37 protein-coding genes (2 of these 37 cut by a window edge) are annotated in these 57671 nt (G+C 73.5%); 25 read left to right on the top strand and 12 right to left on the bottom strand.

Annotated elements, in window-relative coordinates:
* The 10 genes from ACWEJ6_RS26545 to ACWEJ6_RS26500 all read left to right on the top strand — a co-directional run.
* Positions 1-1373, top strand: the 3' portion of a protein-coding gene (locus tag ACWEJ6_RS26545) for an amino acid adenylation domain-containing protein (RefSeq protein ID WP_452427010.1). Its footprint begins 10951 nt before the window's first position; the window shows 1373 of its 12324 coding nt (coding positions 10952-12324); its start codon lies off the left edge, out of view; it ends in the stop codon at positions 1371-1373.
* A 4-nt stretch (positions 1374-1377) separates the two neighbouring features.
* A complete protein-coding gene (locus tag ACWEJ6_RS26540) occupies positions 1378-21783 on the top strand; it encodes an SDR family NAD(P)-dependent oxidoreductase (RefSeq protein WP_452427008.1) in 20406 nt (6801 codons plus the stop codon).
* A complete protein-coding gene (locus ACWEJ6_RS26535) occupies positions 21767-22690 on the top strand; it encodes an LnmK family bifunctional acyltransferase/decarboxylase (RefSeq protein ID WP_452427006.1) in 924 nt (307 codons plus the stop codon). Before ACWEJ6_RS26540 ends, ACWEJ6_RS26535 begins: the two co-directional genes overlap by 17 nt.
* Entirely contained in the window at positions 22677-22913 is a 237-nt protein-coding gene (locus tag ACWEJ6_RS26530) for a phosphopantetheine-binding protein (RefSeq protein WP_352327369.1), read from the top strand. The genes ACWEJ6_RS26535 and ACWEJ6_RS26530 overlap by 14 nt, the downstream gene beginning before the upstream one ends.
* The gene (locus ACWEJ6_RS26525) at positions 22910-24127 is read left to right on the top strand and encodes a hydroxymethylglutaryl-CoA synthase family protein (protein WP_387665470.1); all 1218 of its coding nucleotides are present in this window, start codon (positions 22910-22912) and stop codon (positions 24125-24127) included. Before ACWEJ6_RS26530 ends, ACWEJ6_RS26525 begins: the two co-directional genes overlap by 4 nt.
* Positions 24124-24363, top strand: coding sequence for a phosphopantetheine-binding protein (locus ACWEJ6_RS26520; RefSeq protein ID WP_358298245.1), 240 nt, complete (start codon positions 24124-24126; stop codon positions 24361-24363). Before ACWEJ6_RS26525 ends, ACWEJ6_RS26520 begins: the two co-directional genes overlap by 4 nt.
* The gene (locus ACWEJ6_RS26515) at positions 24360-25613 is read left to right on the top strand and encodes a beta-ketoacyl synthase N-terminal-like domain-containing protein (protein WP_387665472.1); all 1254 of its coding nucleotides are present in this window, start codon (positions 24360-24362) and stop codon (positions 25611-25613) included. Before ACWEJ6_RS26520 ends, ACWEJ6_RS26515 begins: the two co-directional genes overlap by 4 nt.
* Before the next feature lie 66 nt (positions 25614-25679).
* Entirely contained in the window at positions 25680-26078 is a 399-nt protein-coding gene (locus ACWEJ6_RS26510; protein ID WP_352327373.1) for a DUF3224 domain-containing protein, read from the top strand.
* Positions 26079-26186: 108 nt separating this feature from the next.
* Complete coding sequence (locus tag ACWEJ6_RS26505) at positions 26187-27248, top strand: flavin-containing monooxygenase (RefSeq protein ID WP_452427003.1); 1062 nt, start codon at positions 26187-26189, stop codon at positions 27246-27248.
* 5 nt (positions 27249-27253) lie between these two features.
* On the top strand, positions 27254-27793 hold the full coding sequence (locus ACWEJ6_RS26500) for a DUF1697 domain-containing protein (RefSeq protein WP_452427001.1): 540 nt from the start codon (positions 27254-27256) through the stop codon (positions 27791-27793).
* Here ACWEJ6_RS26500 and ACWEJ6_RS26495 read toward each other — a convergent pair.
* Positions 27790-29100, bottom strand: coding sequence for a class I adenylate-forming enzyme family protein (locus ACWEJ6_RS26495; protein WP_452426999.1), 1311 nt, complete (start codon positions 29098-29100; stop codon positions 27790-27792). The two genes, ACWEJ6_RS26500 and ACWEJ6_RS26495, sit on opposite strands and share 4 nt — an antisense overlap.
* 137 nt (positions 29101-29237) lie before the next feature.
* Between ACWEJ6_RS26495 and ACWEJ6_RS26490 the strand changes: the two genes are divergently transcribed.
* From ACWEJ6_RS26490 to ACWEJ6_RS26455, 8 genes are all read left to right on the top strand, one after another.
* A complete protein-coding gene (locus tag ACWEJ6_RS26490; protein ID WP_452426997.1) occupies positions 29238-30728 on the top strand; it encodes a DHA2 family efflux MFS transporter permease subunit in 1491 nt (496 codons plus the stop codon).
* A 110-nt stretch (positions 30729-30838) separates the two neighbouring features.
* Positions 30839-32032: a cytochrome P450 gene (locus tag ACWEJ6_RS26485; RefSeq protein WP_452426995.1), complete on the top strand. Its 1194-nt coding sequence runs from the start codon at positions 30839-30841 to the stop codon at positions 32030-32032.
* Positions 32029-33414, top strand: coding sequence for an acyl-CoA carboxylase subunit beta (locus ACWEJ6_RS26480; protein WP_452426993.1), 1386 nt, complete (start codon positions 32029-32031; stop codon positions 33412-33414). The genes ACWEJ6_RS26485 and ACWEJ6_RS26480 overlap by 4 nt, the downstream gene beginning before the upstream one ends.
* 79 nt (positions 33415-33493) lie before the next feature.
* Positions 33494-34393 carry a DUF6039 family protein gene (locus ACWEJ6_RS26475; protein ID WP_452426991.1) on the top strand — a complete coding sequence of 300 codons (900 nt, stop codon included), beginning with the start codon at positions 33494-33496 and terminating at the stop codon, positions 34391-34393.
* Positions 34390-36126 (top strand): amino acid adenylation domain-containing protein, encoded by a 1737-nt coding sequence (locus ACWEJ6_RS26470; RefSeq protein ID WP_452426989.1) that lies wholly within the window; start codon positions 34390-34392, stop codon positions 36124-36126. The genes ACWEJ6_RS26475 and ACWEJ6_RS26470 overlap by 4 nt, the downstream gene beginning before the upstream one ends.
* A gap of 3 nt (positions 36127-36129) precedes the next feature.
* Complete coding sequence (locus ACWEJ6_RS26465) at positions 36130-37074, top strand: chlorinating enzyme (protein WP_452426987.1); 945 nt, start codon at positions 36130-36132, stop codon at positions 37072-37074.
* A gap of 133 nt (positions 37075-37207) precedes the next feature.
* Positions 37208-38335 carry an alpha/beta fold hydrolase gene (locus ACWEJ6_RS26460; RefSeq protein ID WP_452426985.1) on the top strand — a complete coding sequence of 376 codons (1128 nt, stop codon included), beginning with the start codon at positions 37208-37210 and terminating at the stop codon, positions 38333-38335.
* Positions 38336-38459: 124 nt separating this feature from the next.
* Positions 38460-39134, top strand: coding sequence for a Crp/Fnr family transcriptional regulator (locus ACWEJ6_RS26455; RefSeq protein ID WP_452426983.1), 675 nt, complete (start codon positions 38460-38462; stop codon positions 39132-39134).
* Between the two features lie 77 nt (positions 39135-39211).
* On the opposite strand, the gene ACWEJ6_RS26450 is transcribed toward ACWEJ6_RS26455, so the two are convergent.
* Both ACWEJ6_RS26450 and ACWEJ6_RS26445 read right to left on the bottom strand, forming a co-directional pair.
* A complete protein-coding gene (locus ACWEJ6_RS26450) occupies positions 39212-39928 on the bottom strand; it encodes a PIG-L deacetylase family protein (protein ID WP_452426981.1) in 717 nt (238 codons plus the stop codon).
* 29 nt (positions 39929-39957) lie between these two features.
* Positions 39958-40650, bottom strand: coding sequence for a DUF899 domain-containing protein (locus tag ACWEJ6_RS26445; protein ID WP_387665500.1), 693 nt, complete (start codon positions 40648-40650; stop codon positions 39958-39960).
* A gap of 164 nt (positions 40651-40814) precedes the next feature.
* Between ACWEJ6_RS26445 and ACWEJ6_RS26440 the strand changes: the two genes are divergently transcribed.
* From ACWEJ6_RS26440 to ACWEJ6_RS26430, 3 genes are all read left to right on the top strand, one after another.
* Complete coding sequence (locus ACWEJ6_RS26440; protein ID WP_357994884.1) at positions 40815-41171, top strand: BlaI/MecI/CopY family transcriptional regulator; 357 nt, start codon at positions 40815-40817, stop codon at positions 41169-41171.
* A complete protein-coding gene (locus ACWEJ6_RS26435; protein WP_452426979.1) occupies positions 41168-42100 on the top strand; it encodes a M56 family metallopeptidase in 933 nt (310 codons plus the stop codon). The genes ACWEJ6_RS26440 and ACWEJ6_RS26435 overlap by 4 nt, the downstream gene beginning before the upstream one ends.
* A gap of 166 nt (positions 42101-42266) precedes the next feature.
* The gene (locus tag ACWEJ6_RS26430) at positions 42267-42449 is read left to right on the top strand and encodes a hypothetical protein (protein ID WP_387665508.1); all 183 of its coding nucleotides are present in this window, start codon (positions 42267-42269) and stop codon (positions 42447-42449) included.
* A gap of 10 nt (positions 42450-42459) precedes the next feature.
* On the opposite strand, the gene ACWEJ6_RS26425 is transcribed toward ACWEJ6_RS26430, so the two are convergent.
* Genes ACWEJ6_RS26425 through ACWEJ6_RS26410 form a run of 4 tightly spaced genes read right to left on the bottom strand, consistent with a single transcriptional unit; the run spans position 42460 to position 47771 of the window.
* Positions 42460-42747, bottom strand: a complete 288-nt coding sequence (locus ACWEJ6_RS26425) for a hypothetical protein (protein ID WP_452426977.1) — start codon at positions 42745-42747, stop codon at positions 42460-42462.
* Between the two features lie 10 nt (positions 42748-42757).
* Positions 42758-44902, bottom strand: a complete 2145-nt coding sequence (locus ACWEJ6_RS26420) for a hypothetical protein (RefSeq protein WP_452426975.1) — start codon at positions 44900-44902, stop codon at positions 42758-42760.
* Positions 44899-46476 (bottom strand): peroxidase family protein, encoded by a 1578-nt coding sequence (locus ACWEJ6_RS26415; protein ID WP_452426973.1) that lies wholly within the window; start codon positions 46474-46476, stop codon positions 44899-44901. Before ACWEJ6_RS26415 ends, ACWEJ6_RS26420 begins: the two co-directional genes overlap by 4 nt.
* A 2-nt stretch (positions 46477-46478) precedes the next feature.
* Positions 46479-47771 carry a cytochrome P450 gene (locus tag ACWEJ6_RS26410; protein WP_452426971.1) on the bottom strand — a complete coding sequence of 431 codons (1293 nt, stop codon included), beginning with the start codon at positions 47769-47771 and terminating at the stop codon, positions 46479-46481.
* Between the two features lie 217 nt (positions 47772-47988).
* On the opposite strand from ACWEJ6_RS26410, the gene ACWEJ6_RS26405 reads away from it, so the two are divergent.
* From ACWEJ6_RS26405 to ACWEJ6_RS26390, 4 genes are all read left to right on the top strand, one after another.
* Positions 47989-48939, top strand: coding sequence for an acyl-CoA desaturase (locus ACWEJ6_RS26405; protein ID WP_452426969.1), 951 nt, complete (start codon positions 47989-47991; stop codon positions 48937-48939).
* Positions 48940-49045: 106 nt separating this feature from the next.
* A complete protein-coding gene (locus ACWEJ6_RS26400) occupies positions 49046-49579 on the top strand; it encodes a hypothetical protein (protein ID WP_452426967.1) in 534 nt (177 codons plus the stop codon).
* Between the two features lie 26 nt (positions 49580-49605).
* Positions 49606-50625: a hypothetical protein gene (locus ACWEJ6_RS26395; protein WP_452426965.1), complete on the top strand. Its 1020-nt coding sequence runs from the start codon at positions 49606-49608 to the stop codon at positions 50623-50625.
* Positions 50626-50635: 10 nt separating this feature from the next.
* Positions 50636-51970 carry a Dyp-type peroxidase gene (locus tag ACWEJ6_RS26390; protein WP_452426963.1) on the top strand — a complete coding sequence of 445 codons (1335 nt, stop codon included), beginning with the start codon at positions 50636-50638 and terminating at the stop codon, positions 51968-51970.
* Between the two features lie 3 nt (positions 51971-51973).
* Here the strand turns inward: ACWEJ6_RS26390 and ACWEJ6_RS26385 are convergent, their stop codons facing one another.
* The 5 genes in view from ACWEJ6_RS26385 to ACWEJ6_RS26365 are tightly spaced (each overlapping or abutting the next) and all read right to left on the bottom strand, a layout consistent with a single transcriptional unit that may run on beyond the window.
* A complete protein-coding gene (locus tag ACWEJ6_RS26385) occupies positions 51974-54595 on the bottom strand; it encodes a family 78 glycoside hydrolase catalytic domain (protein ID WP_452426961.1) in 2622 nt (873 codons plus the stop codon).
* On the bottom strand, positions 54592-55581 hold the full coding sequence (locus tag ACWEJ6_RS26380) for a serine hydrolase domain-containing protein (RefSeq protein ID WP_452426959.1): 990 nt from the start codon (positions 55579-55581) through the stop codon (positions 54592-54594). The genes ACWEJ6_RS26385 and ACWEJ6_RS26380 overlap by 4 nt, the downstream gene beginning before the upstream one ends.
* A complete protein-coding gene (locus tag ACWEJ6_RS26375) occupies positions 55578-56396 on the bottom strand; it encodes a carbohydrate ABC transporter permease (RefSeq protein WP_352365036.1) in 819 nt (272 codons plus the stop codon). The genes ACWEJ6_RS26380 and ACWEJ6_RS26375 overlap by 4 nt, the downstream gene beginning before the upstream one ends.
* A complete protein-coding gene (locus tag ACWEJ6_RS26370) occupies positions 56393-57247 on the bottom strand; it encodes a carbohydrate ABC transporter permease (RefSeq protein ID WP_397166497.1) in 855 nt (284 codons plus the stop codon). The genes ACWEJ6_RS26375 and ACWEJ6_RS26370 overlap by 4 nt, the downstream gene beginning before the upstream one ends.
* Positions 57241-57671 carry the 3' portion of an ABC transporter substrate-binding protein gene (locus tag ACWEJ6_RS26365; protein WP_452426956.1) on the bottom strand. The gene runs 859 nt beyond the window's last position, so the window shows 431 of its 1290 coding nt (coding positions 860-1290); its start codon lies beyond the right edge, outside the window — the gene reads right to left on this strand; the stop codon is at positions 57241-57243. Before ACWEJ6_RS26365 ends, ACWEJ6_RS26370 begins: the two co-directional genes overlap by 7 nt.

Below are 57671 nucleotides of genomic sequence, written 5' to 3'. Positions count from 1 at the left end.
TGCCCGTCTCCCGCTGGGACCACCGCGAGCTGTACTCGCCCGAACCGGCCCTCGGCCGCAGCATCAGCAAGTGGGGCGGCTTCGTCGACGGCATCGAGGACTTCGACAACGACTACTTCGGCCTGGGCGAGGACGAGGCCCGCGCCCTCGACCCGGCCATCCGCATGTTCCTGGAGTGCTGCGCGGTCTGCCTGGCCGACGCCGGTTACGACCCCGCCGAGCTGCGCGGACGCCGGGCCGGCGTGTTCGCCGGAGCCCGCATGTCCGACTACGGGCGCCGGGTCGGCGTCCGGCCGGGCGGGCTGGCCTCCGACCAGAACTTCATCGCGGCCAGGGTCGCCCACCACTTCGACCTGCGCGGCCCCAACCTCGTCGTGGACAGCGCCTGCTCCTCCTCGCTGGTCGGCGTGCAGCTCGCCGCGCAGAGCCTGCTCGCCGGGGAGGCCGAGGTCGCCCTGGCGGGCGGGGTGGAGGTGCTCCTGGACGAGAACGACTACCTCCAGCTCAGCGCGGCCAAGGCGCTGTCGCCCACCGGACGGTGTCACACGTTCGACGAGCGCGCCGACGGGTTCGTGCCGGGGGAGGGGTGCGGGGTCGTCCTGCTCAAGCCGCTGCGCGCGGCGCTGGCCGACGGCGACCGGGTGCACGCGGTCATCGAGGCGGTGGCGGTGAACAACGACGGACGCACCATGGGCGTCACCACGCCCAACCCCGAGGCCCAGGCCGACGTGGTCCGCCGGGCCCTGGCGGCGGCCGGCCGCACGCCGGGCGAGATCGGCCTGATCGAGGCGCACGGCACCGGCACGCTGATCGGCGACCCCATCGAGCTGCGCGCCCTGACGCGGGTGTTCGCGGAAGGCGGCGGCGACCCGGGAACGTGCGCGATCGGCAGCGTGAAGACCAACATCGGGCACACGCTCAGCGCGGCCGGGATCGCCGGGTTGATCAAGGCGGCGCTGGCCGTCGAGCACGGGCGGATCCCGCCGACGTTGTCCTGCGAGCGGCCCAACCCGCGCTTCGACTTCGCCGCCTCGCCCTTCGAGCCCGCCACCGAGCCGCGGGACTGGCCCTCGCCCAGGGTCGCGGGCGTGAGCTCGTTCGGGCTCGGCGGCACCAACGCGCACCTCGTGCTGAGCGAGCCGGACCCGCGGCCGGGCGTGCGGCCGGAACGCGAGCCCGCCCCCGCGCCGGTCTTCCGGCGCAGGCGCCTGTGGCTGGAACGCGACCCGGCCCCGGCCCGTGACCCGGCCCGCGACCCGGGCCGCGACCCGGTTCCGGCCGGCGCCTCCGGCACCGGTCCCGGTCCCGATCCGAGCCCGCCGGACGACGCCAGCTCGCTGCTCGACCTGAACATCACCACGGGGAGGCGCTGACTCCATGCCCGCGATCGAGTGTCACACCACGCTGAAGCACACCGACTTCATCATGCGGAACCACCGGGTGCACGACGTGTCCGTCATGCCCGGGGTGACGTTCCTCGATCTGGTGTTCCGCACGCTGATGGCGACCGGGCGCGACGCCGGGGAGATCGTCCTGCGCGAGGTGCTGTTCACCGAGGCGATCGTCACCAAGCCGGAGGCCGACCGGGAGATCCGCGTCACCGTCGACGGCGCCGACGTGCGGGCGGAGAGCCGCTGGAGCAGGGACGGGACGCCGCTGTCCGGCTGGCGGCGGAACTTCACCGGCAAGGTGGGCACGCCGAGCGGCCCCGAGCCCGGCCCGATCGACCTGGACGCCCTCCGCCGCGGCGCCCGGCGGCACGGCGACATGGAGGACCTGTACGCCCGCGCCAGGGCCGAGGACATCAGCCACGGCGCCCCGATGAAATGCGCAGGACGGCTGCACCACGGCGACGGCTACCTGCTCGCCGAGCTGCGGCAGGACGCGCCCGCCCCCGGCCACGAGGGCTTCCACCTGCACCCCGCCCGCCTGGACGCGGCCACCCTGGCCGGGCTGGGCCAGACCCAGGCGTCGGGGCGGGAGCCGTTCATCCCGGTCTACATCGCCGAGTTCCGCGCGCCCCGGCGGCTCGGCGCGGCCTTCCACGTGTACGCGCCGCGCCCGGAGAGCATCGCGCCGTCCGGCGACGTGATCACCAACGACTTCGGCCTCTACGACGAGCGGGGGCGCTTCGTCGCCGGGTTCGGCGGGCTGTCGTGCAAGCGCATCAGGTCACCGCGGCTGATCGAGCGGCTGCTCGACGACCCGGCCCGCCCTGAGCAGCCGTCCGCCACCGGTCACAACGGCTCCGGCGACCTGGTCGGCCGCCTGCGCGAGCTCGTCGCCGGGCCGCTCGGCCGTCCGCCCGGCGAGGTGCCCACCGGGACCGGCTTCTACGACCTCGGCCTGGACTCGGTCACGCTCGTGGACATCAGCGAACGGCTGGAGAAGATCGTCGGGCGGCGGCTCTACCCGACCCTGCTGTTCGAGTACGGCGACATCGACAGCCTCGCCGCCCACCTCTCCTCCGCCTACGACCTCACCCCGGGGGAGCCGGAGCCCGAGCCGGGCGAGACGCGCTGCTTCCGCGACGTGTGGGTGCCGCAGCCCGAGGACGGCGACGACCCCGGCGAGTACCGCGAGATCACCCCCGGCGCCCGGTACGACGGTTCCCGGCACGTGGTGATCCGGGCCACGCCGGGTGAGCCCGCCGACCCGTGCCTGGCCGTCTGGGAGACCGCGAAGGCCGTTCTCGCCGCGAAGCCGGAGCGGCCGGTCACCCTCACCTACGCCCACACCGGCGACGACCCCGCCCACGAGGCCGTCGGCGCGCTGGCCAGGACGATCACCGCCGAGACCCCGCTGATCCGCTGCCGCAGCATCCGCCTGGACCCCGCCCCCGCCCCCGCCCCTGCCTCCTCCGACGCCCCTGCCTCCGCCGACGTCTCCGCCTCCGCCTCCGCCGACGTGCTGCGGGACGCCTCCGCCGAGCCCGAGATCCGCTACGAGCGCGGCGAACGCCTGGTGCGCCGCTGGCTCCCGGTCGAGCCGCCCGAGCAGCCCGAGCCCGGCGGGCGCGTCCCGATCAGGAAGGGCGGCGTGTACGTGATCGCCGGCGGGACGGGCGGCATCGGCCGCCTCCTCGCCGAGCACCTGGCACGCCGCCACCAGGCCACGGCCGTGCCGGTCAGCAGGAACGCGGAGATCTCCGCCGACCTGACCGACCCGGACCAGGTCGAGCGCGCCCTCGCCACGGTCCGGGCGCGCCACGGCCGCATCGACGGCGTCGTCCACTGCGCGGGCGTCAACCGCGACGGGCTCTACCCGGGCAAACGGGCCGCCGACATCGAGGCCGTGGTGGCGGCCAAGGCCCTGAGCGTGCGCCACCTGGACGCCGCGACCAAGGACGACGACCTGGACTGCTTCGTGGTGTTCTCGTCGGTGTCGGCGTCGCTGGCCAACCCGGGGCAGGCCGACTACGCCTTCGCGAACGCGTACCTGGAGGAGTTCGCCCGGCGGCGGGCGGCGCGACGGGACCGGCCGGGCCGGACCCTGGCGATCGCGTGGCCGTACTGGGCCGAGGGCGGGATGCGGGTCGGGCCGGAGACGGTCGAGCGCGCCCGCGCGGCCACCGGGATGGTCCCGCTGCCCACCGAGGCCGCCCTCGACGTGTTCGACCGCGCCCTGAGCGGCAGCGAGGACGTCCTGACGGTGCTGCACGGCGACGCGGACCGCGTCCCCGCGCTGCTGCCGCCCGCCCCCCCGCAACCCTCGCCCCGCCCGGCCTCCCGGCCCGCGGCCGCCACGCCCCGCGCGGAGGCGCGGGCGGCGGGCGGCGGCGAGCCCGGCGAGGTGCGCGGCGACGAGCCCATCGCGGTCGTCGGGCTGGCCGGACGGTACCCGCAGGCCCCCGACCTGCGCGCCTTCTGGCGCAACCTGGCCGAGGGACGCGACTGCATCGAGGAGATCCCGGCCGGCCGCTGGAACCACGACGAGATCTACGACCCCGAGAAGGGCGCCCGTGGCAGGACGTACGGCAAGTGGGGCGGCTTCCTCGACGGCGTCGACCGCTTCGACCCCGCCTTCTTCGGCATCTCCCGCCGCGACGCCGAACGCATGGACCCGCAGGAACGGCTGTTCCTCCAGACCTGCTGGCACGCGCTGGAGGACGCCGGCCACCCGCCGGAGTCGCTGTCGGCGCAGAACGTCGGCGTGTTCGCGGGCGTGATGTGGAACCACTACCAGCTCGTCGAGGGCGGGGAGGGCGGCGTCGCCCCCACGGCCATGCATGCCTCCATCGCCAACCGCGTCTCCTACACCCTCGACCTGCACGGCCCCAGCATCGCGCTGGACACCGCCTGCTCCTCCTCACTGACCGCCGTGCACCTGGCCGTCGAGAGCCTGCGGCGCGGCGAGTGCGACCTCGCCCTGGCCGGCGGCGTGAACGCGACCGTCCACCCGCAGAAGTACCTGCAACTCGCCCAGGGACACTGGCTGTCGGAGGACGGCCGGTGCCGCGCCTTCGGCGCCGGCGGCAGCGGGTACGTGCCCGGCGAGGGCGTCGGGGCCGTCCTGCTGAGGCCGCTCTCGCGGGCCCTGGCGGACGGCGACCACGTCTACGGCGTCATCGCCGCCACCGCCGTCAACCACACCGGCCGGACCAGCGGCGCCACGGTCCCGAGCCCGCGCTCGCAGGCCCAGCTCATCGGCACGGCGATCCGCAGGTCCGGCTGGGACCCGGCGAGCATCGGCTACATCGAGGCGCACGGCACCGGCACCTCGCTCGGCGACCCGATCGAGGTCGAGGGCATGCGCCAGGCCCTGCCGGAGGGCGCGGACTGCGCGATCGGCTCGGTCAAGTCCAACATCGGCCACCTGGAGGGCGCGGCCGGGATCGCCGGGCTGACCAAGGTGCTGCTCCAGCTCCAGCACGGGCAGCTGGTGCCGTCCCTGCACGCCGACGAGCTCAACCCGAAGATCGACTTCGCCGCCACGCCCTTCCACGTGCAGCGCGCGCTCGAACCCTGGCCCCGCGCGGACGGCGCACCCCGGCGGGCCGGGGTCAGCGCGTTCGGCGCGGGCGGCACGAACGCGCACGTCCTGGTCGAGGAGGCGCCGGAGCCCGCTCCCGGGCCGGGCGCGGACGGGCCCTGCCTGGTCGTGCTCTCCGCCCGCACGCCCGAGGCGCTGCGCGACTACGCCCGCGCCTGGACCCGCTTCCTGGCGGAGACCGCCACGGCGGACGGCTCCCTCTCAAGCTCCCGGGGCGCCGTCGAACGGGTGGCCGCGCTGCTCGGCATCCCCGCCGACCAGCTCGACCCGGCCGACTCGCTGGGCGACCTCGGCCTCGACCCGGCCGCGCTGATCCAGCTCGGACAGGGCCTCTCGCTGGACGACACCGTCGCCGACCTGGCCGGGCCCGGCACGGCTCTGGCCGACCTCGCCTACACCTCGCAGGTCGGACGGACCGGCATGGCGGAGCGGCTGGCGCTCGTCGTGAGCGACGTGGCCGAGCTGCGGGACGGGCTGGAGGCGTACACGGCGGGCGCGAACCCCGGCCCCGGCGTCTTCACCGGCTCCGGCGGCGAGGACGGGACGCCGTCGGCGGCGGACTGCGTCCGGCTGTTCCGGGCCGGACGGCTGGAAGAGGTGGCGGCCGCCTGGGCCGGAGGAGCCGAGGTGCCGTGGCGCGAGTGCCACGACGGCGGACGGTTGGTGTCGCTGCCGGTCTACCCGTTCCAGGAGGAGAGCTGCTGGCTCGGCCGCTGGCAGCGCGCCACCGCGACCTCCGAGCAGCCTGCCGAGCCGTTGTTCGAGTCACCCACCGGGCCGCCCGCAGTGGAGACGCCGGAGGAGCAGGCCGTGGAGACGCCGGAGGAGCAGGCCGTGGAGCTCGTGCCGGACGGGGAAGGGCTGCGGTTCGAGGTGCTGCCCGACGGGGTGGCGCTGGTGGTGATGGGGTCCGGCGCGTCCATGTTCACCAGGGAGCTGATCGACGACCTGCAGGCCGCGTTCGCCGAGATCGCCGGGCGCGAGGACGTCAAGGCGGTCGTGCTCACCGGCAGCGGCAACGTCTTCAGCATGGGCGCCACCCCGGAGGCCCTGCGCACCCTCGCGGGCGGCGAAGGACGCTTCACGGACGTGCCCTTCCTGTACGAAGGGCTGCTGCGGTGCGACCGGCCGGTCGTCGCCGCCGTCCAGGGGCACGCGTCGGGCGGCGGGCTGGCCTTCGGGCTGTTCGCCGACCTCGTCATCATGGCGGCCGAGGGGGTCTACAGCGCCAACTTCATGAAGTTCGGCTTCACGCCCGGGATGGGCGCGACGTACATCCTGGAGGAGCGGCTCGGCAGGTCGGCGGCGCACGAGATGCTCTACACCGGCCGGTCCGTGACGGGTGAGGAGCTGGCCCGGCGGGGGGCCGGGGTGACCGTCCTGCCGCAGGGCGCCGTGCTGAAGGCGGCGCTCAGGCACGCCCGCTCGATCGCCGCGCTGCCGCTGCCCGCCCTGCGGGCGCTCAAGTCCGAGCTGGCCGGACGGGTGCTCGACCGGCTGACCGGCGTCATCGCGGGGGAGTCGGGGATGCACGAGCGCGTGCTGGGGGAGGAGTCGCTGGCCCGCGTCGACGACTACTTCGCCAAGGTGGACACCTTCAGAGGCGACGCCCCGAAGGCGGACACGGGCAGAAGCGCGTCACCGAAGGCCCGTCCCGTGAAGGGGGGTCCTGCGGGGGGCGGGCCTGAGCCGGGGGAGGTGCGGCGGGTCATCGAGGGCACGCTCATGAGCCACCTCTACCTCCAGGCCGACGAGGTGGACGACTCGCTGAGCTTCAGCGAGATGGGTCTGGACTCGATCGGGGCCGTGGAGATCGTCCGGGACCTGAACCGGAGCTTCGGGCTCGACCTGGACTCCGTCGCCGTCTACGACCACCCGACCGTCCCCGCTCTGGTGGAGGCCGTACGGGAGGCCGTGGCCGCCGACGGGCTGACCGTGCCCCCGCCGCGTCCCGCCCCCGAGCAGCCGGCCCCGGAGGAGCGGCCTTCCGTACCGAGGCAACCCACGCCCGCCGAGCGGGACGAGACGCCCGGACCGGGCGATCCGGAGGAGCGGGCGGGCCGGGTCCGGCTACCCTCGCTCGACGGCGACCGCGCCGAGCCGGACCCCACGACCGCCGAGCCTCCCGCGAACACCGGCACGGTCACCCTGGAGGCGGTGAGGCCCACCGAAGAGCCCCCCGCCCGTGAGGAGCCCACCCCCGCACGAGAGAAGGCGCCTGTCCGGGAGGGGGACATCGCCGTCATCGGCATGGCCGGGCGGTTCCCGGACGCGCCCGACCTGCGGACGTTCTGGCGGAACCTGGCGGACGGCCGGTGCAGCATCCGCGAGGTGCCCCCCGAGCGGTTCGACGTCTCGCGGGTGTACGACGCCGACCGCATGGCGCCGGGCCGGACGTACAGCAAGTGGGCCGCCATGCTCACCGATGTCGACGCCTTCGACGCGGCCTTCTTCAACATCTCGCCTCTGGAGGCCGAGACGATGGACCCGCAGCAGCGGCTGTTCCTCCAGGAGGCGTGGCACGCCCTGGAGGACGCCGGCTACGCCGCCAGGTCCGGCCGCCGGCCGTGGGGGTGCTTCGTCGGCTGCGGCGCGGGCGACTACGCCGGCCTGCTGGCGGCGGCCGGACGCGACGACACCGGGCACGCCTTCCTCGGCAACGCCTCCTCGGTGCTGCCCGCGCGGATCGCGTACCTGCTGGACTTCGGCGGGCCGACCATGGCCGTGGACACCGCGTGCTCGTCCTCGCTGGTGGCCGTGCACCTGGCCTGCGAGAGCATCCGGCGCGGCGAGTGCGAGGCGGCGGTCGCGGGTGGGGTGGCGGTGATGAACACCCCGAGGATGCACATCTGGTGCAGCAAAGCCGGGATGCTCTCGCCCACCGGGACCTGCGCGCCCTTCGACGAGTCGGCCGACGGCATCGTGCTGGGCGAGGGCGTCGGCGTGGTCGTGCTGAAGCGGCTGGACCGGGCGCTGGCGGACGGCGACCACGTCCACGGCGTGATCCGGGCCAGCGGCGTCAACGGCGACGGCGCGAGCAACGGCATCACCGCGCCCAGCGCCTCCTCCCAGGCGGAACTGCTGACCGAGGTGCACCGGCGGGCCGGGATCCGTCCCGGCGCGGTGGACTACGTCGAGACGCACGGCACCGGGACCGAGCTGGGCGACCCGATCGAGGTCAAGGCGCTGGCGAAGGTGTTCGGCGCGGACCGCGAGCGCCCGTGCCGCATCGGCTCGCTCAAGGCGAACGTCGGCCACACCACCATGGCGGCGGGGATCGGCGGGCTGCTCAAGACCCTGCTGGCGTTGCGGCATCGGCAGTTGCCGCCGTCGCCGGGGTTCGTCCGGGCCAACCCGAAGATCGACTTCGCGGACGGCGCGCTCGAAGTGGTCACGGAGCTGTCGCCCTGGACGCCCGGCCGCTCCGGCGAGCGGGTCGCGGCGGTGAGCAGCTTCGGCTTCAGCGGGACGAACTGCCATGTCGTGGTCGCCGAGCCGCCCTCCCGCGAACCGCGGGCCGGCGGCCGCGAGGACGTCGTCGTCCCCCTGTCGGCCTCGGACGAGCAGGCCCTGGCCCGGCTGCGCACCGGCCTGGCCGGCCACCTCGACGCCCACCCGGAGCTCGACGTGCGCGACGTCGCCCGCACGCTCGCCGTGGGCAGGCCGCACCTGGCCGGGGCCCGGTGCGCGTACGTGGCCGGGAACCTCGCGGACCTGCGGGGCCAGCTGCGCGACGGCGCCCGCCCGGCACGCGGTGAGGCGGGACGCCTCGCCGAGCGGTACACCGGCGGCGACGACCTCCCCTGGGACGACCTGACGGCGGGCGGGCGGCGGGTGCCGCTGCCGGGATACCCGTTCGCGGACGACCGGCGCCACTGGATCGCCGGCGACGACCACCCCGCCGGGCCCGGCGACGACCACCCCGCCGGGCCCGCCCCCGGGACGTGGATCCGCCCCGACGACCGGCTGGTCGCCGACCACCGGATCGGCGGCACCCCCGTGCTGCCCGGCGTGGCCCTCCTGACGATCGCCGCCGAGCGCGGCGGGCTGCCCGGTCCGGTGCGCTTCGAGCGGGTACGGTGGCTGCGCCCGTTCGAGGTGCGCGAGGCCCGCGCCCTGGACGTGGTCGTGCGCGACGACGGCGGCTTCGAGCTGGACGGGCACGCCCGCGGCACCCTGCGGACCGGCGACGGCGCACTCGGGCGGCTGGACGTCGCCCAGGTCGAGGCCCGGTGCGCGGACAGCCGTCCGGCCGACGACCTCTACCGCGCCTTCGACCGCGCCGGGCTGCACTACGGGCCCGGGTTCCGGGTGCTGCGCGAGGTCCGCGTCGGCGACGGCGAGGCGCTCGGCGTCCTGCGCGACGGCGCGCGCTGGGAGGCGCTGCTGGACGGCGCGCTCCAGACCGTCGCGGCGCTGCGTCCCGAGGGCGGTGAGCCCGCGATGCCGTTCAGCGTGGAGTCGGCCGAGCTGGACGGCCCGCTCACCGGCCCCGCCCACGCCCACGTGACCGACGAGGGCCGGGACGGGTACACGATCCGCCTCGCCGACGCCGCAGGGCAGGTCAGGGCCGAGTTCCGGGGGATCGTCCTGCGGACCCGGCCGAGCCGCCCGGCGGACGGCATGATCTTCGCCCCCGTCTGGCGCCGGACCGAGCCCGCCACCGAGCCCGGTGCGGGCGGCGGCCGGGCGCTCGTGCTGCACACCCCCGCCGCCGAGCCGCTGGCCCGCGCCCTCCTGGACACCCACGAGGACGGCCATCTGGCCCCGCTCGCCTCGCCCGCAGCGCCGGAGGAACGGTACGACACCGTGTACGTCCTCGCCCTGCCCGACCGGAGCGGCCCGCCCGCCGACGACCCCACCACCCGCGACGTGTTCCGCCTGGTCAAGCGGCTTTCCGAGCAGGGGCGCGGCGGCTGGAGCCCCACGGTGAAGGTGGTCGTCGCCGGAGCCGTGCGGGTCGGGGACGAGGAGATCGTCCCGCACGCAGCCGGTGTGATCGGACTGACCAGGGCGGTGGCCGCCGAGCACCCGCACTGGACCGTCGCCGTCATCGACGTCGGGGCCGCGCCGCAGCCGCCCGCCGACCTCGCCCGCCTGGTACGCGCCGAGAGCTGCGCCGACGAGCTGGTCGCCCTCCGCGACGGCCACCGCCACCTCCGCACCCTGGAACCCCTGCCCCTGACCGCCGGACGCAGCCCGTACCGGGACGGCGGGGCCTACCTGATCGTGGGCGGGACCGGCGGCCTCGGACGCACCCTGAGCAGGCATCTGGCCGCCACCGCAGGAGCGCGGCTGGCCCTGGTCGGGCGGCGCGAGATCAGCCCCGAGATCCGCGAGCAGCTGGCCGAGATCGAGTCACTCGGCGGCCAGGCCGTGTACCTGCGGGCCGACGTGGCCGACCGGGCCGCGTTCGGCAGGGCCGTCGAGGCGGCGCGGCAGCGGTTCGGCGAGCTCCACGGCGCCTTCCACGCCGCTCTGGTGCTGCACGACATGACGCTCGCCAACATGGACGACGACGCGTTCGACCGGGTGCTCGCGCCCAAGGTGGCCGGCGCCGCCCTCTTCGCCGAGGCGCTGGCCGGCCTGCCGCTCGACTTCCTGGCCTACTTCTCCTCGGCGGCCTCGTTCGTCGAGGTGGGCGGCCAGGCGAACTACGCGGCCGCCAGCACGTTCGAGGACGCCTACGCGCTGAGCCTGCCCGACCGGCCGGTCAGCGTGATCAACTGGGGCTACTGGGGCAGCGTCGGCGCGGTCTCCGGCGGCGGCTACGACGGCCGGTTCGCCGAACTGGGCATCGGCTCGATCGAGCCGGAGGAGGGCATGGCGGCGCTGGCGTCCGTCCTGGGCTCGGGCGCGCGGCAGGCGCTCGTCGTCAAGGCGGAGCCGAAGGGCCTGGCCCACATCGGCGTCCGCACCCCGGACGCCGCCGGAGAACCCGGCCGGACCGGCGAGCTCGGCGAGCTGGAACGGGCGCGGACGGCGTTCGCCGCTCTGGACGACCTGGCCCGCGGGCTGCTGCACCGGTCGGCCGACCGGGTCAGGGCCGTCGAGAACGTGCGCGCGGACCGCGGACGGCTGCGCGCCGCCGTGCTCGACCTGCTGGACGGGCCCGCGCCGCAGACGTCGCCGGCGGACGTGCTGGCCCGCTTCCCCGACCTGGAGCCGCACGTCAAGCTGCTGACCGCCTGCGTCGAGGCGCTGCCCGGCGTGCTGGCGGGCGAGCGCGACCCCATGGAGGTGCTGTTCCCCGGCGGCTCGATGCGCCTGGTCGAGCAGGTCTACAAGGGGCAGGCGGTCTCGGACCACTTCAACCGGCTGCTGGCCGGGGAGGTCGCCCGCGGCGGCCCCCGCCGCGTCCTGGAGATCGGCGCCGGCACGGGCGCGAGCACCGGCTTCGTGCTGGACGCCCTCGAAGGCCAGGACGTCGAGTACTCCTACACCGACGTCTCGCCCGGGTTCCTGCGCCACGGCGAGCGGGAGTTCGGCGCGCGCCGCCCGGACCTCGTGCTCGCCCTCTTCGACGTGGAACGCGACCCGGCCGAGCAGGGCTTCGAACCCGGGACCTACGACGTCGTGCTGGCCACGAACGTCCTGCACGCCACCGCCGACGTCGGCCGGACGCTGCGCAACGCCGCCGCGCTGCTGCGTCCCGGCGGACGGTTGCTGGTCAACGAGGTGACCAGGGCGGCCGACTTCCTGACCCTCACGTTCGGGCTGACCCCGGGCTGGTGGCGCTTCACCGACGAGGAGCTGCGCCTGCCGCACAGCCCGCTGCTCGGCGCGCCGCAATGGCAGCGGGCGTTCCGGGACGCCGGTCTCACCCCCGCCCGCACCCTGGGCATCCCCGGCACGCCCGTCGCGGAGCTCGACCAGTGCGTCCTGGTGGGCGAGACGGCGCCCGCCACAGCTCCCGGCACCGGCGCCCGCGGCTACGTCAAGCGGGTGTTCGCCGAGGTGCTCAAGTACGGGAGCACCGATCTGGACGAGCGCGCCACGTTCGAGACGTTCGGCATCGACTCGCTGGTGAGCCAGAACGTCATCCACCGGTTCGAGCAGGACCTGGGGCCGCTGCCGTCCACCCTGCTGTTCGAGAACCTGACGATCGAGGAGCTGGCCGCGTACCTGGAGAACGAGCACGGCGAGCGCCTGCGCGCGGCCCTCGGCCAGGAACCCGCGCCGGAGGAGCCGGCGCGGCCCGCGCCGCGCCGCGAGCCCGCCGCGCAGGCCCTCGACATCGCCGTGGTCGCGATGACCGGCCGCTACCCGGCCTCCCCCGACCTGGACGCCTTCTGGAACAACCTGGCGAAGGGCGCGAACTGCATCACCGAGGCGGACCGCTTCGACCTGGACGCCCTGTACGACCCCAAACGCGGACGCAAGCAGCGCACCTACAGCAAGTGGGGCGGCTTCATCGAGGGCGTGGAGCAGTTCGACGCGCCGTTCTTCGGCATCCTGCCGCGCGACGCCGAGATCACCGACCCGCAGGAACGCCTGTTCCTGGAGACCGCCTGGACCCTGCTCGAAGACGCCGGCTACCTGAGCGAGCACACCAGACAGCCGAGCACCGGCGTCTTCGTCGGCACCATGTACGGCTCCTACGGGCGCATGGCGGCGGCCGAGGGCTGGCCGGAGGGCAGGTTCGCGGGGGCGCACTCGGCGTACTGGTCGATCGCCAACCGGGTGTCGTACTTCTTCGACCTGCGCGGGCCGAGCCTCGCCGTCGACTCGGCCTGCTCGTCGTCGCTGACCGCGGTCCAGCTCGCCTGCGAGAGCCTGCGGCGCGGCGAGTGCGCGCAGGCCATCGCGGGCGGCGTGAACCTGATCCTGCACCCCGCCCACTTCGTGGCGCTCTGCTCGCTGAACATGCTCGCCGCCGACGGCGCCTGCAAGGTGTTCGACGAGGCGGCGGACGGGTTCGTGCCGGGGGAGGGCGTCGGGGCGGTGCTGCTCAAGCCCCTGGCCGACGCCGAGCGGGACGGCGACCGGATCTACGGCGTCATCAAGGGCGCCTTCGCCAACGCCGGCGGGAAGACCGCCGGGTACACCGTGCCCAATCCGAGCGCCCAGGCCGACCTGGTCTCCGAGGCGGTCCGGCGGGCCGGGCTGGACCCGCGGACCATCTCGTACGTCGAGGCCCACGGCACCGGCACCGCGCTCGGCGACCCCATCGAGATCGCCAGCCTGACCCGGGCCTTCGCCGCCCAGGGCGTCGCGGACGGGGACCGCGTGGACCGGATGGTCGGCTCCGTCAAGGCCAACATCGGGCACCTGGAGGGGGCGGCGGGCATCGCCGGGCTGACCAAGGTGCTGCTGCAGTTCCAGCACGGCCAGGTGGCGCCCTGCGCGAACCTGAGAACGCCCAACTCCAAGATCGACTTCACCGCGTCCCCCTTCCGGCCGCCGGACCGGCTGACCGACTGGCAGCGGCCCTTCCTGGACGGCGAGACGTTCCCGCGCCGGGCCGGGGTCAGCTCGTTCGGCGCCGGCGGGGCCAATGTGCACGTCGTCCTGGAGGAGTACGTGCCCACCGCCGGGACGCCGCCGGAGCCCGCCGCCGCGGGGGAGCAGGTGATCCTGCTCTCGGCGCGTACCCGCGACCAGCTCCGCGCCATGGCGGGCCAGGTCGCCGACGTCGCGGCGAGCGGGCGGGCGGGGTTGGCGGAGCTCGCCTACACCACCCAGGTGGGCCGCGCCGAGCTGCCCGAACGGCTCGCCGTCCGGGCAGCCGGCCTGGACGAGCTGGCCGCCCGGCTGCGTTCGTTCGCGGGCGACGGCGAGGCCGAGGGCGTCCTCGTGGGGACGGCGGAGCCCGGCGCCGGCCAGGCTCCGCCGGAGGACGGCGCGGAGGGGCTCGGGGCCGGATGGGTCGCGGGGGCCCGGGTGGACTGGGCCGCCAACTGGCCCACCCCCCACCCGCGCCGCGTGACCCTCCCGCCCTACCCCTTCGACCGCCGCCCCTACTGGCTCCCCACGGCCACCCCCACCGCCCAGACCACCACGCACCCCACCGCCCAGGCCGCCGGTGAGTCCGTCGGCAAGCCCGCCGACCGACCCAGCCCCATGCCCAGACCTCCGGCCCCTCAGCCGACGCCCGCCGACGCGGCCGCCTCTCAGGCGGGTTCCGAGCTCGCCGCCGAGCGGGCGTCCGGTCAGGGAGCGGGGGAGGCCGCCGACGGGCGTTGCACCTACCTGCGGCCCCGCTGGACACCCGCCGCACTCCCCGAAGGACACCGGGAACCGGAAGCCCTCCTGGTCATCACCGACGACGACCGGCTCGCCGAAGCGCTCGGCGGCGCCCAACTCCGCCCCGGCGACGCCTTCCCACCGGACGATCCCCCCGAACAGCCCGCCCGACAGCTCGGCGACGCGGACGTTCCCCCCGAGCAGGCCGCCCGACAGCTCGGCGACGCGGACGTTCCCCCCGAGCAGGCCGCCCGGCAGTTCGGCGGCCTGGATCGGACCCCTGACGCCATCGTGATCGCCCCCTCGGACCCGTTCCCCGGGACCGCCGCCTTCGACGCCCTGCTGCGCACGGCCACCGCCGTCCTGCGCGACGGGGGCCCGCTCAGGGTGGTGGTGTCCGCCGCGACCGGCGAGCCGCACCACACCGCCCTGGCCGCCGCCCTGAGGACGCTGGCCCTGGAGCACACGGCGTTCAGTGGCGTGTGCGTCACCGGCGCCACCCCGGCGCAGGTCGCGGCCGAGCTGCGGGCGCCCGCCGCCGGCACCGCTCCCGAGCAGCGGGTCTCCGAGGTCGCCTACCGCGACGGCGCCCGCCTGGTGAAGGGCATGGAGCCGTACGAGCCGCCGCCGCCCGGGCTGGACGTCCGGCCGGACGGCACGTACCTGATCACCGGCGGCGCCGGGGCCATCGGGCTGGCGTTCGCCCGCTTCCTCGCCGGGCGCGGGGCGGCGAAGCTGGTCCTGACCGGACGCTCCGAGCCCGGTGACGACATCGAGCGCCGGATCGCCGGGCTGCCCGCCGTCTACGTGCGCGCCGACGTGTGCTCGGCCGCCGACCTGCGTGACCTGCGCGACCGGTACGGCCCCTTCCACGGCGTCATCCACGCCGCCGGGATCCACCGGGACGCGCGGGCCGTGCGCAAACGTCCCGAGGACACGCGGGCCGTGCTGGAGCCCAAGATCCTGGGCACCGTCCTGCTCGACGAGGCCCTGCGCGGCCAGCCGCTGGACTTCCTGGCGCTGTTCTCGTCGGTGGCCGCCGAGACCGGCAACATCGGGCAGATCGACTACGCCTACGCCAACGCCTTCCTCAACCACTTCGCCGAGCGGCGCGCGCGGCTCGGGCACGGCAGGACGCTCGCCGTCGGCTGGCCGCTGTGGGAGGAGGGCGGCATGAAGGTGGACGACGCCACCCGCCGGCTGTTCGAACGCCGCTGGGGCAGCGTCCCGATGAGCACCGCCGCCGGGCTCGCCGCCTTCGCCCGAGGGCTGGCCGGAGCCGAGACGAGCTTCGCCGTGGTCGAAGGCCCCGCCGAGCCCGCCCCCGAACGGTCCCAGCCGCCCGCGAACCCCGAATCCGAGGTTATGGAGATGAGTGAGCCCATGTCCGCGACGGAGACGACCGGGTCCGACGACCATCTGATCGAGGCGGTCCGGGCGGAGCTGCGTCGCGCGGCGGCCGGATTCCTGCTGGTGGGCGAGGAGCACGTGGACCTCGACGCCGAGCTGATGGACATGGGGTTCGACTCGATCTCCATGGCCGAGCTGGTGGACCAGGTCAACGAGCGGTACAAGCTGGACCTGCTGCCGACCGTGCTCTTCGAGGCCACCGACCTGAACACCTTCTGCGACCACCTGCTCGCCGAGCACCCGGCCGAGATCGCCGCCGCCCACACCCCACCGGCCCCCGCCACCCCCTCGCCCGCCCCCGCCACCCCATCCGCCCCCGCCGCAGAACCTCTCGCCTCCGCCGGGGGGCAGGAGGACGCCGAGCCAGGCCCGGCGCCGGAGACCGTGACCTCGCCCCCACGGCCCGGCGCCGGGACCTCCCCGACCACCCCTGACAACCCACCGACCACAGGGACCGGCACAGGGACCGGCACAGCGACCGGCACAGCGACCGGCACGACGGCTGGGAGCGCGACGGAAGAGCCCGCGACGGGTGGCATCGCGATCGTCGGCATGGCGGGCATGCTGCCCGGCTCCGCCGACCTGGACGACTTCTGGCGCCACCTGACCGAGGGCCGCGACCTGACCCGCCCGGTCCCCGAGGACCGGCGCGAGCTGCGCGAGAACCCCGAGACGGCGAACGTCCGCGCCGGCTTCCTCGACGACGTGCGCTTCTTCGACGCCGCGCTGTTCGGCATCTCGCCCAAGGAGGCGGCGATGATGGACCCGCAGCAGCGGCTGTTCCTGCAGACCGTCTGGCGGGCCGTCGAGGACGCCGGTTACCGCCCCGCCGACCTGGCCGGCACCAGGACGGGCCTGTTCGCGGGCGTGTCCGCGTGCGACTACGACGACCTGCTGCGCGAGCACGGCGTGCCGGTCGAGGCCCACACGGCCAGCGGCGTGGCCGACTGCATCCTGGCCAACCGCGTCTCCCATCTGCTGGACCTGCGCGGCCCGAGCGAGGCGGTCGACACGGCCTGCTCCAGCTCTCTCGTCGCCGTGCACCACGCGGTACGCGCCATCGAGGACGGCGAGTGCGACGCGGCCATCGCCGGCGGCGTCAACCTGACGCTCAGCCCGGGGCTCTACATCGCCTTCGCCAAGTCCGGCATGATCAGCGAGGACGGCGTCTGCAAGACGTTCGACGAGCGCGCCGACGGCTACGGCCGGGGCGAGGGCTGCGGCGCCGTCCTGCTCAAGCCGCTGCGGACGGCGCTGGCGGACGGCGACCAGATCCTCGCCGTGATCAGGGGCAGCGCGGTCAACCACGGGGGCCGGGCCAGCTCGCTCACCGCGCCCAACCCCGAGGCGCAGGCGCGCGTGCTGGTCGACGCCTACCGCAAGGCGGACGTCGATCCCGCCCGCGTCAGCTACATCGAGGCGCACGGCACCGGCACCAGGCTCGGCGACCCGATCGAGATCGAGGGCATGAAGAAGGCGTTCGCCCGGCTGTACGCCGACCGGGGGCGGCCCGCGCCGGACGTCCCGCACGTGGCGCTCGCCACCGTGAAGACCAACATCGGCCACCTGGAGGCGGCGGCCGGCATCGCCGGGCTGCTCAAGGTGCTGCTCTGCATGCGTCACGGGGCGTTGCCGCCGACGATCCACTACGAGCGCCCCAACCCGTACGTGCGGCTGGAGGGCAGCCCGTTCACCATCAACACGCGGCTCACGCCGTGGGACGGGCCGGACCGGGTGGCGGGGGTCAGCTCGTTCGGCTTCGGCGGGACGAACGCGCACGTGGTGCTGGAGGCGTACCGGCAGCAGGTCCCGCCGGAGAAGGCGGGGGAGCCGCGGCTGCTGGTGCTGTCGGCGGCCCGCCGGGACGACCTGGAGGAGTACGCGCGGAACGTCGCCCGGTACATCCGGGAACATCCGGAGATCGGCCTCGACCGCATCGCCTGGACCCTCCAGAACGGACGCCGCCACCTGTCCGAACGGCTCGCCGTGGTGGTCAGCGATCGCGAGCAGGCGGTACGGGCGCTGAGCGGCGAACCGGCGGGCGTGCACAGGGGCACCGCCCGCAGGGACGCCCCGGCGCCGTGGGGCACCGGGCCGGAGGACCTCGCCGAGGCGTGGGTCTCCGGCAGCGAGGTGGACTGGCAGGGGTTGTGGCAGGGGCCGCGCCCGGTACGGGTCTCGCTGCCCGGCCCGCCCTTCGCCCGCGTCGAGCACTGGTTCACCGCGCCCGAGCCGTCCCGCGCCGCCGCCCCGGCCACCCCGGCCGCCGTGCCGTCCGCCGCGCCTTCGGACGGCGCGGTCGTGCGGCGGACCAGCGACGGGAGGGTGCGCCTGCGCGCCGCCAAGGGTGGCCGGACGCCCGACGTTCCCGCCCCCGCCCCCGCCGAGCGGGCGGAGGCCGCGCGACTGGACGAGACGCCGGTCGCGCCCGCCGGAAGCGCCGGCGGCCCCGCCGGGGTGGAGGAGATGCTGCGCGAACGGCTCTCCACGATCCTGGACGCCGACCCCGCCGGCGTGGACGTGGACACCCCCTTCGAGGAGCTGGGACTCGACTCCATCTTCCGGATGGAACTGGTCAAGGCGATCAACACCGCCTTCTCCCTCGACCTCCAGGCAGCCGAGCTGTACGAGTACGACACGGTGGACCGGCTCGCCCGCGCCGTCGAATCAGCCATCACCGACTCCGCCCCCACCCAAGAACCGCAACCGAAACCCGCCCCGAAGCCCGCCACCGAACCGACGTCGAAGCGCACCACCGAACCGGCCCCCAGACCGGCCCTGAAACCCGCGCAAAAGGCTGCAGAACCGGCCCCGAAGCGCACCCGCACGCCCGAGCAGGCGCAGGAGACCGGCCCAGCGCGAGCCAAGGCCCCGCAACAGGCGCGAGGGAAGGCAGGCACCCTGGAGGACCAGCTCGCGGACCTGGTCGGCGCGATCATCGAGCGCCCGCTCGACCCCGCCCGCAGCTTCGCCGACAACGGCCTGACCTCCTTCGAGATGCTGCGCGTGGTGAGCGTCCTGGAGAAGCAGGTCGGCGCGCTGCGCAAGACCCTCCTGTTCGACCACCCCACGCCCGCCGACCTGGCCGCGCACCTGCGCGACGAGCGCGGCACAGAGTCCGTACAGCCCCCGGAGCAGCCGGACGGGCCGGCCCCGTTCGAGACGAGGACGCGCGACGGCGAGCCGGCCGTGCTGCTGAAGCGGGACCTGCACCGGCACCCGGACCTGCGGGACCTGGTCGCAGGCATCGACCGCCGCCACGCCAAGGAGGGCGGCCTGGCCGGACGCGACATCGCGCCGCTGGCCTTCATCGGCTCGGCGCGCAAGGGCTACCTGCACGTCTCCGAGAACGGCGGCAACCTGCTGGCCTGGAGCTACGCCGGCTCCGAGGAGTACTTCCAGGAGCTGGTCGAGGAGTACACCGCCTACGCGCGGGCGCGCGGCCTGCGGCCCAACTTCCTGTCCCTCCTCCCGGTGCGCGAGGTGGCCGGGGAGCCGTACAGCGCGACGCCGTTCGGGGCCGTGCAGCGGCTCGACGACCTGGGCTCCTTCACGCTGAAGGGCGGCCGGATGGAACGCCTGCGCTACATGGTGCGGCGCTTCTGCAAGGCGGGCGAGTGCCGGACGGCCGAGTACCGCTCGGGCGAGGACCCCGCGATGGACCGCAGGCTGGCCGCGCTGGTGGACGACTGGGCCGGCCGCAAGCAGATGGTCAACCCGTACGTGTCGGTCGTGCGGCGGGAGATCGAGGAGGGCCGCCTGGACGGCAGGCACCGCGTCTTCGTCACCTACCTGGACGACGAGGTGGCCAACGCCGTCGTCATCACGAAGATCCCGTCGGAGAACGGCTACCTGCTGGACGTCGAGTTCTACCCCAAGGGCATGCCGCTCGGCGGGCTGGAGTTCGCGATCGTGCAGATCATCGAGCGGCTCGTGGCGGAGGGCTGCACGATGTTCAGCTTCGGCGCCAGCTTCGGCGTGGAGACGGAGGAGTCGGCCAACGCCGCCCCGGACGTGCGCCAGGCGCTGGACGAGCTGCGTTCCGCGGGCATCTTCGGCGAGGGGAACTTCCAGTTCAAGAACAAGTTCCGGCCGGTGAACGTGCCCATCTACCTGTGCCAGCCCGAGGGGGAGGACCGCACGCCGGTCTCGGAGATCATCCTCATGATCGCCGACCCGGACCTGCGCCCCGCCACCACCGAGGAGCCGCCCGAAGCCAAGCCCGAAGCCAAGCCCGAAGCCAAGCCGGCAGCGGACATGCCGGACATGGCCGGACTGCTGAACCGGTACGGCGGCGAGCCGGCCCGCGTCCCCGCCCACCACGTCACCACCGACCTGATCACCGACTCCTGGGCCGAGCTGGACGCCCCCTGGATCGCCGAGCGGCTGCGGCGCCTGACGGAACGGTCGGCCGCCCGCCCGGACACCGGGATCGACGGCCTGCCGTTCCCCTTCGTCGTCCCGACCGGCTCCGGCCGGGCGGCCGAGGCGCTGCTGTGCCGGTCGTGGCCGGGCCGGCGCGGTCGGGTGCTGCACAACGGCCTGTTCCCGACCTGGTTCCTGAGCCTGGCCGACAACGGCTTCAAGCCGGTCGAGCTGCCCGGCGGCCCGGAGATCGACATAGAGGCGCTGGAGGCGGAGCTGGCCGGGGACGAGCCGGTGTCGTTCGTCTGCGTGGAGGTGGCCAACAACGCGGCCGGCGGCGCGCCGACCTCCCTGGCGAGCCTGCGCGCGGTCAAGGAGGCCGCGGCCCGGCACGGCGTCCCGCTGGTGATCGACGGCGCCCGCGTGGTGGACAACGCCGTGGCGGTCGCCGACGGCCGGGACGTGTGGGAGGTCGTCGGCGAGCTGCTCGAACTGGCCGACAGCGCCACGATCAGCCTGTCCAAGGACTTCGGGGTGCCGTTCGGCGGCCTGCTCGCCACCCGCGACGACGCCCTGCGCGAGCGGGTCGCCGAGCGGCTGGAGACCTGGGGCAGCGACGTCGGCCTGGCCAACCGCCGGATCATCGCGGCGGCCCTGGAGGACCGCGAGACGGTGGCCGACCAGGTCCGCGCCCGGGCGGACGCGGTGGCGGCGCTCCGGCAGGGCCTGTCGGAGGCGGGCGTCGCGCTGGAGGGCCCGCCCGGCGGTCACTGCGTGCTGCTGAAGGACGCCGACCACGTGCGCATCTTCCGCGAGACGGGCATCAGGGGCGCTCCGCACTTCGGCCGCGAGGGCGTGGTGCGCCTGGCGGTGCCGGTCGGCCTGAGCGTCGAGGAGGCCAAGGACGCCGCCGCCCGCCTGGGCGCCCTCCTCGGCGCCGACGCCCCGCAATCCGCCCGTCAGAAGGCCGACACCTCGCAATCCGCCCGTCCCCAAGGCCGGAAGAACGAGACCCGGAGGAACCCCGACAACCCCAACCTGGCGATCCTCCGCGAACACCACCCCGACGTCGAGCACGAGATCGTCACCACCGCGGACGGCGACGTCGAGCTGTTCAGCGCCGGCTCAGGACCGGCCCTGCTGCTCATGCACCCGTTCAACATCGGCGCCGGCGTCTACGCCCGCCAGTTCGAGGGACTGGCCCACCGCTACCGGGTGACGAGCGTGCACCATCCGGGCGTCGGCGCGACCACGGCCGCCGCCGACCTGTCGCTCAGCGGCCTGGCCCGGCTCTGCCACGACGTGGCGGGCGGCCCGGCGCACGTGGCCGGGGCGTCGTTCGGCGGGCTGGTCGCCCTGGCGTACGCGCTCGACCACCCCGACGACACCGAGTCGCTGATCCTGATCGGCAGCTCCTGCCGCATCGGCAACCGGGTCGGCGACATCGACAAGCTGGAGGTGGTGGCCACCCAGGACTTCGACCGGGTCATCGAGGGCAGCGGGTCCAAGCGGCTGCGCAAACGGCGGGACGCCCTGATGCGGCTGCTGCTGCGCGCCGAGAGCATGGCCCCGCAGGTCGGCCTGCGCTACCTGGACGTGTTCGCCGAACGCCCGGACCTGGGCGACCGGCTGCCGGAGGTCCGGGCGCGCACGCTGATCGTCCAGGGCCGGTACGACACCGTCATCCCGGCCAAGACCGCGCACCTGCTGCACGCCCTGATCCCCGACTCCCGGTACGAGGAGATCCCCGACGCGGGCCACTTCCCGCAGCTCACCAGCCCCGACCACGTCAACCGGCTGATCTGCGAGTTCCATGATGAACAGAATTGACGACAGCACCGTGACCAGGACCGAGCTGGTCAAGCCAGGGATGTGCGGGCCCAGCTCGCTGTTCATGGGCGAGGTCGGCGACTGGACCTGGGACACGGTCAGCGCGCTGTGCGGCACCAACGCCTTCGACGCGCGCAACGCCGCCGGCGACCCGACGTACCTGTCGTTCTACTACTTCCACGTCAGGGGCAGCCGCGACCTGCACGTCAACGCGCTGACGTTCGGCGACGAGCTGGAGGTCACCTCCCGGCTGTTCGGCTTCGGCAGCGAGTCGGTGCTGGCCCTGCACCGGATCGGCCGCGGCGGCGGCCGGACGGGCGAGCTCGACCCCGACCGCTTCTACGCCTTCGACGACCCCGGCTGCATCTACGTCGAGACCTTCAACCGCTGGATCTCGCGCAGCGCGCCCGGCAGCAACGAGGGGCTGGTCAAGTCGTCGCCGGTGGACTTCAGGCACGAGCACCTGCCGACGCTGCCCGGCGCGTACTCGCCGCGGAAGATCTACGGCCACGCGCGGAGCACCGGCACGTTCCTGACCCGCAAACCGGACGACCCGGTCACGTTCACCGCCGACTACCCGGTGGAGCCGTCCAGGGACCTCAACGGCGTGGGCCTGCTGTACTTCGCCTCCTACTTCGCGATCGTCGACTGGGTGCTGCTGCGCTTCTGGCGCAGCCGGGGGATCGGCGTCGCCGACTTCCTCCGGCGGGTCGTGCTCGACCAGCGGCTGTGCTACCTGGGCAACGCGAACGCCGACTCGGTGCTGCGGGTGAGCCTGGAGTGCTGGCCGGCGCCGGAGGACGAGAACGAGGAGATCGTCAACCTCGTCATGGAGGACCGGGGCCGCACGATCGCGGTCAGCACCCTGCGCGTTCTCAGGAGGGGAGACACCGATGACGACGCGTGAACACGTCGAGGGCGTCGTGCACAAGACGATCGACGAGATCCTGCCCGGCGTCGAGATCGACGGCCGGGCGCACCTGAAGGACCTGGGCGCGGACTCCGTGGACCGGGTCGAGATCATCCTGGCCGTGCTCGACCGGCTCGGCGTGCGCGAGCCGCTGTCCTCCTTCGGCGGCGTGCCCAGCATCGACGCCCTGGTCGACTTCCTGTGGGAGCGTGTGAGGTGAACGTCGGAATCGAGGCACTGAACGTCTACTGCGGCCTGGCCCAGATCCCGGTGCCGGAGCTGTTCGAGGGGCGCGGGCTCGACGCCGAGCGCCTGGGCAACCTGATGATGCGCAACCGCTCGGTCGGCCTGCCCTTCGAGGACCCGGTGACCAACGCCGTCAACGCGGCCCGGCCGATCGCCGGCGACGACCGGATCGAGATCCTGATCACCTCCACCGAGTCCGGCCTCGACTACAGCAAGTCGGTGGCCTCCTACGTTCACGAATACCTGGGGCTGCCGAGGAGCTGCCGGGTCGTGGAGGTCAAGCAGGCGTGCTACGCGGCCACGGCGGCCGTCCAGCTCGCCGCCGCGTACGTCGCCTCGGGCGTGTCGCCCGGCGCGAAGGCGCTGGTGATCGCGACGGACGTGGCGCTGGTGGACGAGCGCGCGGCCTACGCCGAGCCCGCCATGGGCGCCGGGGCGGCGGCCGTGCTGATCAGCGACCGGCCGCGGATCCTGGACCTGGATCTGGGGGCGTTCGGCAACCACAGCTACGAGACGATGGACTCGGCCCGGCCGGGGCCGACGTTCGACATCGCCGACTCCGACCGCTCGCTGTTCGCCTACCTCGACTGCCTGACGAGCTGCCTGGCCGGCTACCGGTCCAGGGTCGAGGACGCCGACTTCGCCACCACCTTCGACCATCTGGCCATGCACACCCCGTTCGCCGGGATGGTCAAGGCCGCGCACCGCAAGCTGATGCGCGAGTCGGGCGGCGGCACGGCGTCGGTCGAGGAGGACTTCGAGCGGCGGGTGCTGCCCTCCCTCGCCTACCCCAGACGGGTGGGCAACCTCTGCTCCGGCTCGGTCTACCTGGCCCTGGCCAGCCTGATCGACCACGCCACCCTGGACGGCCCGGCCCGGGTCGGCCTCTACTCCTACGGCTCGGGCTGCTCGTCGGAGTTCTTCAGCGGCCTGGTCGACGAGGAGTCGGCGAGCACGCTGGCCGCGATGCGGATCGGCGAGCACCTGGACGGCCGCTGCGAGCTCGGCTTCGACGAGTACGCCGCGCTGCTGCCCGAGACCCTGACCTGCCTCGTGCCGGAGCGGGACAGGCAGGTCGACGTGGGCGCGTACGAGCACCTGCTCGCCCGCGCCCGCTTCGACCGCGACCTCCTGGTGAACACCGGGACGAAGGACTACCACCGAACCTACGAATGGCTGGCACCATGACAAACGCGGAGATTTTCGAGACCGTCAAGCAGAACGTCCTGAGGGTGCTGCCGGACCTGCGGCCCGGCGACGTGACGACCGAGGGCACCCTGACCGACCTTGGCGCGAACAGCGTCGACCGGGCCGACGTGGTCACCATGAGCATGGAGGACCTCGGGCTGACCGTGCCGGTGTCGGAGTTCCAGGAGGTGCACGACATCCGGTCCCTGGTGGACCTGCTGGCGAGGCATTCATGAAGGTCGTCGTCACCGGCATGGGCATCGTCTGCTCGATCGCCTCCACCGTCCCGTCGTTCACCAGGGCGCTGCGGGCCGGACGGTGCGGGATCGGGCCGGTGCCCGACCCCGGCGACGGCGGGCCGCGCCTGGCCGCCCTGGTCAAGGGCTTCCGCTTCCGGGAGGCGGTGGCGGCCCGCCGCCGCCTGCCCGAGGAGATCGTGCGCAACGCGCTGCGGGCGGCCAACCGCTCGCCGCAGCCGCTGCAGATGGACCTGGTCGCCGCCATGCAGGCGTACGAGCAGGCCGGGCTGCACGAGGCGCGCGCCGACCCCGAGCGGATGGGCCTGGTCGTGGCCGGGCACAACCTCAGCTCCGGCTACGCCCACGACCTGCACCCCAAGTACGAGGACAACCCCGCCCACCTGCCGGCCAGGTTCGCGCTGCACTTCATGGACACCGACCGGGTGGGCACGCTCAGCCAGGTGTTCGGCATCAGGGGCGAGGGCTACACCGTGGGCGGCGCCTCGGCCAGCGGCAACGTCGGCATCATCAACGGCAGCCGGCTGGTGGAGTCCGGGGCGGTGGACGTCTGCCTGGTGGTGGGCGCCATGACCGACCTGTCGCCGATGGAGAAGCGCGGCCTGGCCACGCTCGGGGCGGTCGCCGGCGTCGAGGAGCCGCAGCAGGCCAGGTGCCGGCCGTTCGACGAGGAGCACGAGGGGTTCGTGCCCGGCCAGGGCGCCGGCTGCGTCGTGCTGGAGAGCGCCCGCTCGGCCGCCGCGCGCGGCGCGACGGCGCTGGCCGAGCTGTGCGGCTACGACCTGAAGCTGGACGCCAACAGCCTGCCCGACCCGCGCGAGGAGGGCGAGGCCAAGGTGATGGTCAACGCCATGGCCAACGCGGGCGTCGGGCCGCGCGACATCGACTACGTCAACGCCCACGCCACGGCGACGCCCAGCGGCGACGTGGCCGAGCTGGCCGCGCTGCGCAGGGCGCTGGGCGACAGCTTCGGCCGGCCGTGGGTCAACTCCACCAAGGGGCTGGTCGGCCACTGCATGTGCGCGGCCGGCGTGGTGGAGGCGATCGCGACCGTGGTGCAGATGCGCCGCGGCTTCGTCCATCCCAACCTGAACCTGCGCCATCCGATCAACCGCGACTGCCGGCTCGCACCCGGCAGGCTGCGGGCCGCCGACATCCGTTACGCGCTGTCCAACAGCTTCGGGTTCGGCGGCTTCAACACCTGCATCGTCCTCGGACGCGAGCGTTGACCGACGGCCGACGCATAGCGCCCAGGGTCAGGGGTAGCGAAAAAGAGAGCAAAAAAGGGAGCTGACATGACTACCCAAGGTAAGGGCTCGTACCAGATCACCGGTTGGGACGAGAAGCCCTACGAGGAGAAGAAGGGCCAGCCCAAGCTCACTCAGGCCCACGTCACCAACGCCTGGACCGGCGACATCGAAGGCGAGGGGCAGGCCGAGTACCTGATGGCCTACGCCAGCGACACCGAGGCCAGCTTCGTCGGCCTGCAGAAGGTCGTCGGGAGCGTCCGCGGCAAGAAGGGCTCCTTCGTGCTGCAGGCGACGGGCACCTTCGACGGCGGCGTGGCCAAGGCCGACTGGTCCGTCGTGCCGAACTCCGGCACGGAGGAGCTGAAGGGGCTGAGCGGCAAGGGAGGGTACGTCTCCAAGACCGACGGCTCGGCGGAGGTCACCCTCAACTTCAACCTCAAGTAGGCGCTGCACGCAGTCGGGTACGCGGGGCCGAGGGCTCCGCGTACTCGCATGTCAGGAACTGCTCAGTGTTGAGCAGACCGCCTCGCGCCCGCGCGCGACGATGGCCGCATGGACACTGAAGTGATCGTCGTCGGTGGCGGCCAGAGCGGGCTCGTCGCGGGCTACTACCTGAAACAGGCCGGCATCCCCTTCGTCATCCTCGACGAGGAACCGCGGCTCGGCGAGGCGTGGCGGCAGCGCTGGGACTCCCTGGAGCTGTTCACGATCGCCGAGTACTGTGCCCTGCCCGGCCTGCGCTTCCCCGGCCGGAAGAACCGCTTCCCCACCAAGGAGGAGATGGCCGACTACGTCGAGGCGTACGGCGAGGAGTTCGACCTGCCGGTCAGGCTCGGCACCCGCGTCACCTCCCTGGAGCCGATCGAGGGCGGCTACCGGCTGGAGACCACGAAGGGCACGTACGAGGCGCCGCAGGTGATCATCGCGACCGGCGCCTACCGGGTGCCGAAGGTGCCCGAGCTCGCGGGCCGGCTGGACCCCGAGGTCTACCAGGTGCACACCGGCCGCTACCGCAACCCGTCCCAGGTGCCGGGCGGGACCGTCGTCGTGGTCGGGGCGGCGAACTCCGGCGCCCAGATCGCGCCCGAGCTGGCCGCCGGCCGCCGCGTGCTGCTGTCGCAGGGCTCGCCCCTGCCGCACTTCGGCCGCCGGTTCCTGGGCAAGGGCCTGCACTGGTGGGGCGACAAGTTCGGGCTGATCGCCAAGCCGCTGATGGGCGAGCGCGACCGGCTGCACAAGAAGACGATCCTGGTCGGGCCGAGCCTGAAGAAGCTGGCCAAGCGGCACCGCTTCGAGCTCGTGGGCCGCACGGTCGACGCCGAGGGCCGCACGATGCGCTTCGAGGACGGCCGCTCGGCCGACGTCGACGCCGTCGTCTGGGCGACCGGCTTCCGCTACGACTACTCCTGGGTGCACGCGCCCGTCCAGGACGAGGGCGGCGGCATCACGCAGGACCGCGGTGTGACCGCGTCCCCCGGACTCTACGTCCTCGGCATGCAGTGCCAGCACTCCTACGGTTCGGCGCTCATCTGGTGGGTAAAGGACGACGCGGCTTATCTGGTCGAGCGCATCAGGCAGTTCCGTCCCCAGGCGGTGGCGGGCAGAAGGGGTTGAGCGACATGTCCAGGCAGGTGGCGCTGCTGCGCGGAGTGAACGTCGGCGGCCGGAACATGGTGAGCATGGCCGAGCTCCGCAAGCTGCTGGAGGGCCTCGGCTTCGAGGACGTCAAGACGCACCTGCAGAGCGGCAACGTCGTCTACACCAGCGGGAAGAGCCCCGACAAGGCGGCGGCCGAGATCCAGGCCGCGCTCGCCCGCGACCTCGGCGTCTCGGTGCCCGTCCTGGCCAGGACGGGCACCGAGCTGGGCGAGATCCTCAAGGCCAACCCGCTGGGGGACGTCGCCGCCGACGACGCCCTGCACCTCGTCACGTTCCTGTCGGACAAGCCCGACGCAGGGCCGATCAAGGCGCTCGACCCCGACGCCTTCAAGCCCGACGTCTTCAAGCACGTCGGCAAGGAGATCTACGTCTGGTGCCCCGACGGGGTGCGCAACACCAAGCTGTCCTACTCCTTCTGGGAGAAGAAGCTCGGCGTCACCGCCACCGCCCGCAACTGGAAGACCGTCTCCAAGCTGCACGAGCTGGCCACCGCCGGTTAGCCCGCCAGCTCGCGCTTGAGCGTCTTGCCGATCGGCCCGCGCGGCAGCGACTTCGCGACCACGTACCGCGCCGGCCGCTCGGCCGGGTCCAGCCGGTCGGCGGCGAAGGCGCGCAGCTCGTCCTCGGGCACGGGCGAGCGCAGCACGACGGCCGCCGTGACGCCCCGCGGCCCCTGGACCGCGGCGGCCTCGACCACCTCGGGATGCCAGTGCAGGGCGTGCTCGACCCGCAGCGAGGAGATCCGGCGCCCGCCGGCGGTGATGACGTCGGCGGCCCGGTCGAAGAAGCGCAGCCGGCCCTCCCCGTCCAGTTCGCCCAGGTCGCCCATGTGGGTCCAGCCGTCGCGGAAGGTGCGCTCGTCGGCGGCGGCGTCGGTCAGGTACCAGCGGCGGGGGGCGGCCGAGCGCAGGCAGATCTCGCCCGCGTCGGTGACCCGCACCTCGGTGCCCGCGCTCGGGCGGCCCAGCAGCCCCTCGTCTTCCGGCGTGGGCGGCGTCTCCACCGGGCGGTGCACGAAGGCGGGGGCCGACTCCGTCGAGCCGTAGCCGATGACGATCCGCACGTCCGGCAGCGCCTCCATGAGCCGGGCCACCGTGGCCATCGGCACCGGCGCCGAGCCCAGCATGAGCGCCCGCAGGCCGGACAGGTCGTACCGCTCGTGCCAGCCGTGCGCCACCATCCGGGTCGCGGTGGACGGCGGGACGATCGCCATCGGCACCCGCAGCTTCTCCAGCATGCGGGCCACGTTCTCCGGCCCGAGGTCGGTCAGCACGTGCGTGGTCGCCGGGGCGGTCATCGCCGTCATCAGCGCGCTGTGCCCGGCGTTCGTGCCCAGCGGGACGGCGGCCAGCACCCCGTCCACGCCGGTGAACAGCTTCCCGCGGCCCTCGTGGCCGTAGGTGAGGTTCGCGACGGGGACCGCCACGGCCTTGGGGCGGCCGGTCGTGCCCGAGGTGTAGAGGATCTCGGCGACGTCGTCGTCCCGGGCGCCCGCCGCGTCACCCAACGGGCCGGGCAGCACCTGACCCACCCCGCACTCGGCCAGCCGGGCGCGGACCTCCTCCTCCGGCAGCGCGGGCGGCAGCCCGAGCACGGTGCCGCCGGCCAGGTGCACGGCCACGGCGGCGACCGCGTGCCCGATCCAGTCGTCGTGCCGCAGCGCCGTCCTGACCGGGGCCAGCCGGGCGGCCAGCTCCTCCGACCGGGCGGTCCAGTCGGCCACCCGCAGCTCGCGCTCGCCGTCCACGACGAGTGCCACATGATCGCCCCGACGGGCGCTGACCAGTTCTGCCGGGTTCGTCGTCATGCGGCCGATGGTAGGAAGCCGGGCGCTCCCCGGATGCTCAGTGTTGAGCAGACCCGTGGGGCGCTTTCGTGTGGGCTGGAGTCGGCATGGGTCCGCGAAGAAGTGGGACGGCTGCCAAGAACAAGGGAGGCGATGACATGAACCAAACCGGTTCGAGTACGCGCGGCCAGCTGTTCGCCACCATCGGCGCACTCCTGGCCCTGGCGCTGGCGTCGATCGACGTCTCGGTGGTGGGGGCGGCGATGCCCCGGATCGCCGCCGACCTGCACGGCCTGTCGCTGTACGCGTGGGTGGGGGTCTCCTACGCCGTCGCGGCCGCCGTCGTCGTGCCGATCGCCGGGAAGCTCGGCGACATGTTCGGCCGCAAACCGGTGCTGCTCGTCGGCCTGGCGGGCTTCCTGGTGGCGTCGTGGTTGTGCGGCGCGGCCCAGACGATGCCCCAGCTCGTCGGCGCGCGAGGGCTGGCGGGGCTGTTCGGCGGCGTGCTGATGGCCAACGTCTTCACGCTGCTCGCCGACGTCTACACGCCGGAGCGCCGCACCCAGATGCAGGGCGTGTTCTTCGGCTTCTCCGGCCTCAGCATGGTGATCGGGCCGCTGCTCGGCGGGTTCATCACCGACAACTGGAGCTGGCGCTGGGTCTTCTACGTCAACGTGCCCATCGGGCTGCTCGCGATCGCCGCCGTGCTGATCGGCGTCCCGTTCGTGCGCAGCGGCGCGAGCTGGCGCGACATCGACTTCGCCGGCGTCGTCACGCTCGTGGCCGGGCTCGTCCCGATCCTGATCGGGCTCACGCTCACCGGCGACCGGCACGCCTGGACCTCGCCCGAGGTGCTGGCCCTGCTGATCGGCGGCGCCGTGCTGCTGGTGGCGTTCTACTTCGTCGAGACGCGGGTGGCCAAGAACCCGCTGGTGCCGTTCGCGCTGTTCCGGAGCAACCAGGTGTCCGTCATGGCCGTGGTGGCCTTCTTCTCCGCGTTCGCCATGATGGGCACGGCCTTCTACGTGCCGCTGCTCTACCAGGGCGTGCTCGGCGTGAGCGCGACCCACTCCGGCACGCTGCTGATCCCGATGATGCTCGGCCTGATGCTCATGGCCCCGATCGCCGGCAAGGCGATGACGGCCATGCCGCGCTACCGGCTGCTCGGCGTGTTCGCCATGGCCGCCATCGTCGCCGGGCTGCTGATCCTGTCGGCCGTCGGGCCGGACAGCGGGCAGGGCCTGCCGATCGTCGCCATGGTGCTCATCGGCGTCGGCATCGGCATCGCGTTCCCGATGGCCACGGCCGTCACGCAGAGCGCGATCCCGATGGAGCAGGTGGGCGTCGGCACCAGCCAGATCCAGTTCTGGCGGATGATCGCCGGGCCGGTCTCGCTGGCGATCCTCGGCTCGATCATGTCGTCCCGGCTCGGCGTCGCCGGTCAGGGCGGCGAGGGCGTCGCGCCGGCGGTGCTCGCCGACGCGCTGGGCGACCTGTTCCTGGCCTGCGCGATCGCGGTCGGCATCGGCCTGGTGGCCAGCCTCTTCCTGAAGGAGGTGCCGCTGCGCGACATGTCGATGGGCAGGTCGAAGGCGGGCAAGGCCGACCAGAAGGCCGCGCCCAACCAGGGGCGTGCCGCCAGGGCGTGACCCCGGAGCACCGGGTGGCGGGGCCGTGCGCGGCCCCGCCATCGCCATGTCCGCACGCGCCTGCTCACAGTTGAGCAGACGTACGCGAGCGCGCGGGCGAGGCTGCTGGCATGGACTCCTACCCCATCCCCAGGACGTGCCCGCTGGATCCGCCGTCCGAATATCGGGACCTGCAGGCGGGGCGGCCCATCACGCGCGTCCGGCTGGACTTCGACGGGAGCGAGGTCTGGCTGGTGACGCGGTACGAGGACGCCCGCGCCGTGCTCGGCGACGCCCGGTTCAGCTCCGACTTCGCCACCCCCGGCTTCCCGGCCCGGCTCACCTCGCAGCCTCCGGGGCCGGGCACCTTCATCAGGATGGACCCGCCCGACCACTCGCGGCTGCGCCGCCTGCTGCTGCCGGAGTTCAACCGCAGGCGGGTCGAGGCGCTGCGCCCGGCCATCCGGCGCATCACCGAGGCGCTCGTGGACGAGATGGCCGCCCAGGGCCCGCCTGCCGACCTGGTCCAGACGCTGGCCCTGCCGCTGCCCTCCCAGGTCATCACCGAGCTGCTCGGGGTGCCGTACGAGGACCGCGACTACTTCCACGAGACCACCAAGGTCATCGGCGACCGCAACGTGGAGCCCGAGCAGCGCATGAAGGTCCGCGAGGACCTGCGCCACTACCTGGAGCGGCTGGTCGCCGAGCGCGAGCAGCGGCCCGCCGACGACCTGCTCAGCCGCCTGGGCGCCCACCGCGAGGCGGCCAAGGTCAGCCGGGAGGAGGTCGTCGGCATCGCCACGCTGCTGATGGTGGCCGGCTACGAGACCATCGCCAACCAGATCGGCGTGGGCACCGTGGCGCTGCTGGAGAACCCCGAACGCCTGGCCGAGCTGCGCGAACGTCCCGAGGCGCTGCCCGCCGCCATCGAGGAGATCATCCGCCACCAGACCGTCATCGACTACGGCGCCCGCCGCGCGGCCACCGCAGACGTCGAGGTCGGCGGCAGGCTGATCAGGAAGGGCGAGGGCGTGGTCGTCGTGCTGGCCGCGGCCAACCGCGACGAGGAGGTGTGGGCCGACCCGGACCGGCTGGACTTCGGCCGCTTCGGCGACCTCGCCGACCGGCAGGAGCACCTGTCCTTCGGCTTCGGCATCCACCAGTGCATGGGCCAGCTCCTGGCCCGCGCCCAGCTGGAGATCGCCTGGTCCACGCTGTTCGCCCGGCTCCCGGGGCTGCGCCTCGCGGTGCCGCTGGAGGAGGTGCCCTTCCGCTCCGACATGTTCGTGTACGGCGTGCACGCCCTCCCGGTGACCTGGGGATGAACCGCGACCCGCGGGACCGGGTCCGCGCGCTCTTCGACCCCGGGACCGTCCGGCCGCTGCCCGGTGACGACGACGGCGACGACGGCTGCGGCGTGCTCGCCGCCCGCGGCGGCATCGGCGGCGGACCGGCGGTCGCCTACGCCACCGACCCCGGCCGGATGGGCGGCGCGATGGGCGCCGAGGGCTGCGCCCGCATCGTCCGGGCCATCGACCTGGGCGTCCGGGAGCGGGCGCCCGTCGTCGGCCTCTGGCACTCCGGCGGCGCCCGGCTGGGCGAGGGCGTCACCGCGCTCGACGGCGTCGGCCAGGTGTTCGCCGCGATGGTCCGGGCCTCCGGCGCCGTCCCGCAGATCTCCGTCGTGCTCGGCCCGGCCGCCGGCGGCGCGGCCTACGGCCCGGCGCTCACCGACGTGGTGATCATGAGCGAGAGCGGGCGCGTCTTCGTCACCGGCCCGGACGTCGTCCGCAAGGTCACCGGCGAGGACGTCGACATGGAACGGCTCGGCGGCCCCGACCCGCACAGCAGGCGCAGCGGCCTGGCCCACCTCACCACGCCGGACGACGAGAGCGCCGTCGCCGCCGCCCGCCGGATCACCACCCTGCTCGGCGGCCAGGGCGAGCTGCGTCCCTGGGAGGCCCGCGACGACCCCGAGCTCGGCGGCCTGCTCCCCGAACGCGCCAGGCGCGCCTACGACGTGCACCCGATCGTCGCCCGGCTGCTCGACGGCCCCGGCGAGGAGCTGCACCCGAAGTGGGCGCCCAACCTCGTCACCACGCTCGGCCGGCTGACCGGCAGGACCGTCGGCGTCATCGCCAACAACCCGCTGCGCAAGGGGGGCTGCCTCGACGCGGCGGCGGCCGAGAAGGCCGCGCGGTTCGTCCGCATGTGCGACTCGCTCGGCGTGCCGCTCGTCGTGCTCGTGGACGTGCCCGGCTATCTGCCCGGCGTCCGGCAGGAGTGGGACGGCGTGGTCCGGCGCGGCGCCAAGCTGCTGCACGCCTTCGCCGAGGCCGTCGTGCCCCGGGTGACGCTCGTGCTGCGCAAGTCCTACGGCGGCGCGTACGTCGCCATGAACTCCCGCGCCCTGGGCGCCTCCGCGGTCTACGCCTGGCCCACCGCCGAGGTGGCCGTCATGGGCGCCGAGGCCGCCGTGGACATCCTGCACCGCAGGAAGCTGCGCGACGGACCGCGGGACGGGCGCGAGGAGCTGCGCCGCCGGCTCGTCGCCGAGCACGAACGCGAGGCCGGCGGCGTCGGCAAGGCCGTGGAGATCGGCGTCGTGGACGAGGTGATCGAGCCCGCCGGCACCCGGCGGCGGCTCGCCGAGGCCCTGCTCAAGGCCGTGCCGCTGCGCGGCGACCACACCAACATCCCGCTGTGAAGCCCCTGCTCACTATTGAGCAGGCAGCACGGCGGGCCCTCATTAGCGTGACGAACAAGCCGACAGACGGAGTGGAACGATGACCAACCCGAATCCCGTCATCCCGCCGGCCGAGCAGCAGACCTCGGTGCCCGCGGCGGATCTGATCAACTCGGCCACGGCTGGCGTGATCGTCGAGCGGACCGCGCAGGTCAGGAACGGCGCCCACGCCAAGGGGCGCAAGTTCGCCCGCATGATGGCCGAGATGGTGACCGCCAAGCAGGTGGGCGTCGCCAGCGTCTTCCTGTACGAGGAGACGTTCGGGACCAAGGACCGGCTGCACTGGCTGATCCACCTCAGCTCGCTGCACGCCTACGAGCAGATGGTGCACATGGGCACCTCCGACGGCGAGTACCGCGACAACACCGCCGACAGCGGCTGGGACGAGATCTTCGTCGACGGCAGCATGACCGAGACCGTGCTGCTGCCCCAGTTCTGGGGCATGTACGGGACCGCGGTCGACGGCGAGCGCGAGAAGCAGTCCACGGTCTACCTGCAGCAGGGCGAGATCACCGGGCTGCCCGGCGCCCGCGAGCAGGTGCCGCAGCCCTACGAGCAGCTCGTCCACTCGGGCAACTGCGGCCTGCTGCTGCACCGGACCGCCCAGCTCGACTACGACTTCCGGTCCGAGGGGCGCACGTTCGCCCGCGAGGCCGCCGAGTCCATCAACGAGAACCTGCCCGGCGAGGCCACCGTCTTCGTCTACGAGGAGGCCTTCGGCGCGGCCGACCGCATCCACTGGCTGATCCACATGAAGTCGCTGAGCACCTACTACAAGGTCCTGGCGCTGCACGTGAAGGACGAGAAGGTGCGGGACCTGTACTTCCAGCAGCGCATCGCGCCCGAGCGCGGCGGCGGCACCTGGGCCAGGATGTTCGTGCCCGGCAGCATGCACGACACCGGCCTCACCCCGCATCACTGGGGGATGTACGCGACATGATCGGCCGCTGCCTGCACGAGATCTTCGCCGAGCGCGCCGCGAAGGCCCCCGACCGGATCGCCGTGACCTGCGGCGCCGAGGAGATCACCTACGGAGACCTGGACGCCCGCGCCGACCGGCTGGCCTGCCTGCTGCAGGCTGCCGGGACCGGCCCCGGCGTGCTGGTGGGGCTGTGCGCCGACCGCGGCATCGACCTGGTGGCGGGGCTGCTCGCGATACTCAAGGCGGGCGGCGCGTACGTGCCGATCGACCCCGGCTACCCGGCGGGGCGGACCGCGTACCTGCTGGAGGACAGCGGGGTCCGCACGGTCGTCACGACGTCCGGGGTGGCCGGCCGGCTCGGCGGCGTCCTGCCCGGCGAGGTCGTGCTCGCCGACGCCGAGCCGCCCGAGGGACGCCCCGCGGCCACGGCCCGCGACGAGGACCTGGCCTACGTCATCTACACCTCGGGCTCGACCGGCGCGCCCAAGGGGGTGCTGGTCGAGCACCGCAACGTCGTGCGCCTGCTGGAGCGGACCGAGCAGTGGTTCGGCTTCGGCGACGACGACGTCTGGACGCTCTTCCACTCCGTCAGCTTCGACTTCTCGGTGTGGGAGCTCTGGGGCGCGCTGCTGTACGGCGGCCGGCTGGTGATCGTCCCGGCGGACGTGGCCAGGTCGCCAGAGTCGCTGCGCCGGCTGCTGGTGGCGGAGGGCGTCACCGTGCTGAACCAGACGCCCTCCGCGTTCCGGCACCTGGTGGCGGCCGACGCCCGGCAGGAGGAGCCGTCGCCGTACCGGCTGCGCCGGATCGTCTTCGGCGGCGAGCGGCTGGACGTCGAGCTGCTGGCCCCGTGGATCGACCGTTACGGCGACGAGCACCCGCAGCTCGTCAACATGTACGGCATCACCGAGACCACCGTCCACGTGACCTACCGCCGCGTCCGCGCGGCCGACCTCGGCCACCCCGAGCTGAGCCCGATCGGCGTGCCCATCCCGGACCTGCGCCTCGACGTGCTCGACGAGCACGGCCGCCCGGCGACCACGGGGAACCTGCACGTCTCGGGCCCAGGGCTCGCCCGCGGCTACCTCGACCGGCCCGAGTTGACCGCCGAGCGGTTCAGGGTCGCGCCGGACGGCGGCCGCCGCTACGACTCCGGCGACGTCGTCACCCGCCTGCCCGGCGGCGAGTACGCCTACCTCGGGCGGTCCGACGACCAGATCAAGGTCCGCGGGTTCCGCCTGGAGCCCAGGGAGATCGAGCTGTGCCTGCTCGGCCATCCGGGGGTCGCCCACGCGGTGGTGGCCCACCGCGACTACGGCGAGGGCGACGTCCGGCTGCTGGCCTTCGTCGTGCCGGACGGCGATCCGGGGCCGGACCTGATCGACCAGCTCACCGAGCGGGCCGCGAGCCGGTTGCCGGCGCACGCCCGCCCGTCCACCTACCACATCGTGTCGGAGATCCCCATGACGCCGCAGGGAAAGGCGGACCGCGCCGCTCTGGCCAGGTCCGCGCAGGCATCGTCGGCCGCCAAGGTCGTGCAGCGCATCGCCGAGGACGTGCTCGAACGCGACGAGGTGCCACCCCGGGTGGACCTGTTCGACCTGGGCGCGACCTCGCTGGCGATGACCCGCATCATCGCCCAGGTGAACGAGCGCTTCGGGCTGGAGCTGACGGGACGCGAGCTGGAGGAGGAGGCGTCGGTCGCCGCCCTGGCCTCCTGCGTCGAGGAACGACTGACCGTGAGGGGATAGACCATGCACGAGACCACCGTCCGGGGCGAGTACTCGATGACCCCCGAGGAGCTGAAGAGCTTCCACACCCAGGGCTACTTCGGCCCGTTCAAGGTCTACGAGATCGACGAGATGCGCCAGAACTGGCGGCGCGAGCGCATGCGTCTCATGGACCGCAGCAACGCCGTCTATCGCGACGACGCCGCCTCGGGCAACACCAACATCTCCAACTACGACCGGCACCTGGACTCGCCCTTCCTGGCCGACCACATCAGCCGGCCGCAGATCGTGGACCGCGTGGTCAGCGTGCTCGGCCCGGACGTGCTCTGCTGGCGCACCGAGTTCTTCCCCAAGTACCCCGGGGACGAGGGCACCGACTGGCACCAGGCCGACACCTTCGCCAACGCCTCCGGCAAGCCGCAGATCGTCTGGCCGCAGGCGGAGGAGTTCGGCGGCACGATCACCGTCTGGACCGCCTTCACCGAGGCGAACGAGGACACCGGGTGCCTGCAGTTCATCCCCGGCACCCACGAGACGATGTTCTACGACGAGACCAAGCGCATGCACTACGACCCCAACAAGATCAACCAGGAGGACAAGGACGGCGTCCGGCGCGGCTTCTTCGGCTACGACTACCGCGACCTGCAGATCGACCCCGACTGGAAGCCCGACGAGTCGCAGGCCGTCTCCATGGTGATGAGGCCGGGCGAGGCCATCCTGTTCTGGTCGACGCTCATGCACGCCTCGCTGCCGCACAAGGGCCTGACCGACGAGATGCGCCTGGGGTTCGCCGCCCGGTACGTCCCGACCAAGGTGGACGTCTACCCGGACACCGACGAGATCGAGGAGTACGGCGGCCGGGTCAGCCTGGACCGGTACGGCGCCGTCCTGGTCACCGGGCAGAACACCAACCCGCACAACCGGATCGCCACGGCCACCACCACCGGCCACCCCTTCACCACCCGATGAGGCCCGCCGTGACCTCCCGAATCCCACGGCGCGCGGCGACCCGCGCGCCCTCCCGCCACCCGACCTCTGCCCGCCCCCGGTGCGCGGCGACCCACGCGCCCTCTGACGATCCACGGAATGCGGTGATCATCTCGTGGCCGCCGAACTGAGACGTCTGACCCGGGCCGTGCAGGACGCGCGGCCGCTGGTGGACGTCCTGCGGCATCCGGTGCGCCTGGCCGGCCCGCCCGGCCTCGCCTCCCTCCTGGGCCGTGTGACCCGACGGCTGGGCGCACCGGAGTTCGCCCTGACCGACCACGACTCGCTCGACACCTTCGAACGCCTGGTCAGCGACCATCTCGCGCTCCATGACGGCATGGGCGAGGACCTGCCGCCGGCCGCCGTCGACGAGGTCGTGGACGGCGCGGCCCGGGACGGCTTCGAGGGGTTGTGCACGCGCGAGGAGGTCGTGCCGGCGGACGGGGGCCCGCCGCTGCCCGCCTACGCGGCCGGCGACCCGCAGGCCCCGGCCGTCGTGATCGTGGCCGCCTGCGGCATGCCGGCCCGCCTGTGCGAGCAGTGGATGCGGTTCCTGTCCCGCACCCATCACGTCCTCACCTGGGAGACCCGCGCGTTGTTCGGGCCGGACCCCTCGGCGGAGCCGCCGGACGTGGGGGTGCCGGCGCAGGCCGGTGACCTCTTCGCGGTCATGGACCATTTCGGCGTCCGGCGGGCGCACCTGATGTGCCTGTGCGGCGGGGCCGTCATCGGCCTGGCCGCCGCGCACCTCGATCCCGGTCGCGTCGGTTCGCTCAGCCTGTGGCACGGCGACTTCGCCGCCGTGAAGGGCGCCGACCGGACCCACCACCAGCAGAACCTGGTGGGGCTCATGGAGATGGCCGCGGCCGGCCCCGACCGGGCCGCCGCCATCCATCCCGTGCTCTGCCAGACGATGCTCTCCTCGGTGCCGCCCGACCTGGCGCACCTGGTGGTCTACCCGTACGCGACGCCCGAGCTGCTGCACCGCTACTGCCGCCTGAACGGGGAGATCATGACGACGGACGTGAGCCCCTGGCTGGCCGGGATCGACCGGCCCGTCCTGGTGGTCTCCAGTCACGACGACGAGACCGCCCACCCCGTGGGCTCGAAGGCGGTGGCGGCGGCGCTGCCGGACGCCGTCCTGCATCTGCGGGCGCACGGCGACCACATTTCGCTGTTCAAAGGTGACCGGGAGTTGATGGATATGGCCCGGGACTTTATTGACTCCGCAGCGGCCCGATAACAGCCGAAATTCGCTTCCAGGTAATTCTCCGGACATATCAGAGAATTATGGGGCAGCTTGTTAATCAGTCGATTGATGGGTAGGGGCAACGACGTCATGAAATGAATTCCGAGGGGCGGGGTAAATGAAGTCATCGGACGCTGCGCAACTGAGAGCCGGGCTCCGCTCCTTCATCTCGCAGGAAACGTCGGGCGCCTGCTCGATCCGGGTGCCGAGACGCACCAACATCTACAACTGCGGTCAGCGCGACAGCAACATCTACGTGATCGAGAGCGGTCAGGTCAAGACCCAGATGTACGCGCGCTGCGGCAAGGAATGCCTGCTCTCGATCTTCACCGCCGGCGACATCTTCGGCGAGTCCTCCCTGCTCGGGGCCGAGCGCAGCGAGACGGCCACCGCCATGCGGACCACCTGGGTGCGCCGCATTCCGGCCGCCCGATTCCGCGCCGCCATGGCCGAGAGCGAACTCATGGACGGATTCATCGACTATCTCGCGCTACGCCTGCGGGAACAGCAGGAAGTGATCGCGACAATGGTCACGATGGACAGCGAGCAGCGTCTGGCCTCCGTTCTGCTGCGCTTATCCAGAAAGATCGGTAAGCGCCGTGCCCCGAATGTGCGGGCCATCGAGGAACGCATCACCCAGGAAGAACTCTCCGGCATGGTCGGCACCACCCGGTCGCGCGTCGGATTCTTCCTCAAACGATTCAAGGACGCCGGCCTGGTCCTGCCCACCTCGGACCCGTACCTGGTCGTGGACGAGGAACGCCTGGCTGAGTACGTCGACGAGGTCAACTGACGGCCGGCGAGGTCGGCTGACGGCCGGCGAGCCGCCCCTGGCCCGGTCCGCGCGCGGCGGGCCGGGCCGGGCGGCGTTCAGCAGGAGATCAGCTCGAACGGCACCGCCGGACGGCCGCCGAACCGCTGACCCGCGGCGTTCACGAACCCCTCCAGCGGCACCCGGGCCCCGCCCGGCGGCACCCCCAGCGCCGACAGGTACGCCGCGTGCGCCTCGACCGAGGCCAGCGCCGCGTCCAGGTGCCCGGTCACGTCCACCGCGTGCGTCGGCCGCACGGAGCCGGCGATCGCCACGTACTTGACGCCGCCCCACGGCTCGGCCCCCGCGTCGGGCAGGATCCAGCGGTTGCCCGCGTCGAGGACCGCGTCCAGCACGGCCCGGCCGGTGACGCGGTGGTCGGGGCTGTTCCACTTCCCGGTGAAGGTGAAGTCGTGGTGGTTGAAGGTGATCACCAGCTCGGGCCGGTGCCGGCGCAGCGCCGCCACCAGGTCGTACCGGAGCCGGGGGGAGTGCTCGATCCCGCCGTCGGGATGGTCGAGGAACTCGACCGACGAGACGCCGACGATGGCGGCGCTCGCCCGCTGCTCCTCCTCCCGCACCTTGCGCGCCTGGTCCGGCGGCATCGAGTCGATGCCCGCCTCGCCGCGGGTGAGCAGGAGGTAACCGACCTGCTTGCCGGCGCCGGTCCAGGCGGCCACGGCGCCGGCGCTGCCGAACTCCATGTCGTCGGGGTGGGCCACGACGGCCAGTGCTCTCGTCCAGTCATCGGGCATGGGCTGTAAGTCGTCCGTCATGTCATTCCCCCTGACATGACGGAAGATCGCTAAACCTGATCGTCCGGCCCGTAGCGCCGGGCGATGTCCTGAGAGGAGGGCCAGCGGCTGTAGGCCGGCGAGCGCGGCCAGCCGTCGGGGGAGTCCTGCCACTCCTCCTGCCGCCCGTACGGCAGCAGGTCGATCAGCGCGAAGGTGTGCGTGAGCTGCTCGGTGCCCCGGCCGTCGGTGTGCCAGGTGCGGTAGACGGCGTCGCCGTCGCGCAGGAACACGTTCACGGCGAAGCCCGCGCCGGGCGGCGCGCCGACGTCGGCCCCGAACGGGCTGCCGGCCGTCGAGTACCAGGTCATCCGGTTGCCGACCCGCCGCCGGTAGGCCAGGGCCTCCTCGATCGGGCCCTGGGTGACGACGACGAACCGGGCGTCGTAGTCGTCCAGGAACTCCAGGCGGGTGAACTGCGCGGTGAACCCCGTGCATCCCGGGCACTGCCACTCCTTGCCGGGGAACCACATGTGGTTGTAGACGATCAGCTGCCGCCTGCCTTCGAAGACGTCCGCCAGCCGGACCGGCCCGTCCTCGCCCTCCAGGACGTAGTCGGGCATGCGCACCATCGGCAGGCGACGGCGCTGGGCGGCGATGGCGTCGAGCTCACGGGTGGCGGCCTTCTCCCTGGCCCGCAGCTCGTCGAGGCGGAGCCGCCAGGTCTCGGCGTCGACGACGGGCGGTAGTGCGTTCGCGCTCATGGTCCCTCACTGATCGGTCGCGGCCTGCGATGCACAGGGACAGACCCGCCGCGGTCGCGAAACTCATCGGCGGGCCCGCATCCCGCCGAGCCCGTCCGCACGGACCCCTGAGCACGTCCGGGCGGTAGCCTTCTACCTCGGGTAGAACCCGGCAGGAGGCGCGGATGCAACTCGGCAATCTCGAACGGTCGATCATGGAAGCCCTGTGGCGGCATCCTCAGGGCATGTTCGCCCACGACCTCGCGGCCGGCCTGCCCTCCCAGCCCGCCGTCACGACGGTGCTGACCGTGCTGATGCGCCTGGCGAACAAGGGCATGGTCGCCCGCGAGCGCGTCGGCCGGGCCCACCTCTACAAGGCCACCGCGGGCAAGGACGCCTTCGTCGCCGAAGCCATGCGCGCGGCGCTGGCGGAGGCCGGCGACGTGGTGGCGGCCGTGCAGCGGTTCGTCGGCACGGTGACGCCCGAGGTGGCCGCGGCGCTGCGCGAGGCGCTGGAGGAGCAGGACGGACCGGCGCGGTGATCGCCTGGTTCGTCGCCGCCGGGGTGGCGCTGCTGCCGGTGACGCTGGGCGGCCGCGTCGCCCACGCGCTGGCCGGAGCGGCCTGGTCATATCGTTGCCCGCGGGCGGCGCTGGCGCTCTGGCAGGCCATCGGGCTGGGCGCGGGCCTGGGCGCGGTCGGCCTCGGGCTGGTGGCCGCGGTCGCGCCACTGGCGGCGGTGTTCCCGCACGGCATGCACACACTGCTGCGGCAGATCGTCAGCGGCCACGGGCTGGACGGCCTCGGCCCGCTGCACCTGCTGGCCCTGGCCTGGTCGGCGGGCCTGCTGAGCTGGCTGACCGGGCACACGGCGCGGGCCACGGCCAAGACCCTTCGCGAGCGGCGGCGGCAGCGCCTGCTGGTCGACGTGGTGGCCGACCACCATCCGGCCTACGACGCCTACGTGCTGCCGGTGGCCGGGCAGGTGGCCTACTGCGTGCCGGGCAGACGCCGGCGCATCGTGCTGAGCCAGGGCACCCTCGACGCGCTGGCGCCGGCCGAGCTGCGGGCCGTCCTGGAGCACGAGCGGGCGCACGCGCGCGGCCGTCACCACCTGGCCCTGCTGCCGTTCGTGGCGTTGTCGCACGCGTTCTCGTGGCTGCCCGCCGCGCGCACGGCCCGCGGGGCGGTGGCCGTGCTGCTGGAGATGATCGCCGACGACCACGCCCGCCGCGTGCACGGAGAGCTGCCTCTGGCGCGTGCCCTGGTACGCATGGCGGCCGGTGGCGCGGCGCCGGGGGCGGCCACGTTCGCCCTGGCCGACGCCGGTGTGGTGGAACGGCTGGAGCGCCTGCTCGACGGGCGCGGCCGGCCCCGCTGGGTGTCGGCGGCGGCCTACTCGGCGGCCGTCCTGCAGCTGAGCGGGCCCCTTGCGGTGCTGATCGCGCCTTTGGTCTGCTTCGCCCTCTAGCGGCCCTGGACCTGATCGCGGCCGCGGTCGTCCTGGTGCGCGCCCTGCCGGGCCGGACCAGGCCGCCTTCGCCGCCGAGTTCGACGGCCTGGTCGAGGAAGTCGGCACCGCCAAGGTCCAGACGTTCTGCGTATCCTGGGCAGCCCGCCCGGAAAGAGGTGTCCCTGTGTACGAGATCGTGGCCGCTCTCGCGCCTCCCGTCGTGGTCGGCGGAGCCTTCATCGTCGGCGTCGTCCACCTGGTGCGCGCCGAAGGGCGGGCCAAAGCCGCCGAAGCACGGGCCGCGCGCGAGCGGGCGGCGGCCACGCCCGACCCCGGACAGCAGCCGGAGCCCCGGGCCGACGGCTGACCCCGTGCCGCTACCGGCCGGGTTCGTCGCAGCCGGGCCGCATCTGCTCGGTGTGCCCGCCGCCCGCCTCGGCCGCGTAGCGGAGCAGGTGGCGGGCGGACGCCTCCAGATCGGCGGCGGCGGTCACGCACGCCGCCAGATGGGCGGTCACCGCCGAGCGCAACCAGGCGGGCGTCCCGTCGCCCGCCTTCAGCCCCGCCTCGACGGCGCGCAGCCGCTCGGCGCAGGCGGCGAGGGCGCGGGCGTCCGCGCGCAGGACTTCGGCGTGCGCGACGATCGCGGCGATCCGGGCGGGCATGGCTCCTCCGTCAGCCCGTCGGCACCGGGACGGCGGCGTCCCGGAGCGTCCGGCGGGTGGTGGCCGACAGGCACAGCAGCGGGCGGGCGCCGTCGAGGCCCAGCTCGCGCAGCCAGCCGGCCAGCGGGTGGGCCGACCGCGGCTCGACGGCCAGCCGCAACGACGGCGCCGCGTGCAGCCGGGCCCGCCCGCGGGCGCGTACGTGGGACCGCAGCACCGCGCCGGCCTCCCGGGCGTAGCCGACCAGGCCGGGATCGTTCAGCGGCAGGCCGGGACCGAGCCGCCCGCGCAGGGTGAGGATCCGGTCGGCGGCGAGATGCGCGGACCGCGCGCCGAGCCGCAGCTCCAGAGCCGTCAGGTACGTCTCGCCGCCCCACAGCCGCGCGCCCAGGGCCTGGACGACCGCGCTGTCGACCGCGGAGCCGACGAGGAAGGCGCCGGAGCGGCGCACGTCCGCGGCCCGCAGCAGGTCGGGAAGACCGAGGCCCCGCCACGGCGGGCCGGGCTCCGGCGACCGGAACGGCCCCGGCACGACGACGCCGACCTGCAGCTCCGCGTAGTCGCCCACGCCGGTGCGCCGGTTCCGGGCGGCGTGCACGACGACCAGCGCCCGCCCCGCCACCCGTACGACGGGACCGAGCCCCGTGCCCTCCAGCAGCCCCGCCACCGCCGCCGGGCTGACCGCGAACCAGGCCGTGAGCGCCTCGCCGTCGCGGCAAATGATCGGCAGCTCGACGACCCCCTCGGGCCCGTCCACCGGCACGGCCCGGACGGGCGACCGCTCCGGCGCGGGCGGACGATCGAACAGCAGGTACGCCTGCGAGCGCACGACCCGCCCCCGGTACGGGGCGAGCCGCTGCTCGATGACGTCGCGGGCCTCGGGCAGGTCGTCGGTGAGGTTGGCGAGGTAGCGCTCGATGCTGTGGCACTGCGGGAACATGTGGGTGGAATCGCTGTAGTCCACCACGTACCAGTCGGGGTGCAGGTCGAAGCAGGTGCCGGCGCCCTGCCCGTCGAGGGTGGGGATGATGTCGTGCTGGTTGGTGACGCTGGCCACCCAGGTGCGCGGGTCGGCGGGGCGTTTGAAGTCGACGGGCGAGCCGACGGCGACGGCGTGCGTGACCGTGTGCCGGGCGCAGAAGGCGGGGTCCTGGGCCAGGTTCATGATCGCCGCCCCGCCCGCGCTGTGCCCGACGAGCGCCAGTTCGGCGCCCGGCGGCGGCCCGTAGTCGGCGACGGCCTGTGCCAGGGCGCGGCTGTAGGGGCTGGCGGCCAGCACGGCGCTGCTGAACGCGCCGAGCAGGTCCTGGGGCGACTCGCCGTCGGGACGCCCGAGGCGCATGCCCGGCGCGTGCAGGACGTGCCGGATCACGCCGTCCGGCCCCTCGACGCTCTGGAGGAGGGCCCGCCCGGTGGTGCCGATCGTGCTGATGTTGGACAGGAAGCCGAGCAGCGAGCCGCGCGCGCACAGCCGGGCGGACTCGGCCGCGCTCAGCTCGACCCGGCGCGCGGCGCCCTCCCCGACGTCGAGGACGGCGATCGCCCTGTTGCTCAGCCCGAGGAGCGGATCGGCGGTGGCGAAGCCCCTCCCCGTCGCGATGAGCCAGGCGGCGGCGTCGTTGAGCGGGTTCTCGTCCAGCAGCGCGCGCAGCGCCAGGACCTCGCCGAAGACCGGCGCGAGCTGGCTCAGCGCGCGCACCGCGCCACGGTCCTTGACCAGGGCGCGCAGGGCCCGGACGGCCTCCACGTCGCGGTCGGCGGCGGCCGCCTCGACGAGCCGGGCGAGCATGGGGTCCTCGGTCAGCTCGGGATGGGCGACCGCCACCGCCGCCACGCGCAACCGCAACGACGTGGCCAGCACCCGTACGGCCAGGCTCTCGGCCCCCAGCAGGGCGCCGGCCTTGGCGGCCGCGGTCGCCAGCCGGCCCCCGGCGAACGAGTAACCGAGGCCCCGGCCGTTCGTCGTGGCCCGCAGCAGCGCCCGGTAGGCGGGCCGGGCCGCCGAGGGGGCGCGCGGCACGGCGCGCAGCAGCGCGTCGTCGGTCAGCGCGGCCGTGGCGTGCGACGCCGCGCCGTGGATGGCGACCGCGACGTCCACCAGCTCCCGGGCCAGGGCGCGCAGGGTCCCGGCGGCCGGATCGTCGTCGCCGGTCACGGCCGGGCCCGCCGGGACATGCTGACGAAGCGGGGGGCCGGGTCCTCGGGCGTGTTGCGGCGCAGCACGTCCGAGAGCGTGCGCGTGGCCGCGATGACCCGCAGGCCCTGGGGGGAGAACGTGGCGGCGTTGAAGATCCGCGGCGCCAGCAGCGGGTTGGTGAGCGCCTGGGAGAAGGCGTCGATGGCGATGATCTTGGTCAGCAGTGGCGGCAGGATCGCGTCGGCGGAGCCGGGCTCCTCGGCGAACAGCCCGACGTACAGGTCGACGTCGTCGACGTCGCGGTAGAGGTCGCGCAGCGCGCCGCTGACCCGCCGGTCGCCGGTGATCTGCTCGAAGGCGCGCACCCGGGGGAAGCGGCAGTGCTCGCGGTAGCCGTTGTACGGGGCCAGGCCCAGCACCCGCGAGTCGGCGAGGCTGGCCACGTCGATCTCGCGCAGCACCGGGTCGGTGTTGAACAGGCCGATGCGCCCGGCGCGCTGGCGGGAGGCGTCCTCGAACAGCCGCCCGAGCCCGGGTTCGGGGAGCAGCGAGCCGGCGAAGAAGGTCTCGGCCATCGGCAGCTCCCGCCCGGCCACCGACAGGCGGGACGGGACCAGGCTGTGCCAGCGGTAGACGAGGTTGAACTCCACGGAGGCCCAGTTCTGCCGGTGCCAGGCCGCGCGGTCGAGCCGCGTGGACAGCCACGGGTCGAGGGCGAACCGGAAGTGGTAGGGGGTGATGTGGTTGATGTACTCCTCGACGACCAGTTTGATCAGCAGCACGATGAGGACGTTGCGGGCGGTCTGGAACAGCCGTTCGTCGTCCCAGCGCGGATTCTCCCGGGCCAGCAGCCGCGCCACCCTGTTGTGCTCGCGCAGGAACAGCACCGTCAGCATGGTGAAGCCGATCTGGCCGTTGCCCCGGTCGCTGCCGGTGGCGAACAGCGTGTCGCGCCGGGCGTCGGAGAGCTGGTCGAAGCGGATGACGCGCAGCGGGGCGAACTCCGGCTTGATCTTGCCGTTCGCGCACAGGTAGGGCGGGAACTCGCCGCCGCCGAGCGACTGGCTCTTGAGCAGCCCGCCGTCGAAGGCGCGCAGCGCGGCCGTCGCCGCCTCGTCGAGGCCGTACACCTGGTTGAGGTCGATGTGGTGGTTGGAGCTGTTCTTGCGCGGGTCGCGCGGGACGTTGACGTCGCCGCGCAGGAAGCCGTCGGTGAACCACTGGGCGAAGTACGCGAAGAGCACCGTGGACCGCGGGCACGGGATCATGGACTCGCCGCGGGCGAACAGGTCGGCGGCTCGCTCCGGCGTGGGCAGCCGATCTTCGGCGACGGCGACCGGAGGCAGGTGCCTGCCGCTGTAGGTGCGGTCGGTCAGGGAGGCCCACGAGGTGTAGTCGGCCATGGTGCTCAGCGGCTCGGGGCGCGGCGGCATCTCGCGGATCGCGTGGTCGATCAGCGAGGCGTTGATCCGGCGCCGCACCGGGCGGCTGCTCTGCAGCAGGTCCCAGAGGGGCCGGCCGTGGGTCAGGGCCAGGAACCTGAGCCGGTTGGACAGGCCGTCCGTGGCGATGCTGCGTGCTCGGCTCGCCATCGTCAGCCTTCCCGCACGCCGGCGCCGAGCCCGAGCGCGAAGGCGTCGGGGAAGATCCCGAGTGACCGCTCCACCCGGCCCTCCGGCGGCGGCAGCAGCCGTACGCCCGGACGCAGCAGCAGCCGGCGCACGGTCTCGGCGATCACCACCTCGGCCACGTGCACGCCCAGGCAGGCGTGATGACCCGAGCCGAAGAACAGCCGATGGTGACGGGGACGGTCGAGGCGGAACTCGCCGGGATCCGGCACCACGTCCGCGTCGAACATGGCGGAGGCCGGCGCCGCGAGCACGAACGTGCCCGCCGGGATCACCGTGCTGCGCGGCGTGCCGGCGGCCAGCACGTGGTCGCGCTCGCACAGCCGGGGAAGCAGCTTGAAGAACGGGCTGAACCGCAGCGCCTCCCACACGTACGGGTTGAACCGCTCGGGATCGCCGGCGACGGCCGTGGCCTCGGCCAGCACCCGCGGGCGCAGCAGGAGCTGCTCGACCGCCTCGGCCATGGCCCCCGGCGCGCTCTCCACGAAGCCCAGCGGCAGCCCGGCCATGTTGATCACGATGCGGTCGTCGGGGACGGCGGGCAGGGACGCCCGGACCAGGCGGGCGAAGACGTCGTCGGGCAGGTCCCGGCCGGCGCGCAGCGTGGCCCGGTGCTCGGCGAGCAGGTCACGCAGGTACCCGACCAGCTCGGCGCCCGCCTTGACGGACGCCGCCTGGAGCTCGGGGTCGCCGAGGAAGTTGGCGAAGCCGTCGGCGACGATGGCCCGCGTCCAGTGGCCCAGGGTGCGCGGGCCGGGGCCGGGAACGCCGAAATACCGCGCGCACACGCCGAGGGCGACCGGGCGGAACAGCCCTTCGACCGCCTCCAGCCGCCCGCCCGGCTCGGCGGCGTCGAGCAGCTCGTCGGCCAGGCGGCCGGTCAGCTCGCGCACGCCGGCCGCGTCCTCCGGGGCGAGCATGAGCTGCATCAGGCCCTTCTCCCGCCAGTTCATCGGCGTGGCGTCCCGGCCGAGCATGAACGGGGCGCCCAGCGCGGCGTCGAGGCGGGGACCGAAGGCGCGTACGGAGAAGACCTGCTCGTGGGCGAGCACCTCGATCACGTCGGCGAAGCGGGTGACGACCGTGAAGGCGGGCGTGACGAAGACCGGACGCCGCTCCCGCAGCTCGGCGAACAGGCTCCGCCAGTCGGTCCGCATCCACTCCCGGACCAGGCCGAACGCCGATATCGGGTCTTCAGCCAGCGCCTGGTCGTACCTCTCCAGATAGCCGCCCGTGGTCGCCTGATCGACAGCACCCATTCCGTGGACCTTCCGCCTGATATCGGAGCGCACAGGGATGATCACTTTGCGCAATCACAATCTAGGGAGGCGTCACACCCTTTCTTCATGACAATCGAGTGCATTGTTTTGGTGCCTCACGGTAATTACTCCGTCACTGTCAGGACATTGCCGCAGTCCATGGGCCTGGTCATTGAATAAGGAGCCTGATCGACCCGTACCGCTCATGGGAGGAAACGTGACGTCACCCCTGCCGCAGCCGGGCACGGCGGAGACGGTGACGGTCACCACCGGCCGCCGCACCGCCTACCTGGTCGTCCTGGTCGTCCTGCCCGTGCTGCTGCTGGCCCTCGCGGTGCCGGCGGCCTGGGGCTGGGGCATCGGCCCGCGCGACCTGGCCATCGCGGTCGTGATGTACCTGGTGAGCATCTTCGGCATCGCCATCGGCTACCACCGCCTGTTCACCCACCGCGCCTTCAGGGCCAACCGGGCGCTGCGGATCGCGCTCATGCTGGCCGGCGGCATGGCCGTCGAGGGCCCCCTCACCCTGTGGGCCGCCGAGCACCGCCGCCACCACAAGTACGCCGACCGCGAGGGCGACCCGCACTCGCCGTGGCGCTACGGCGACAGCGGCCCGGCCCTGCTGCGCGGCATGCTGCACGCCCACGTCGGCTGGTTCTACACGGCCCGCCGGCGCTCCAGCCGCCGGCACTGGGTGCCCGACCTGCTGGCCGATGCGGACGTGCGCCGTTTCGACGCCGCCTACCCGGCGGTCGTGCTGCTGTCGTTCGCGCTTCCGGCCGCGGCCGGCGGACTCTGGTCGATGTCGTGGGCGGGCGCGTGGAGCGGGCTCCTGTGGGGCGGCCTGGTCCGCTACGCCGTCGTGCACCACGTCACCTGGTCGGTGAACTCGATCGCCCACACCTTCGGCGACCGCCCGTTCCGCACCAGGGACCGGTCGTCCAACGTGTGGTGGGTGGCGATGCTGACGCTCGGCGAGGGCTGGCACAACTGGCACCACGTCGACCCCACCTGCGCCCGGCACGGCGTGCTCAAGGGCCAGCTCGACCCGAGCGCGCGGCTGATCCGCTGGTTCGAGCGGGCGGGCTGGGCCCACGCCGTGCGCTGGCCGGCCCCCGACCGCCTGACCTCCCGCCGCGCCGAGCGCGTCCCCGGCTCCTCGCGCTGACACGGGCGGCCGGGATACCGCGACGCGCCACCCCCGTATGGGACGATGGAGCCAGTCAGGTCGCTTCAGCCCTCCTCCCACGAGCACCACGTCGGAGAGGACGGTCATGGAGATCACGCCGCAGGCGGTCGTCATCCCGAAGGAGACCGATCACCTGGAGCAGGGCAAGTACGGCCCCGTCTTCCCGCGCGGCCCCGCCTGTTACGGATTCACCGTCATCGCCCGGGTCAAGCCCGGCCGGGCCGACGCCATCCGGGGCTACGGCGACACGCTCGCCCAGGCACTGAAGGACGACCCCGGCCTGCTGGCCCCCCTGAAGCTGCACTACCTGCGCTGGGTGCTGTTCGACGACGACACCCGCTTCATGTACCAGGGAATCTTCGACACCGACTTCGACAAGTACACCGAAGACGCCATCGCGCTGTTCACCAGGGCGGGGGTGAACACGGTCTTCGAGAACCTCGAAGGTTTCCCCGAGGACTGGAAGACCAACCCCGAGGCGTTCGTCCGGTTCGTCCGCGAGCATCACTGCCCCAGCTTCATCGAGTACGGCGAGTACCCGTACGTCACCGCCGACGAGATCAAGAAGGCGCTGCGGATCAAGGGCGCTCTGTCGGACATGCTCGACCAGCTGCAGTGACGGCCCCGGACGGCGCAGGAGATCAGATGAGTGAGCCGAAGACGGCGCGCACCTACAACCAGGACCACGTGCCGCGCCCGTACGCCCCCGGCCGGCGGCGGGTGAGCATCTACGTCGCGTGGAGCTATCCGGCCGAGGCGGGCCGGGACGTCACCGGGCTGGACAACCGGTTCTCCACGATGACCGAGGTGCGCCGCGTGCAGTGGCCGGCCTACGAGGATCCGCAGTGGTCCGACCCCATGCGCTTCCAGCAGGGCATCGCGGGCGGCCTGGAACTGTTCTTCTGGGGCTGGCTGCCCTTCCAGCGGTTCGTCCAGGAGGTCACCGGGTACCCGGTGCCGGTGTACCAGCGCGTCGACCAGGCCGGGTTCCACACCCCGCTGGACGAGCGGGTGCTGGCCGACACCGACACCCTGTTCGTGTGGGGGCTGGACCACATGATCACGGCACAGGAGGCCACGGCCGCCGAGATCGAGGCGGTGCGCGCGTTCCTCACCCGCGAAGGGACCTGCCTGGCCCTCGGGCCGCACCATGACGTCGGCGCGACCGGCGACCTGGCCGTCCGTGACGTCGAGTACCACCACCACGGCGACGCGCTCGTGCCCCGCCAGCAGCGGTTCGGCGGGTACACCCGGTCGCTGATGGCGGGCCTGGGGGTGCCGGTGGAGAACCGGTACGGGCTGCGTCCCGCCGTGATGGGAACCGGGCAGAACGCCCCGCTGTCCATCGCCAGGGACCTGGACGCCAAGGGGTGGCTCGAAGGGGTGTCCCACTTCAACTTCCACATGCACCTGCCCCACTACGCCGTGACCACCGACGACCCGGACGCCGTCCGGGTGCTGGGCCGGCAGCCGATCGACCTGACCCGGCCGACGCACCCGTTCGTCGAGGCCGGGAACACCGAGTTCAACATGTTCCTGTGGCTGCCCCCGCGCGGCGACCGGGCCGGGGACGTGATCCTCGCCGACTCCACGATCTTCAGCTCGCTGTTCGGCGTGGACGAGAGCCTGCGCGCCTTCTGGAACAACCTCGTCAGAGCCACGTGAGCGGCATCCGGTGAACGAACACACTCCGGCCACGCTCGACCTGGACGACATCCAACGCGGGGTGCTCAGCGCGCGGCCGACCCCGTACGCGGCGACGTACCTGCTGTTCCGCATCGACGACCGCGCCCAGGGCCGGGAGCTGATGCGGCGAGTGAGCGCCGTGGTGACCTCCGCGGCCGACCCGGTGAGCCCGCTGGGGGAGACGTGGGTCAGCGTCGCGCTCACCTACCAGGGGCTGAAGGCCCTCGGCGTGCCGCAGGCCTCGCTGGACACGTTCGCGTGGGAGTTCCGGCAGGGCATGGCCGCCCGCGCCGCCGCCCTGGGGGACACCGGGGACAGCGGACCCGACCGCTGGGAGCGTCCGCTCGGCACCCCGGACGTGCACGTGGTGCTGGCGGCGCTCGCGCCCGACAACGCGCGCCTGCAGGCCGCGATCGAACGCGCCCGCCCCGCCTACGACGCACTGCCGGGCGTGACGGCCGTCTGGCGGCAGAACTGCCACGCCCTGCCCACCGAGACCGAGCCCTTCGGCTACCGCGACGGCGTCAGCCATCCCGCCGTCGAGGGCAGCGGCATCGCCGGGTCCAACCCCCTGGAGACGCCGCTCAAGGCGGGCGAGTTCGTGCTCGGCCGGCCCGACGAGCTGGGCGGCGTCCAGGCACCCCAGCCCGACGAGCTGGGGCGCAACGGCACCTACGTGGCCATCCGCAAGCTGCACCAGCGGGTCGCGCTGTTCCGTCGCTACCTCAGGGACAACGCCACCGATCCGCAGGACGAGGAGCTGCTGGCCGCGAAGATCATGGGTCGCTGGCGCAGCGGCGCGCCGCTGGCGCTCAGCCCGCTGCGCGACGACCCGGCCCTCGGCGCCGACGCCGCCCGCCGCAACGCCTTCCTGTACCGGCAGGACGACCCCGCCGGCTTCACCACTCCCGGCGGCTGCCACATCCGCCGGGCCAACCCCCGGGACGCGGCGGTGGCCGGCGTCCCGAGGCTGCACCGCATGATCAGGCGCGGCACCGTCTACGGGCCGCCGCTGCCCGACGGCGTCCTGGACGACGACGGCGCCGACCGGGGGCTGATGTTCGCCTTCGTCGGAGCCCATCTCGGGCGGCAGTTCGAGTTCGTCCAGACCGAATGGCTGAACGACGGCGTCTTCTTCGGCGGGGGCCCGGCCAGGGATCCCGTGACCGGCTCCGCCGACGGCTCCGGCGACTTCACCGTCCCCCGGCGTCCCGTACGGCGGCGCCTGGAGTCCCTGCCCCGGTTCGTCGTCACGCGCGGCGGCGAGTACGGCTTCATGCCGAGCCTGACCGCCCTGCGCTGGCTCGGCGACCTCGCCGGCTGACGTTCACCGGGCCAGGTCGTCCCACTCCTGGAACAGGTGGGACGTGGCGGCGGCGGGGGCCGTGAAGGACCAGCGGCCCGGCGGCAGGTCGAGGGCGCAGCCGCCGTCGGCCAGCCTGGTGGTCGGCAGCTGCTCGTTCAGGCCCATGAGGAAGGTGCCGTTGACGGTCATCCCGTCCCAGGCGCCGCGTACGGGCAGCACCGCGCGGGCGGTCACGCCCTCCGGGACGGCGAAGGTGAACTGCACCCCGTCGGGCCCGGCCCGCCAGCCCGACTCGACGGCCCCCGACGCGCTCGCGTAGCGGGCGTGCGCCTGCCGCAGCAGCGGGACGGGCCCCGGACGCAGCAGCAGCTCGCCGAACCCGCCGCCCGTCCCGCGCGGGTCGTCGCCCAGGCCGGCGACGTGCCGGAACAGCCAGTCGCCCACGCAGCCGTAGGCGTAGTGGTTGAAGGAGTTCATGGACGGCGTCTGCAGGCCGTACCGGTGGTGCCAGGCGTCCCAGCGTTCCCACATGGTCGTCGCCCCGGCGCGGAGCTGGTAGCGCCACGACGGGTAACCCTCCTGGTTGAAGATCCGGCACGCCAGGTCGTGGTGGCCGGTCTCCGACAACACGGGCAGCAGCAGGGGGGTGCCGACGAAGCCCGTCATGAGCCGGTGCCCGTCGGCGCGGACCAGCTCGGCCAGCGCCCGCGCCGCCGCGGCGCGGTCCTCCGGCCGGACGAGATCCCAGGCCAGGGCGACGGCGTAACCGGTCTGCGTCTGCGTGCGCAGCCTCGGGCCGTCGAGGAAGGCCCGGCGGAAGGCGTCCGACACGCGGGCGGCGGCCTCGTCGTACTCGGGGGCGTGCGGCTCGCCGAGCACGGCGGCCGCGTGCGCGATCAGGCGGAGGCTGCGGGCCAGCGCGGCGGTGGCGATGAGGCTTCTGGGCGTCTCCACCGTGCCGGGGGCCAGCCAGTCGCCCAGCGCCCGGCCCGGCCTGAGGCCGTCGTCGGACTGCGCCAGGCAGTAGGCGGCCCACCGCCGCATCGGGTCGTACGCGCGGCGCAACGTGCGGTCGTCGCCGTAGCGCCGCCACAGCAGCCACGGCACCTCGACCAGCGCGTCGGACCAGACGGGGGAGTCGTAGCCGTACTCGGGCAGCACCGGCGCGACGTGCGGGACGGCGCCGTCGGCCCGCTGCCCGTCGATCAGCGTCGTCACCCAGCCGGACAGGAACGCCTGCGTGTGCCGCAGGAAGCTGAGCGTCGAGCCGAACACCGAGATGTCGGCCGTCCAGCCGGTCCGCTCGTCGCGCTGGGGGCAGTCGGTCGGCACGCTGACCAGGTTGCCGTCCGCCGACGCGCCGATGTTGGCGACGAGCTGCCGCACGGCGGGATCGCTCACGGTCAGCGAGCCGGTGACGGCGAGCGCGGACGACAGCAGCACCGCGTCCAGGTCGTCCGGCCTCAGCGCGCCCGGCCAGCCGGTGACCTCCGCGTAGCGGAACCCGTGCAGGGTGAAGGCGGGCTCCACGACGTGTGATCCGGCGTCGAGGACGAACTCGTCACGCTGGTCGGCGGTGCGCAGGTTGTCGGTGTAGAGCCGCCCGGCCGCGGTCAGCTCCTCCCCGTGCCGGACGACGATCCGCACGGGCCCGGGCGCGTCCACGCGCAGCCGGACGCGCCCGACGACGTTCCGCCCGAAGTCGGCCACCTGCACGCCCGGCGCGGGCTCGGTCACCGACACGGCGGGCACCGCGCCGATCACCCGGACCGGGGGAGCGGGGTCGGCCTCCACCAGGATCTCCGGCGCGGACGTCGTCCCGGCCGGGCCGGTCCCCTCGGCGGGCGCCTGGACGGTCTCGCCCATCACCAGGTCGGCGCGCGGGCGGCCGAGGTCCCGCCGGATCCAGGCGGCGTCCGTGGCGAACACGCGGCGCGGGCCGTCGTCGTCCCGCACGAGCACCTGGGCGCTGACGGCGGGCCGGTCACCGTAGCGGCGCGGGCCGCCGCCAGCGACGTGACCGGCGTACCAGCCGGGAGCCAGCCACAGCTCCAGCTCGTTCTCGCCGGGCACCAGCAGATCCGTGAGCTCCAGCAGCCGGTAGCGCGTGCGGTGGCCGTAGTCGGTCCAGCCGGGGGCCAGCTCCTCCTCGCCCAGCCGCGCGCCGTTGAGCAGCGCCCGGTAGACGCCGAGCGCGGTGGCGGCCAGCCAGGCGCGTCCCGGGGCGGGTCGCCAGGTGAACGTCCCGCGCAGGCTCACCCCGGCCTCGGGATCGCCCGGCAGCCAGGGGGCGTCCCATGCGCCGCGCGCCCGCAGGCCCGTGGTGAACGCGCCCGCCGCCAGCCCCTCCACCTCCCACGCGTACGGCGTCAGCGGCGTCAGCAGCTCGTCCGGCACGTCCACGCCGGACGATCCGGCGGGCACGGAGGACCGCCACACCTCGCGCCCGTCCGCGGACAGCACCACGGCGGCCGCCGCGGTCGTCCGGGCGTCCCACGACAGGCGGGGCGACGGCTCGTCCACGCCCACCGGATCCGCCAGACCGCACGTCAGGCCCGCCCGCGCGCCGGGCGGAGCCGGCCGGATGTAGGGCGTCTGCGCGCCCGAGACCTGCACGTCGAGCACCCCCGAGTCCCGGTTCACGCATCGAGCCCGGTGGTGAAGGCGTTGTGCAGGCCGTCGACGTCGACGCCGGACAGGCTCGGCGCCATCACGTTGATCAGCAGCACGAAGCACGCGTCCTGCTCCGGGTACATCCACCACTGGCAGCCCGAGGCGCCGCCGTGCCCGTACAGCCGTCGTTCCAGCAGCCCGGGGGCCGAGTGGCGCAGGTTCCAGGTGAGCCCCCAGTCCTGTCCGGCGTTGACCGGGTCGGGCTGCAGCTTGACCAGGCCCGTCGTCTGCGGGGTCGTCATGGCGGTCAGGGTGGTCGGATGGATCAGCGCGCGGTCGCCGCGCAGCAGCGCGCCGCCCAGCGCCAGCAGGTCCTCGGCGCGGGAGAACAGCGCGCCCGCCGGATGGCGGAGCCGGACGAACGCGTCGAAGTCGAAGCCGGGCCCGAGCAGTTCGAGGCCGTGCACCTCGGCCGCCTCGCACGCCGGGTCGAAGGTGATCCGCCCGCCGCCCGGCACCAGCGTGTTCAGGTCGGAGTCGACCAGCTCGGCCACGTCGCGGCCGGTGACGTCGCGGACCATCTCCGCGATCCCGGCGAAGGCCAGGTTGGAGTAGTGGCTGAGGGTGCCCGCCTCGAACAGCGACGGCGCGGTGAGGAGGTGCTCCACCAGGTCGTCGGGCGTCAGCGTCTGCTCGGCGATGCCGCTGGTGTGGGTCAGCAGGTGCCAGAGCGTCACGTCGGGCCGGGCGAAGTTCGGCAGCACGTCCCGCAGCGGGCGGCGCAGCGACAACAGCCCGCGCTCGACCTGGCGCAGGGCCAGCAGGCCCATCAGCGGCTTGGTCACCGAGAACAGCGCGAAGTGGTCGTCGGTCCTGGTCCCGCGGCCGTCGTGGGTGCCGAACGCCTCCAGCACCTGGATCCCGTCGGAGGTCGCGGCGCCGAACACCGCGCACGGCAGCCGCCCCTCCTTGATCTCGCGCCTGACCCAGTCGAGCGCGATGTCGTGCGTGGTCATCCCTTCAGTGCACCTTCCGTGAGGCCGGCCAGGACGCGCTTCTGCGCGACGGCGTACACCGCCACCAGGGGCAGCGTGGTGAGCAGGACGTGGGCGAAGACGAGGTTCCAGTTCAGGCTCTGCAGGGTGCCGGAGGCGAACTGGAACAGGCTCAGCGGCAGCGTGGCGTTCGCGCTGCCCTGGAGCAGGAAGAGGGCGAAGAAGAAGTCGTTCCAGACGTTGATGATCAGGATCACGCCGCCGACGAACAGCACCGGCCGCAGGAGGGGCAGCAGGATGCGCACGAACACCTGCGGACGCGAGGCGCCGTCGATGGCGGCGGCCTGCTCCAGGTCCGGCGGGAACGCCCGGACGAACCCGGTGGCCAGGAAGATCACGACGCCCAGGCGGCAGCCGGTCATCGTCAGCACGTAGCCGAGCGAGCCGCCGTCCAGCGACAGTGCGCGCAGCAGGTAGACGGTCGGGATGATGGACGGCGGCAGCAGGATCGACAACCCCATCACGAAGTAGGCGGCCTGCAGCCACCGCGACCGGCTGCGCCCGAACGCCCACGCCGCCGCCGCGCCGAGCAGCACCACCGCGATCACGATCGGCACGGTCACCTTGAGGCTGTTGAGCAGCCCGGTCAGGTAGCCGCCCCGGTCGAGCACGATGCCGTAGTTCTCGGCGATCGCCCAGGTCCTGGGCAGGCCGAGACCCAGCTCGGCGGCCTCGCCCGCGGGCTTGAAGGAGTTGACGACCACCAGCCAGACGGGCACGAGCACCCACGGGACCGCGAAGATCGTCAGCGCCGCGTACTTGAGCGCCGCTCTCATCCCGTCACCTCCCTGCGCCGCAGCCACCACACCAGGGGCACGGCCGTCGCGATCACCAGCAGCGTCACGGTGAAGCCCAGCGCGCTGGCCGAGCCGAAGAAGCCCTGGCCCCATTGCTGGCGCATCACCACGTTCAGGGCCCGCGTGTGGTCGCCGGGGCCGCCGCCGGTGGTGGCGGCGATCACGTCGTACGCGCTGAGCGCGCCCACCAGCGTGACGGCCACGTTGAAGGTCAGCGCGGGGGCGAGCATCGGGAACACCACCCGCCGCAGCCGGGTCCACGGGCCGGCGCCGTCCACGGTCGCCGACTCCAGCAGCGACTTCGGGATGGAGTTGAGGCCTGCGATGTAGACCAGGGTGATCAGCCCGCTCCACTTCCACGCGTCGATGAACGCGACCACCACCAGCGCGGTGGACGGTTCGCCCAGCCACGCCCACTCGATGCCGAGGAAGGAGTTGATCGCCCCGTCGGGGGCCAGCAGCCCGCGCCAGATGTACCCGGCGGCCAGCGGCGAGATGAGCGTCGGCAGGAAGAACGCCGAGCGGAAGACGGTGTTGATCCCGCTGGTCCGCTGGAGGGCCAGGGCCAGCGAGAGGCTGACCGTGTTCTGGATCGCCATGCACAGGATCGCGTACAGCACGGTCACGGTGACCGCGTTGGCCAGCAGGTCCTGGTCGATCAGCGTGCGGACGTTCTCCAGCCCGTTCCAGGTGATCTCGGCCCGGAAGCTCGTCCAGGAGGAGAACGCGAACCGCACGTTGAGCAGGAACGGGGCGACGAAGAAGACCGTGACCAGCACGATCGCGGGCAGCGCCCACGGCAGCCAGGCCGCCCTGTTCCGCATCACCATCCGGGCAGCCCTGCCGCCTTGGCCGCCTGCTCGACCTGGCCCTGGAGCTGGGTCGCCGCCTTCTGCGGGTCCTTCTGGCCGGCGATCAGCTCGGACATGAGCTGGGCCAGCCCGCCCATGCCGGGGATGTCGGAGTTGAAGGCGATGACGGCGCCGGTGTCGTACGCCTTCTTGACGTCCTGCAGCACGGAGGAGACGCCCTGCGGATCGGGCACGCCCTTGAGCACCGGGAAGGTCTTGGCCGCGGCGACGTACTCGGCGTAGGCCGGGCCGGTCATGAAGCGCACGAAGTCGAGCGCGGCCTTCTCCCGCGCCGGGTCACCGGTCTTGGGCAGGTAGAACGTGCCGATCGGGCCGGGCGCGTAGGTCACCAGCGGCTTGTCGCTGGACAGGCCGACGAAGCCGACGGACTCGTCCACGGTCT

The sequence above is a fragment of the Nonomuraea sp. NPDC004702 genome (genome assembly GCF_053601695.1).
Note: the sequence above shows the minus strand (reverse complement) of the source record. Positions and strands in the feature narration are given on the sequence as shown.

Bases quoted from the DNA above. Each gene is read 5' to 3' on its own strand.
- ACWEJ6_RS26540 (WP_452427008.1), top strand. From the start codon at position 1,378: ATGCCCGCGATCGAGTGTCACACCACGCTGAAGCACACCGACTTCATC.
- ACWEJ6_RS26535 (WP_452427006.1), top strand. From the start codon at position 21,767: ATGATGAACAGAATTGACGACAGCACCGTGACCAGGACCGAGCTGGTC.
- ACWEJ6_RS26530 (WP_352327369.1), top strand. From the start codon at position 22,677: ATGACGACGCGTGAACACGTCGAGGGCGTCGTGCACAAGACGATCGAC.
- ACWEJ6_RS26520 (WP_358298245.1), top strand. From the start codon at position 24,124: ATGACAAACGCGGAGATTTTCGAGACCGTCAAGCAGAACGTCCTGAGG.
- ACWEJ6_RS26515 (WP_387665472.1), top strand. From the start codon at position 24,360: ATGAAGGTCGTCGTCACCGGCATGGGCATCGTCTGCTCGATCGCCTCC.
- ACWEJ6_RS26510 (WP_352327373.1), top strand. From the start codon at position 25,680: ATGACTACCCAAGGTAAGGGCTCGTACCAGATCACCGGTTGGGACGAG.
- ACWEJ6_RS26505 (WP_452427003.1), top strand. From the start codon at position 26,187: ATGGACACTGAAGTGATCGTCGTCGGTGGCGGCCAGAGCGGGCTCGTC.
- ACWEJ6_RS26500 (WP_452427001.1), top strand. From the start codon at position 27,254: ATGTCCAGGCAGGTGGCGCTGCTGCGCGGAGTGAACGTCGGCGGCCGG.
- ACWEJ6_RS26495 (WP_452426999.1), bottom strand. From the start codon at position 29,100: ATGACGACGAACCCGGCAGAACTGGTCAGCGCCCGTCGGGGCGATCAT.
- ACWEJ6_RS26490 (WP_452426997.1), top strand. From the start codon at position 29,238: ATGAACCAAACCGGTTCGAGTACGCGCGGCCAGCTGTTCGCCACCATC.
- ACWEJ6_RS26485 (WP_452426995.1), top strand. From the start codon at position 30,839: ATGGACTCCTACCCCATCCCCAGGACGTGCCCGCTGGATCCGCCGTCC.
- ACWEJ6_RS26480 (WP_452426993.1), top strand. From the start codon at position 32,029: ATGAACCGCGACCCGCGGGACCGGGTCCGCGCGCTCTTCGACCCCGGG.
- ACWEJ6_RS26475 (WP_452426991.1), top strand. From the start codon at position 33,494: ATGACCAACCCGAATCCCGTCATCCCGCCGGCCGAGCAGCAGACCTCG.
- ACWEJ6_RS26470 (WP_452426989.1), top strand. From the start codon at position 34,390: ATGATCGGCCGCTGCCTGCACGAGATCTTCGCCGAGCGCGCCGCGAAG.
- ACWEJ6_RS26465 (WP_452426987.1), top strand. From the start codon at position 36,130: ATGCACGAGACCACCGTCCGGGGCGAGTACTCGATGACCCCCGAGGAG.
- ACWEJ6_RS26455 (WP_452426983.1), top strand. From the start codon at position 38,460: ATGAAGTCATCGGACGCTGCGCAACTGAGAGCCGGGCTCCGCTCCTTC.
- ACWEJ6_RS26450 (WP_452426981.1), bottom strand. From the start codon at position 39,928: ATGACGGACGACTTACAGCCCATGCCCGATGACTGGACGAGAGCACTG.
- ACWEJ6_RS26445 (WP_387665500.1), bottom strand. From the start codon at position 40,650: ATGAGCGCGAACGCACTACCGCCCGTCGTCGACGCCGAGACCTGGCGG.
- ACWEJ6_RS26440 (WP_357994884.1), top strand. From the start codon at position 40,815: ATGCAACTCGGCAATCTCGAACGGTCGATCATGGAAGCCCTGTGGCGG.
- ACWEJ6_RS26425 (WP_452426977.1), bottom strand. From the start codon at position 42,747: ATGCCCGCCCGGATCGCCGCGATCGTCGCGCACGCCGAAGTCCTGCGC.
- ACWEJ6_RS26415 (WP_452426973.1), bottom strand. From the start codon at position 46,476: ATGGCGAGCCGAGCACGCAGCATCGCCACGGACGGCCTGTCCAACCGG.
- ACWEJ6_RS26410 (WP_452426971.1), bottom strand. From the start codon at position 47,771: ATGGGTGCTGTCGATCAGGCGACCACGGGCGGCTATCTGGAGAGGTAC.
- ACWEJ6_RS26400 (WP_452426967.1), top strand. From the start codon at position 49,046: ATGGAGATCACGCCGCAGGCGGTCGTCATCCCGAAGGAGACCGATCAC.
- ACWEJ6_RS26395 (WP_452426965.1), top strand. From the start codon at position 49,606: ATGAGTGAGCCGAAGACGGCGCGCACCTACAACCAGGACCACGTGCCG.
- ACWEJ6_RS26380 (WP_452426959.1), bottom strand. From the start codon at position 55,581: ATGACCACGCACGACATCGCGCTCGACTGGGTCAGGCGCGAGATCAAG.
- ACWEJ6_RS26375 (WP_352365036.1), bottom strand. From the start codon at position 56,396: ATGAGAGCGGCGCTCAAGTACGCGGCGCTGACGATCTTCGCGGTCCCG.
- ACWEJ6_RS26370 (WP_397166497.1), bottom strand. From the start codon at position 57,247: ATGGTGATGCGGAACAGGGCGGCCTGGCTGCCGTGGGCGCTGCCCGCG.